This is a genomic window from Enterobacter cloacae complex sp. I1M, assembly GCF_014982425.1.
Classification (GTDB): Bacteria; Pseudomonadota; Gammaproteobacteria; order Enterobacterales; family Enterobacteriaceae; genus Enterobacter; species Enterobacter intestinihominis.
Map to the genome: position 1 here is coordinate 1 of NZ_JADCLG010000002.1, position 57,671 is coordinate 57,671.

Sequence of the window (57,671 nt, forward strand, 5' to 3'; positions counted from 1 at the left end):
GGGCCGGGGTGAGGGGAAAAATTATATCGTAAAATATGAAACCGATTGCATATCCATATTTAAACCGCTACTTATCACTCCATTAACAAATACGCTTTTTATTCCTTCCCGGGTATTCCCGCAAATATTGAGCAAGGTCAAGCAGACCGCAAATTAATACGATTAACAACATCCCGTCACATTTTTATTATTGCTGATAAAAACTATTCTCATTATCATCGCAGTGTTGATTATTTAACCTCTCGTGGAATCAGGCGCTATGCAATTCACTCCAGAAAGTGCGTGGAAAATTATCGGTTTTACCCGTGAGATAAGCCCGGCCTATCGGCAGAAGCTACTGTCACTGGGCATGCTACCCGGCTCATCATTCCAGGTGGTGCGCGTGGCGCCGTTGGGCGATCCTGTTCATATCGAAACCCGACGCGTTAATCTGGTTCTGCGTAAAAAAGACCTCGCATTAATTGAAGTTGAATCTTTATCCCGTTAACAAGCCAGCGGTTTCAGTGAGTCTAAAACAATGAAAAAATTAACTATTGGCTTAATTGGCAATCCTAATTCCGGCAAGACAACCTTATTTAATCAGTTAACCGGCGCACGCCAGCGTGTGGGAAATTGGGCAGGCGTAACGGTTGAACGCAAAGAAGGCCAGTTCACAACGACAGATAATCAGGTCACGCTGGTTGATTTACCGGGGACCTATTCACTCACCACAATTTCATCTCAGACCTCTCTCGATGAGCAAATTGCCTGCCACTATATTCTGAGCGGCGACGCGGATCTGCTCATCAATGTGGTGGATGCCTCCAATCTCGAACGAAATCTGTACCTCACGCTACAGCTGCTGGAGCTGGGGATCCCCTGCATCGTAGCGCTTAACATGCTCGACATCGCCGAGAAGCAAAAGCTGCGCATCGACGTCGACGCCCTCTCCGCCCGTCTGGGCTGCCCGGTGGTTCCGCTGGTTTCTACCCGCGCGCGCGGCATTGACGCCCTGAAGCTGGCAATTGACCGCCACACGGGCAATGCCGACGTCGAACTGGTGCACTACGCCCAGCCGCTGCTGCGCGAGGCCGGGCAGCTGGCGCAGGAGATGGACAACGCCATGCCCGCCAGACAGCGCCTGTGGCTTGGCCTGCAAATGCTGGAAGGCGATATCTACAGCCGCGCCTACGCAGGCGATGCGGCGGATAAACTGAGCGTTGCACAGGCTCGCCTGAGCGACGAGCTGGATGACCCGGCCCTGCACATTGCGGATGCGCGCTATCAGGCCATCGCCGCTATCTGTGACGTGGTCAGCAATGCATTAACCGCTGAACCCAGCCGCTTCACCGCCGCCGTGGATAAGATTGTGCTCAACCGCTTCCTCGGTTTGCCAATCTTTTTACTGGTGATGTACGTAATGTTCCTGCTCGCTATAAACATCGGCGGTGCATTACAACCCATCTTTGATGGCGGCTCTGTCGCTATCTTCGTGCACGGTATTCAGTGGCTGGGCTACACCCTCCACTTCCCGGAATGGTTGACCATCTTCCTTGCGCAGGGGATCGGCGGCGGGATCAACACCGTCCTGCCGCTGGTACCGCAGATCGGCATGATGTACCTGTTCCTCTCCTTCCTTGAGGATTCCGGTTACATGGCACGCGCCGCCTTCGTGATGGACCGCCTGATGCAGGCGCTGGGGCTGCCGGGGAAATCCTTCGTGCCGCTGATTGTCGGTTTTGGCTGTAACGTGCCGTCAGTCATGGGCGCGCGTACGCTGGACGCACCGCGCGAACGCCTGATGACCATCATGATGGCGCCGTTCATGTCCTGCGGCGCACGTCTGGCGATCTTCGCGGTCTTTGCCGCGGCGTTCTTTGGTCAGGAAGGGGCGCTAGCCGTCTTCTCCCTGTATGTGCTGGGTATCGTGATGGCTATTCTCACCGGCCTGATGCTGAAGCACACCATCATGCGTGGCGAAGCGTCGCCGTTCGTGATGGAACTGCCGGTTTATCACGTTCCGCATCTGAAAAGCCTGATTATTCAAACCTGGCAGCGCCTGAAGGGCTTCGTTCTGCGCGCCGGTAAGGTGATTGTAGTGGTCAGCATTTTCCTGAGCGCCCTGAACAGCTTCACCCTGAGCGGCCAGGCAGCGGACAACATTAATGACTCTGCCCTTGCCTCCGTCAGCCGGATCATTACGCCGGTCTTCAAACCGATTGGCGTACAGGAAGACAACTGGCAGGCAACCGTGGGCCTGTTCACTGGCGCGATGGCAAAAGAGGTGGTTGTCGGCACCCTGAACACGCTCTACACCGCGGAAAACATCCAGGAAGAGGAGTTCAACCCGGCTGAGTTCAGCCTCGGTGACGAACTTCTGGGTGCAGTAGAAGAGACCTGGCAGAGCCTGAAAGACACCTTCAGCCTGAGCGTGCTGGCGAACCCGATTGAAGCCAGCAAAGGCGACGGCGTAATGGCGACCGGAGCAATGGGCGTGATGGGCCAGAAATTTGGCAGCGCGTCGGCGGCCTACAGCTACCTGATCTTCGTCCTGCTCTATATTCCGTGCATCTCGGTCATGGGCGCCATTGCCCGTGAGTCCAGCCGCGGCTGGATGGGCTTCTCCATTCTGTGGGGGCTGAACATTGCCTACTCGCTGGCGACCGTGTTTTATCAAACCGTCAATTACAGCCAGCATCCGCGCTACAGCCTGGTCTGTATCCTCGCGGTGATCCTGTTTAACGTGATGGTGATTGGCCTGCTGCGCCGGGCACGTAGCCGCGTTGACGTTAACCTGCTGGCAACGCGCAAAACCCCAACGACCTGCTGTAGTAGCCCTGCGGGCGACTGTCACTGAGGGGAAAAAAGATGGCATCGTTGATTCAGGTCCGTGACTTACTGGCGTTACAGGGACGAATGGAGGCGAAGCAGCTCAGCCTCAGCCTGCATACGCCGCAGCCGATGATCGATGCCATGCTGGAAAGGCTGGAGGCGATGGGGAAAGCCGTGCGCATTCAGGAAGAGCCGGACAGTTGTCTGTCCGGCAGTTGTAAAAGTTGTCCGGAAGGTAAAGCCTGCCTCAGGGAGTGGTGGACGCTTCGCTGATAAAACCGGTCAGCGCTGAACAAAACTCAGCAGGATGAGAGATGAACGGCGCATGTGCCGCTTTGGCAACCACCATTGATTCACTCTCCGGCCACAGCGCATCCAGCAGCGGAACAACCTTGCGCGGGACCAGTCCATCCAGATAGCCATAAATACGCAGATGCGGCACCGTCAGTGACGCCAGCGGCTCACGCAGATCGGCCGTTTTCAGGATCTCCAGTCCACCGTTCAGCACCTCAACCTCCGGCATCGGCAGGGAAAGCACCGTCTGCTTCAGCATCCGCGCGTCCTGACGGGCGGTTTCAGTTCCCATCGTCTGCAACGCCAGGAAACGCTCCACCGTCCGCTGGAAATCTTCGCTCAACTGGTGCTGGAACCCGGCCAGCACCTCAGGTTTGATGCCCGGCCACGCCTCGCGGGCGCTGAAACAGGGTGATGAGGCAACGGTGATCAGCGCCTGGACCCGCTCAGGATGGCGCAGCGCAATCTGGCTTGCCACCAGCCCGCCCAGGCTCCAGCCGAGCCAGACGGCTTTTTGCGGCGCCGCTTCCAGAACCTGCTCCGCCATGTCCTCGAGCGTCATCGCGCCGTAGCCGTGGCTACGGCCATACCCCGGCAGATCCACCAGGTGTACCGTAAATTGCGAGGCCAGTTCCTCACTTATGCAACGCCACACTTCGGCGTTCAGTCCCCATCCGTGCAGCAGCACAAGATGACAATTTCCCGTCCCAACGGTCTGCCACCACAGCGTCTTCATCAGTTAACGTTCTCTTTTTTCACATGGAGGTTGCGTATGCTAACAGTGCCCGGCTTGTGCTGGCTATGCCGAATGCCACTTGCGCTGAGCGCGTGGGGCGTCTGTTCCGTTTGCACGGGAGCGCTGGGTTACCTGAAGGGCTGTCCGCAATGCGGCTTGCCTGCCGTAAGCCAGACGCTCCCCTGTGGTCGATGCCTGAAAAAAGCGCCGCCGTGGAGCGCGCTGGTGGCGGTGGATGATTACGTTTTGCCGCTGAGTCGTCTGGTTCATCAGTTTAAGTTTTCCAGCCAGTTCGCGCTGGCGCAGCCACTGGCACGCCTGTTATTACTGGCGGTATTGCAGGCGCGAAGAACGCGCGGGCTACCGTCGGTCGACACGCTCGTGAACGTGCCACTCTTTCAGCGTCGGCACTGGCGGCGGGGATACAATCAGAGCGACCTGCTGTGCCGTCCGCTCGCCCGCTGGCTGGGTTGCCGGTACCCCGCCTCTGCGCTGAAACGTATTCATGCCACTGCCGTTCAGCACCGGCTCAACGCCCGGTCGCGCAAAAGAAACCTGAAAAACGCCTTTCGCCTTGAATTGCCGGTCAACGGTCTCCATATCGCGATTGTGGATGATGTCGTCACCACGGGCAGTACCGTGGCTGAACTTTCCCGACTGCTTTTGCAAAGCGGCGCCGCGTCAGTTCAGGTATGGTGTCTGTGCCGTACCTTGTAGCCCTTCTTCAATGGGCGTATGATTATACCCAGGTAATTTAGTCAACTATTAGGCCAAAGCTATGATCCGTATTTCCGATTCTGCACAAGCGCACTTTGCCAAACTGCTGGCAAATCAGGAAGAAGGGACGCAGATCCGCGTGTTTGTGATCAATCCAGGCACTCCGAATGCAGAATGTGGTGTCTCTTATTGTCCTCCGGATGCTGTGGAAGCAACTGACACTGCCCTTAAATTTGAACAGCTCACCGCATACGTTGATGAGCTGAGCGCGCCGTATCTTGAAGATGCGGAGATTGATTTCGTCACCGACCAGCTGGGTTCTCAGCTGACGCTGAAGGCGCCAAACGCGAAGATGCGTAAAGTCTCTGACGATGCCCCGCTGATGGAGCGTGTGGAATATCTGCTGCAATCGCAGATCAACCCGCAGCTGGCCGGCCACGGTGGACGTGTTTCCCTGATGGAAATCACCGAAGATGGTCTGGCGATCCTGCAATTCGGCGGCGGCTGTAACGGCTGCTCCATGGTCGATGTAACCCTGAAAGAAGGGATCGAGAAGCAGCTGCTGAACGAATTCCCGGAACTGAAAGGCGTGCGCGATCTGACCGAACACCAGCGCGGCGAGCACTCTTACTACTAATTCAGTGCCCGTCTGTATTGCCCGGTGGCGCTGCGCTTACCGGGCCTGCTTTTTCTTGCCTCCCCCTCTATATGTTGACCTGCGTCTCATAATTCAAATTTTGCCTCCCTGGGTGATTCTCAATCACGTCATGTTACCCGTATCATTCCCATGGGCACTCAACACCCTTATAACAGCCGACTAAACTTATCGTTTTCGCAGGCATTAGTATGAGTGCCGTTAATACTCTGTTCCCAGTTGGGACAACCGGAATTTGTCGTTGAAACAATGACGTTACCCATAACAATTCAAAGGCCAGGTCAATCATGCCATTAGTCATCGTCGCTATCGGTGTTGTGTTATTACTGCTCTTGATGATCCGCTTCAAAATGAACGGATTTATCGCTCTGGTTCTGGTGGCACTTGCAGTCGGTCTGATGCAGGGAATGCCGCTGGTTAAAGTTATCAGCTCCATTAAAGCCGGTGTCGGCGGTACGCTCGGCAGCCTGGCGCTGATCATGGGCTTCGGCGCCATGCTCGGTAAAATGCTCGCGGACTGCGGTGGCGCGCAGCGTATTGCCACTACCCTTATCGATAAATTTGGCAAGCAGCACATCCAGTGGGCGGTGGTGTTAACCGGTTTTACCGTCGGTTTCGCACTGTTCTATGAAGTGGGCTTCGTCCTGATGCTGCCGCTGGTGTTCACCATCGCCGCTGCCGCCAACATCCCGCTGCTGTTCGTAGGCGTACCGATGGCTGCGGCGCTGTCCGTCACCCACGGCTTCCTGCCGCCGCATCCGGGTCCAACGGCTATCGCCACCATCTTCCACGCCGACATGGGTAAAACCCTGCTGTTCGGTACGATTCTGGCGATCCCAACGGTTATCCTGGCCGGTCCTGTTTATGCGCGCTTCCTGAAAGGCATTGATAAGCCCATCCCGGAAGGCCTGTACAGCGCCAAAACCTTCACAGATGCAGAGATGCCTGGCTTTGGCGTCAGCGTCTGGACCTCTCTGGTGCCGGTGATCCTGATGGCAATGCGTGCCGTAGCAGAGATGGTTCTGCCGAAAGGTCACGCGTTCCTGTCCGTTGCGGAGTTCCTGGGCGACCCGGTGATGGCAACGCTGATTGCGGTCCTGATCGCCATGTTCACCTTCGGTCTTAACCGTGGTCGTTCCATGGATCAGATCAACGACACGCTGACCTCTTCCATCAAAATCATTGCCATGATGCTGCTGATCATCGGCGGTGGCGGCGCGTTTAAGCAGGTGCTGGTCGACAGCGGCGTGGATAAATACATTGCTGCCATGATGCATGAAACCAACGTATCGCCGCTCCTGATGGCATGGTCTATTGCCGCGGTGCTGCGTATCGCGCTGGGCTCTGCAACCGTTGCGGCGATTACCGCGGGTGGTATCGTTGCGCCGCTGATTGCGACCACGGGCGTAAGCCCTGAGCTGATGGTTATCGCGGTCGGTTCGGGCAGCGTGATTTTCTCCCACGTGAACGATCCGGGCTTCTGGCTGTTCAAGGAGTACTTCAACCTGACCATCGGTGAAACCATCAAGTCCTGGTCCGCGCTGGAAACCATTATTTCGGTGTGTGGCCTGGTCGGGGTGCTGCTGTTGAATATGGTGATTTAATGCCATGAGTCGGGTGGCGGCTACGCCTTACCCGACCTACTCGATACCTGTAGGCCCGGTAAGCGTTAGCGCCACCGGGCAATAAAAAACCCGCCACTGGCGGGTTTTTTATTATTTCTTCGCGGCTGCTTTTCGCCGTTTATCCAAATCCTTAATCAGCCTGTTCACCCCGTCATCGGCGAACATCGCTTCAAGCGTAGTGGACAGCTTGCGACGCCAGTTTTTGTACTGATAGCTGGTGCCGGGAATGTTTACCGGCTCCGCCATATCAATCCAGTCTTCCGGTTGCAGACCGAGCAACGCGCTGTTGCTGTCGGCAATATAGCGCTGTAAGCCACGGTTAAGCGTTGGCGTCATCGACATCAGCGACGCCTTATGCCCGGCGCGCTTCGGCAGACAGCCATGCTTATGCAGCGCATCCAGCAGCCCCTGTTTCGCCAGCTCGCGATCCTGATACAACCCACGCAGAACCTCTTCATCCGGGTAGAGACCCAGCGTTTTGCCGAGCGTCAGGTCGCCGCTTTCCCAGTAGCCTCTGAGCGTAGGAAGATCATGCGTCGTCGCGACTGCCATTGACTGTTCAGGGTACGCTTTCGGCGCGCGGAAGGTTTTCTCATGGTCGTTTTCAAAATAGAGCACTTTGTAGGAGTAAACCCCGCTGTCGCGGAGCTTGCTGACAATCTCAACCGGCACGGTACCGAGATCTTCGCCAATCACCATGCACTGATGACGTTTACTCTCCAGCGCGAGGATTGAGAGCAGATCGTCCACCGGATACTGCACGTACGCCCCGTGATCGGCCGTTTCACCGTACGGGATCCACCACAGACGCAGCACAGACATGACATGGTCGATACGCAACGCGCCGCAGTTCTGCATGTTAGCGCGCAGCAGATCGATAAACGGCTCGTAGGCACGCGCCGCCATCACGTGCGGATCCATCGGCGGCAAGCCCCAGTTCTGACCAAGCGGGCCCAGAATATCCGGCGGCGCACCGACGGAGGCTTTCAGACAGTAAAGTTCACGGTCACACCAGGTCTCCGCCCCGCCTTCCGCCACGCCGACGGCCAGATCGCGATACAGACCGATCGGCATGTTATAGCCCTGACTCACCTGCCAGCAGGCAGCAAACTGGCTGTACGCCAGCCACTGCAACCAGAGATAGAAATCCACCTCGTCGGCATGCGTCTCACAAAACGCCTTCACTTCCGGGGTATCCACGGACTGATACGCTTCCGGCCACACCGGCCAGCCCCAGCGCATCTCATCCTCCTGGACCTGATACGCATGCAGCGCATCAAACGCCGCCTGCCAGTAAAGGCTCTCGCCTTCCTGCATCACAAACTGGCGGAAGGCTGCCATCTGCTCGTCGTCACGCTTCGCAAAGCCCTTCCAGGCCAGACGCAGCGCCGCCATTTTCAGCGCGGTCACGGAGGCATAATCGACCCAGTCCGCATCGCGGGCCTGTTTCAGCATCTGTTGGGTGGTGTCCAGCTTCCACCACGCCTGCGCCTCTTTGCTGTTTTTGAAATCGTCTAACGCGTTAACGTCGATGTAGATCACGTTCAGCCAGCGGCGGGAAGACGGGCTGTACGGGCTCGCGCTTTCCGGATTCGCCGGATAGAGGGCGTGGATCGGGTTGAGGCCGATAAATGCCCCGCCGCGCTCACCAACAGATGCCAGCATCTTTTTCAGGTCGCCAAAATCGCCAATGCCCCAGTTGCTGTCTGAACGCAAGGTGTAAAGCTGCACACAGGCGCCCCACAGCTTTTTGCCTTCGAGTAGCGCCTGCGGCTCATAGCAGCGCTTCGGCGCGACGATCACCCGACAGTGGAAGCGGCTGTCATTCTGGGTGAGCGTCAGGCTGTGATAGCCCTCCGGCAGCTTCGCCGGAAGGGTGAGGGTTTTGCCGCCGGTGGCATGGCCTTTATGCTGATGCCCCTCTTCGGTGGTGAGCAGCCAGCTGAACTCGCCGCGACCTTCCACCGCCAGCGGCATCTTTTTGCCCGCGGTAAAGACCTTCACGTTCGGCACCGGCGCTCCCGACGCTTTCGCGTCGGTTTTGTGCATGGCATCCAGCAAACGTCTTTTGGTGTCCGCACCAATAGACTGCGGTTTGCCGTGCGCATTGATGTAACTGAGGCTAATTCCCGCCGCCTGCGCGGCACTGTCCAGACGTTTACTCTCCATCGCGCTTCCTTAGCGTTTTGCCTGCCAGATACGAGCCTGATAATCACGGATTGAGCGGTCAGAGCTGAACATACCGCAGCGCGCGGTGTTCAGGATACACGCGCGGGTCCAGGCATCCTGGTCGCGATACAGCACGTCGACCTGCTTCTGCGCTTCAACGTAAGCGGTGAAGTCCGCCATCACCAGGTACGGGTCGCCGCCCTGTTTGTCCATGCTGTGCAGCATCTGGTCAAACGCGTGCTTGTCGCCGTCGCTGTACTTTCCGCTTTCCAGCTCTTTCAACACTGCATCCAGCACTTTGTCTTTTTTACGCCATTTCACCGGGTCGTACCCTTTGGCTTTGATGGCTTTCACTTCTTCAACAGTATGGCCGAAGATAAAGATGTTCTCTTCACCGACCTTCTCGGCGATTTCAACGTTCGCACCGTCCAGCGTGCCGACGGTCAGCGCGCCGTTCAGGGCCAGCTTCATGTTGCCGGTGCCGGACGCTTCTTTACCGGCGGTAGAGATCTGCTCGGAAATATCCGCCGCCGGGATCAGCATTTCAGCCGCAGAGACGCAGTAGTCCGGCAGGAACACCACCTTCAGCTTGTCGCCCACTTTCGGATCGTTGTTGATCGCCGCCGCCACTTTATTAATGGCAAGGATAATGTTTTTCGCCAGGTAGTAGCCCGGCGCCGCTTTCGCACCGAACAGGAACACGCGCGGGACGCGGTCGGCCTGAGGGTTCTCGCGGATCTCTTTGTACAGCGCCAGAATGTGCAGCAGGTTCAGGTGCTGACGTTTGTACTCGTGCAGGCGTTTGATCTGGATATCGAAAATCGCATTTGGGTTAATTTCAATTCCGGTACGCATTTTCACGAACTCGGCCAGACGTACCTTGTTCTCCAGCTTAATGGCGCGGTACTGCTCGCGGAACTTCGCGTCGTCAGCGTATTTTTCCAGGTTGATGAGCTGGTCCAGATCGTTGGCCCACTCTTTCTTCAGGGTCTTGTCCAGCAGGCCGGCCAGCAGCGGGTTGCACTGTTTGATCCAGCGACGCGGCGTAATGCCGTTGGTCACGTTGTGGAATTTGGTCGGCCACAGCTGGTGGTATTCCGGGAAGAGGTCTTTCACCACCAGATCCGAGTGCAGCGCGGCCACGCCGTTCACCGCAAAGCCGCTTACCACGCACATGTTCGCCATGCGCACCTGTTTGTTGTGTACCACGGCCAGCTTCGCCCAAACGGCCTTATCGCCCGGCCAGGTTTTCTCCACCAGCGTTTTGAACTGGTCGTTAATCTTATTGATGATCTGCATATGGCGCGGCAGCAGCGTTTTCACCAGCTTCTCATCCCAGCACTCCAGCGCTTCCGGCATCAGGGTGTGGTTGGTGTAGGCGAAGGTGCGGCTGGTGATGGCCCAGGCGTCGTCCCAGCTCAGCTGATGCTCGTCGATCAGCACGCGCAGAAGTTCCGGGATGGCAATGGTTGGGTGCGTGTCGTTGAGCTGAATAACTTCGAAGTCCGGCAGCTGCGCCAGCTTGCGGCCCGCCAGGTGGTGGCGGCGCAGAATGTCCGCCACGGAGCAGGCGCACTGGAAGTATTGCTGCATCAGGCGCAGCTTTTTACCCGCCAGATGGTTGTCGTTCGGGTAGAGCACTTTGGTCAGCTTCTCGGCGTCGATACCCTGCTGCTCGGCGCGCAGGAAATCACCGTCATTGAATTTAGTCAGGTTGAATGGATGCGCGTGCTTCGCCTGCCACAGACGCAGCGGCTGCGCCACGCCGTTACGGTAGCCGAGCACCGGCAGATCCCAGGCTTCACCGGTAATGGTGAACGCTGGTTCCCAGAGCCCCTGCTTCGTGACTTTCCCGCCAATCCCGACCTGCACATCCAGCTGTGCGTTGTGGCGGAACCACGGGTAAGTATTACGATGCCAGTCGTCCGGCGCTTCCATCTGGTGGCCGTCAACGAACGACTGGCGGAACAGACCGTACTGGTAGTTCAGACCATAGCCAATGGCCGACTGGCCCACGGTTGCCATGGAATCCAGGAAGCAGGCTGCCAGACGTCCCAGACCGCCGTTACCCAGCGCCGGATCAATCTCTTCTTCCAGCAGATCGGTCAGGTTGATGTCGTGTTCTTTCAGCACATCGCCGACGTCCTGATACCAGCCAAGGTTCAGCAGATTGTTACCCGTCAGACGGCCAATCAGGAACTCCATCGAAATGTAGTTGACGTGACGCTGGCCTTTCACAGGCTTCGTCGCGGGCTGAGCGTCCAGCTGCTCTGCGAGCGCCCCGCTCACCGCCTGCCACCACTGGTGAGGCGTCATCTCGTTTGCAGCATGAAGGCCAAAACGCTGCCACTGACGCGTCAGGGCAGCCTGGAATTGAGCTTTGTTGAAAGTAGGCTGTGACATAGGGAATCGGCATCCTGTAGAGAGAAAACACATTTGGCGTTAGTGTGCCTGGCTCATTGCGCCTCTTCCTCCTCCTGTCGGGGATTAGGCAGGGAGGAGTAGCGGGGATGAGCATAAAAGTGTGATCGAGGCCACTGTGTAAGTGTGCGCTTCGCTGAAAAAGCGATCCCGGAAGAGCGTCAAAGAAATGAAATGCAGTTTCGGAGGAAATTAATCATCGCTGAAATGATTACTTACGTAGAATAATATTTCTCACGTACAGCGGCTTTCCAGCAACACTATTAAGCCAGAGCAACTTTCCCCAAAGTTAATTAACTTCACCGTCATTATCTCTTTCTGAAACCAGTTTCAGCGCAACCGCGCGCCATGCAGACAAGCCAGTAACAGCGCGGCATCCAGCCATTTATGAAAAGTTCCACCAATGATGAGAATGTTTTGTGACAGAGTGCAAATTCAGAGCCTCCAAACCCAGACATAACTTGCAATAGTTCCTCTATTGGCCGAACTTATAGATATTAATTACGAAGCGCAAAAAAAATAAATTCTCTCGTTCCCCACAGTGAAGTGAAAACTATGTTGATTCCGTCCAAATTAAGTCGCCCGGTTCGTCTTGACCATACTGTGGTCCGCGAGCGCCTGCTGGCTAAACTTTCCGGTGCGCATAATTTCCGACTGGCGCTGGTTACGAGTCCTGCGGGTTATGGAAAAACAACGCTCATTTCGCAATGGGCGGCAGGTAAAAGCGATCTTGGCTGGTACTCTCTGGATGAAGGTGATAACCAGCAGGAGCGTTTTGCCAGCTATTTAATTGCCGCGATTCAGCAGGCAACCAACGGACACTGCGTCACCAGCGAGGTGATGGTGCAAAAGCGCCAGTACGCCAGCCTGTCCTCTCTGTTCTCCCAGCTGTTTATCGAACTGGCCGAATGGCATCGCCCGCTGTATGTGGTGATTGATGATTATCATCTGATCACCAACCCGGTTATTCACGAGTCGATGCGGTTCTTCCTGCGCCATCAGCCGGAAAACCTGACGCTGGTCGTCCTGTCGCGCAACCTTCCGCAGCTGGGCATTGCCAACCTGCGGGTGCGCGATCAGCTACTGGAAATCGGCAGTCAGCAGCTGGCCTTTACCCATCAGGAAGCGAAACAGTTCTTTGACTGCCGTCTGACTTCTCCGATTGAGGCGTCGGAAAGCAGCCGCCTGTGTGATGACGTTGCAGGCTGGGCCACGGCGCTTCAGCTGATTGCCCTTTCCGCGCGGCAAAACAATAGCCCAACGCACCAGTCCGCGCGCCGCCTGGCGGGCATCAACGCCAGCCACCTGTCGGATTATCTGGTGGATGAGGTACTCAACAGCGTAGACCTCACTACCCGCCATTTCCTGCTGAAAAGCTCCCTGCTACGTTCGATGAACGATGCGCTGATTGTGCGCGTCACCGGTATTGAAAACGGGCAGCTTCAGCTCGAAGAGATTGAACGTCAGGGTTTGTTCCTGACGCGAATGGACGATCCCGGCGAATGGTTTAGCTACCATCCGCTGTTTGGCAGCTTCCTGCGCCAACGTTGCCAGTGGGAGATGGCCGCAGAGCTGCCAGAAATTCACCGCGCCGCCGCCGAAAGCTGGATGGCGCAAGGTTTCCCGAGCGAGGCTATCCACCATGCGCTGGCCGCCGGAGATGCCGGTATGCTGCGCGATATTCTGCTCAACCACGCGTGGGGACTGTTCAACCACAGCGAACTGACGCTGCTGGAAGAGTCGTTAAAAGCGCTGCCGTGGGAGAGCCTGCTGGAGAATCCGCGTCTGGTGCTACTCCAGGCCTGGCTGATGCAGAGCCAGCATCGCTACAGCGAAGTGAACACCCTGCTGGCGCGCGCCGAGCAGGAGATGGAAAGCGAGATGGATGCCACCCTGCACGGCGAATTTAACGCCTTGCGTGCGCAGGTGGCGATTAATGACGGCGACCCGGAAGAAGCCGAACGGCTGGCGATGGTCGCGCTGGATGAGCTGCCGCTGGCGAATTTCTACAGCCGTATTGTGGCCACCTCGGTACACGGCGAAGTGCTGCACTGTAAGGGCGACCTCACGCGTTCGCTTTCGCTCATGCAGCAAACCGAACAGATGGCCCGCCGCCACGATGTCTGGCATTACGCCCTCTGGAGCCTGATCCAGCAAAGCGAGATTTTATTTGCTCAGGGGTTCCTGCAGGCCGCCTGGGAAAACCAGGAGAAAGCGTTCCAGCTGATCCGTGAACAGCATCTGGAACAGTTGCCGATGCACGAGTTCCTGTTGCGTATTCGCGCTCAGCTGCTCTGGGCATGGTCGCGTCTGGATGAAGCAGAAAGCTGCGCCCGCCAGGGCCTGAATGTGCTTTCGAGCTTCCAGCCGCAGCAGCAACTCCAGTGCCTGGCCCTGCTGGTGCAGTGCTCGCTGGCACGCGGCGACCTGGATAATGCCCGCAACCACCTTAACCGCCTGGAAAACCTGCTCGGCAACGGGCAGTACCATAGCGACTGGGTCTCCAACGCCGATAAGGTCCGGGTGATTTACTGGCAGATGACCGGCGATAAAAAGTCCGCCGCCAACTGGCTGCGTCACACGCCTAAACCAGAATTTGCCAATAACCACTTCCTGCAAAGCCAGTGGCGCAATATTGCCCGCGTGCAGATCCTGCTGGGTGACTTCGAGCCTGCCGAAATCGTGCTGGAAGAGTTAAACGAAAACGCCCGTAGCCTGCGCCTGATGAGCGATTTAAACCGCAACCTGCTGCTGTTAAACCAGCTTTACTGGCAGGCGGGACGTAAAAACGATGCCCAGCGCGTGCTGCTGGAAGCGTTGCAGCTGGCGAACCGCACCGGGTTTATCAGCCACTTTGTGATTGAGGGTGAAGTGATGGCCCAGCAGTTGCGCCAGCTGATTCAGCTCAACACGCTGCCGGAACTCGATCAGCATCGCGCCCAGCGCATTCTGCGCGAGATCAACCAGCACCATCGCCACAAGTTTGCGCACTTCGATGAGAACTTTGTTGAACGTCTGCTGAACCATCCGGAAGTACCGGAGCTTATCCGCACCAGCCCGCTCACACAGCGTGAATGGCAGGTGCTGGGGCTGATCTATTCAGGCTACAGCAACGAGCAGATAGCCGGTGAGCTGGCGGTGGCGGCAACCACCATCAAAACGCACATTCGCAATCTGTATCAGAAGCTGGGCGTGGCGCACCGTCAGGACGCGGTACAGCATGCGCAGCAGTTGTTGAAGATGATGGGGTACGGAGTTTAGTTTTGTGCGGCCTGATGCCCTCACCCCGGCCCTCTCCCACAGGGAGAGGGAGAACAATTTGTAGGTCGGGTAAGCGCAGCGCCACCCGACACAACCGCTAGCACAACTCCAGCTGCAAATTGTTATCCTTAATCACCTGCAACACGCCCGCCGGCGGCATCTCGTCGGTGTAGACCGCATTCACCATGCTAATGCTGCCCATGTTGACCATCGCATTGCGGCCAAATTTCGAGTGATCCACCACCAGCATCACGTGGCGTGAGTTCTCAATAATCGCGCGCTTGGTGCGCACCTCGTGGTAATCAAACTCCAGCAGCGAGCCGTCGGTGTCGATGCCGCTGATCCCCAGAATGCCGAAATCGAGGCGAAACTGAGAGATAAAATCGAGCGTCGCTTCGCCGATAATGCCCCCGTCGCGGCTGCGCAGTTCGCCGCCCGCGAGGATGATGCGAAAATCGTCTTTCTGCATCAACGTGTTAGCCACGTTCAGGTTGTTGGTCACCACGCGGAGGTTCTCGTGATTCAGCAGCGCATGGGCGACCGCTTCCGGCGTGGTGCCGATATCAATAAACAGCGTCGCGCCGTTCGGGATCTGGCTCGCCACTTTACGGGCGATACGCTCTTTCTCTGCCGTTTGCGTCGCCTTACGGTCATGCCATGAGGTGTTCACCGAGCTGGACGGCAGCGCCGCGCCGCCGTGATGGCGCAGAATACGGTTCTGATCGGCCAGGTCGTTGAGGTCACGACGGATGGTTTGCGGGCTGACGGCAAACTGCTCCACCAGCTCTTCAGTACTGACGTATCCCTGTTTTTTTACCAGTTCGATAATGGCGTCATGACGTTGTGTTTGTTTCATGAAATATCCCTGGGAATTATGTTCGTTTTCGCGCATGGAGCGTATCGGCCAGCGCCATCGCCAGCCCGACCGCCAGGCCGGTAACGTGCGCACCATTGGCGATAGACATACCAAACAGATCAAACCATCCGGCAATAAGCCATATTAACGCAAAGGTTATTAATCCACGTTGTAAATAGATGCCGCTTTCCGGGTCGCGCTCGCCTCTGAGCCAGGCGTAACCCATCAGGGCGTACACCACGCCGGATAACCCGCCAAACCACGGACCGCTGAATTTATGCTGCACATAGCCGCTTAACAGGGCGCTGATAAGGGTGATCACAATCAGCTTGCCGCTGCCGAGCCGCTTCTCCACCGCCCCGCCGAGATACCACCACCACAGCAGGTTAAAGAGGATATGCATCACCGAGAAGTGCATCAGCGCATGCGTGAAGTAGCGCCAGACGTCAAATTGCAGGGAGGGATCGTACGGCCATGCGAGGGCAATCATCACGCTCTGGTCGCCCACCACGCTCATAATAATGAAGACGATGATGCAGGCTGCCATCAAAAGCAGCGTAAACGGTCCTGCGCGCTCGCGGAGGGTGGCGAGAAACGGAAAACGTTGATAGTGCAGGCCACTGTCGGTCTGGCCGGATTGCCAGCTTGCTGCCAGATAACGCGGGTCGCCCGGGTTTTCCAGGAAACGCGCCAGCTCGGCGTTCACGCGCCCAGCCTGGCTTTCGTCTGCCAGCCAGACATCCGTCTGTGTATGCTGCTGAATAGTCAGGATAATGCCCTGCGTCGCCATATAGTCGACAAACGCCTGGGCGACGCGCGGGTTGCTAAAAGAGGTGATCATCAACATGGGCAGCGGTCGCTTATTTCCACACAAAAGGGGACAGTATAGCGGGATCAGCGCTCAAACGCGTATTCAACTTCTGCCGGGAAATGACGATGCCATGCATCGAAGCCGCCATCGACGCTGTATACCGCGTCGTAACCCTGCTGGAGCAGATACTGCGCCGCGCCTTTACTGCTGTTGCCGTGATAGCACATCACCATCACCGGCGTGTCGAAGTCGTTATCGCGCATAAACGCGCCCAGCGTGTCGTTGGTGAGATGGAACGCGCCCGGCGTGTGGCCCATCGCAAAGCTCTGCGGATCGCGGATATCCACCAGCACCGCGGTTTTCTGGTGCATCTTCTGATGGGCTTCTTCTACGTTAATACATTCAAACTGATCCATGGTGTTCTCATCTTATATTCAGGTGTGGTGCGGTTTTCCCCTCACCCTACCCTCTCCCGGAGGGAGAGGGAAACGGATCACCCTCTCCCGGAGGGAGAGGGAAACGGATCACCCTCTCCCCGTGGGAGAGGGCTGGGGTGAGGGCATCAGACCGCACGATTTTACCCCGTAGTGTACGTCCTGGCGGCGGGTAAACGCCATTATGTTATCCATATCACTCTAAATTGTTTTTTTGATGTTACCAAAAGCGCGTTCCTTTGCTATTATGAGCGATATCGAACATTTTTGAGCTTTAACGAAAGTGCATGAGGGTGTTATGGAAACCAAAGATCTGATTGTGATAGGCGGGGGCATCAACGGTGCCGGTATTGCGGTTGATGCCGCAGGACGCGGTTTATCCGTGCTGATGCTGGAAGCTAACGATCTCGCCTGCGCGACGTCGTCCGCCAGCTCCAAGCTGATCCACGGAGGCCTGCGCTACCTGGAACACTACGAATTCCGCCTGGTCAGCGAAGCGCTGGCCGAACGCGAAGTGCTGCTGAAAATGGCTCCGCATCTGGCGATCCCGATGCGCTTCCGCCTGCCCCATCGCCCGCACCTGCGTCCGGCGTGGATGATCCGCATCGGCCTGTTCATGTACGATCATCTGGGTAAACGCACCAGCCTGCCGGGTTCAACCGGTTTGCGTTTTGGCTCAGAATCGGTCCTTAAGCCTGAAATCGTGCGCGGTTTCGAATATTCCGACTGCTGGGTGGACGATGCGCGTCTGGTGCTGGCTAACGCGCAGATGGTCGAGAAGAAAGGCGGCGAGGTGAAAACCCGTACCCGCGCGACCGCCGCGCGCCGCGAAAACGGCCTGTGGATTGTGGAAGCGGAAGACGTGGATACCGGCGAGAAGTTTAGCTGGAAAGCGCGCGGCCTGGTGAACGCCACCGGCCCGTGGGTGAAACAGTTCTTCGATGACGGTATGCACCTGCCTTCTCCGTACGGCATCCGCCTGATCAAGGGCAGCCACATTGTGGTGCCGCGCGTGCATACCCAGAAGCAGGCTTATATCCTGCAAAACGAAGACAAGCGCATCGTGTTTGTGATCCCGTGGATGGACGAGTTCTCCATCATCGGCACCACTGACGTGGAGTACAAAGGCGATCCGAAAAACGTTGAGATTGAAGAGAGCGAAGTCAGCTACCTGCTGAAAGTGTACAACGCACACTTTAAGAAACAGCTGGCGCGCGATGACGTGGTCTGGACCTACTCCGGCGTGCGTCCGCTGTGTGATGACGAGTCTGACTCACCGCAGGCCATCACCCGTGACTATACGCTTGATATTCATGACGTGGACGGTCAGGCGCCGCTGCTGTCGGTGTTTGGCGGTAAGCTCACCACCTACCGTAAACTGGCGGAGCATGCGCTGGAAAAACTGGCGCCGTATTACAAAGGCATCGGCCCGGCGTGGACGAAAGGCGCCGTGCTGCCTGGCGGCGATATCGGCAATAACCGCGACGATTACGCCGCGAAGCTGCGTCGCCGCTTCCCGTTCATTACCGAAGGAATGGCGCGCCACTACGCCCGCACCTACGGCAGCAATACCGAACTGTTCCTCGGCGACGCGAAAGAGATTGCCGATCTGGGCGAGCATTTTGGCCATGAGCTGTACGAAGCGGAACTGCGCTACCTGGTGGAACACGAATGGGTGCGCCGTCTGGACGATGCCATCTGGCGTCGTACTAAAGAAGGGATGTGGCTGAATGCCGAGCAGCAGTCTCGCGTGGCGCAATGGTTGCAACAGCATGCGGGAAAGCGTGAATTGTCACTGGCGTCCTGAGGGTGACAAAAAATGCCCGGTGGCGCTGCGCTTACCGGGCCTACAGGATCGAGTAGGCCGGGTAAGGCGGAGCCGCCACCCGGCTTTGTTTTACAACCGCACCGGATCAATATGCCAGATATTCTCGGCATACTCTTTGATGGTCCTGTCTGACGAGAAGTATCCCATGTTGGCGATGTTATGCATCGCGGCGCTGGTCCACTTCTCCTGCTGACGGTACAGTTCGTCCACCTTATCCTGACAATCCACGTAGCTGCGGTAATCCGCCAGCACCTGATAGTGATCGCCAAAGTTAATCAGCGAGTCCACCAGGTCACGATAGCGCCCAGGCTCCTCAGGGTTAAACACCCCGGTGGCGATTTGCGTCAGCACCTGGCGTAACTCTTCATCCTCTTCATAATACTCACGCGGCGAGTAGCCCTGCTTGCGAAGCGCCTCTACCTCTTCCGCCGTATTCCCGAAGATAAAGATATTCTCCGCGCCCACATGCTCCAGCATTTCGACATTTGCGCCGTCCAGCGTGCCGATGGTCAGCGCGCCGTTCAGGGCAAACTTCATGTTGCTGGTGCCGGATGCTTCCGTCCCCGCCGTGGAAATCTGCTCTGAGAGATCCGCCGCCGGAATAATCAGCTGCGCCAGGCTTACGCTGTAGTTCGGGATAAACACCACTTTCAGCTTGTCACCAATGTCCGGATCCTGGTTCACTACCTTCGCCACATCGTTGATAAGATGAATGATGTGCTTCGCCATGTAGTACGCGGAGGCCGCCTTACCGGCAAAGATTTTCACGCGCGGCACCCACTCCGCCGTCGGGTCAGCCTTAATGCGGTTGTAGTGAGTGATGACGTGCAGGACGTTCATCAGCTGACGCTTGTACTCGTGGATACGTTTGATCTGCACGTCGAACAGCGCTTTCGGGTTCGCCACCACGTTGAGATGCATCGCCAGCCAGACTGACAGCCGTTTCTTGTTCAGCAGCTTGGCTTCCCGCACGGCTTTGTTCACCGTCGGAAAATCAATGTGCTGCTCAAGCTCGCTCAGCTGGCTCAAATCGGTGCGCCAGGTGCGGCCGATATTTTCGTCCAGCACGTCAGACAGCGGCTGGTTCGCCAGCGCCAGCCAGCGGCGCGGGGTGACGCCGTTGGTCACGTTGCAGAAACGCGTCGGGAAGATCTTCGCAAAGTCCGCAAACAGGGATTGCACCATCAGGTTCGAATGCAGCTCTGAAACCCCGTTGACCTTATGGCTGATCACCACCGCCAGCCAGGCCATGCGTACGCGGCGACCATTGGATTCATCAATGATCGAGGCGCGGCTCAGCAGGCCGGTATCGTTCGGGTACTGCTCCTGCAAGGTCTTGAGGAAGTAGTCGTTGATCTCGAAGATGATTTGCAGGTGACGCGGCAGAATTTTGCCGAGCATATCCACAGGCCACGTCTCCAGCGCTTCACTCATCAGCGTATGGTTGGTGTACGAGAACACCTGGCAGGTTACTTCAAACGCGTCATCCCAGTTGAACTTATGCTCGTCAATCAGCAGGCGCATCAGCTCAGGGATCGACAGCACCGGATGGGTATCGTTGAGGTGAATCGCCGTTTTCTCCGCCAGATTCGCATAGGTTTTGTGCAGCTGATAGTGACGGCTAAGGATATCCTGAATCGTTGCCGAGACGAGGAAATACTCCTGACGCAGACGCAGCTCGCGGCCCGAGTAGGTCGAGTCATCCGGATACAGGACGCGGGACACGTTCTCAGAGTGGTTTTTATCTTCCACCGCCGCGAAGTAGTCGCCCTGATTGAATTTACCGAGGTTGATCTCGCTACTGGCCTGCGCGTTCCACAGACGCAGCGTGTTGGTCGCATCGGTGTCGTAGCCGGGGATAATCTGGTCATAGGCCACGGCGAGGATCTCTTCGGTTTCCACCCAGCGGGATTTTTTCCCTTCCTGCTGAATACGCCCGCCAAAACGCACCTTGTAGCGCGTGTTGTGGCGCTTGAACTCCCACGGGTTACCGTACTCCAGCCAGTAGTCCGGCGACTCTTTCTGACGCCCATCAACGATGTTCTGCTTGAACATGCCGTAGTCGTAGCGAATACCGTACCCGCGTCCCGGCAGCGCCAGCGTCGCCAGTGAATCGAGGAAGCAGGCGGCAAGACGCCCGAGACCACCGTTACCCAGCCCCGGGTCGTTCTCTTCGTCAATCAGCTCTTCTAAGTCCAGCCCCATCTCTTCCAGTGCGTTTTTGACGTCGTCATAAATCCCGAGCGATAACAGCGCATTGGAGAGGGTGCGACCAATCAAAAACTCCATCGACAGGTAATACACCTGTCGCGTCTCCTGCGAGAGCTGTGCGCGGTTGGAGCGCAGCCAGCGTTCGACCATACGGTCACGCACCGCAAACAGCGTGGCGTTCAGCCACTCATGTTTGTTGGCAATAACGGGATCTTTCCCAATGGTAAACATCAGCTTATAGGCGATGGAGTGTTTCAACGCCTCAACGCTGAGCGTGGGGGAAGAGTAGCTAAATGGAGCATTCATATCAGTAACTTCGCCTCGTTACATCAAGCGTTGATAAAGGTCGCGGTAGGACTGCGCCGCAACGTGCCAGCCAAAGTCCATGGACATCGCCTGACGTTGTACGTAACGCCACAGGGATGGACGGGACCACAAGACGAAAGCACGCCGGATCGCCCGAAGTAGCGACCAGGCATTACTGTCCTCGAAAACAAACCCGCTGGCGATACCATCCGCCAGGTTTTCCAGGGAGCTGTCAGACACCGTATCCGCCAGCCCGCCCGTGCGGCGTACCAGCGGCAGCGTGCCGTATTTCAGACCATAGAGCTGCGTCAGGCCGCAGGGCTCGAAGCGGCTCGGCACCAGAATCACGTCCGCGCCGCCCATGATGCGGTGCGAGAACGCTTCGTGATAGCCAATCTGCACGCCCACCTGCCCCGGATGTTCCGCCGCGGCCGCGAGGAAACCTTCCTGCAATACCGGGTCGCCCGCGCCGAGCAGCGCCAGCTGCCCACCCTGCTCCAGTAATCCCGGCAGCGCTTCCAGCACCAGATCCAGCCCTTTCTGGCTGGTCAGGCGGCTGACCACCGCAAACAGCGGTACCTTGTCGTTGACCTTCAGCCCCATCGCAATCTGTAGCTGACGCTTGTTCTCCGCTTTGTCCTCCACGGAGTCGCGACCATAGCGCGCTGCCAGCAGGAGGTCCGTTTCCGGATTCCAGATCTGTTCATCCACGCCGTTCAGAATGCCCGACAGACGACCTTCACGGTGGCGCTGTTGCAGTAGCCCTTCCATACCGTAACCGAACTCCGGCTGGGTAATTTCCCGCGCGTAGGTTGGGCTGACCGCCGTGATGTGGTCGGCGTAGTACAGACCGGCCTTCAGGAACGAAATCTGTCCGTTAAACTCTAGTCCGTGCATGTTAAAGAACGACCATGGCAGATCGATGTCATTCATATGATGCGCGTAATACATGCCCTGATACGCCAGGTTGTGCACCGTAAACACCGATTTCGCCGGATGCCCTTTCGCCGCCAGATACGCAGGAGCCAGCCCCGCATGCCAGTCGTGCGCGTGCACCACGTTCGGACGCCAGAACGGATCCAGCCCGACGGCCATCTCCGCCCCCACCCAGCCGAGCAGGGCAAAGCGCAGCACGTTATCGGTATAGGCGTACAGGTTGGTATCGTGATACGGGCTGCCGGGTCGGTCGTATAAATGCGGCGCATCAATCAGGTAAATCCCTACGCCATTGTAATGTCCAAACAGCAGGGTGATACGTCCCGCGAAGGTCTCGCGGCGGGTAACAACCTTCGCATCGGGAATACCACGCCGGATATCCGGAAAAGCGGGTAACAACACGCGGGTATCCACCCCTCCGGCAATTTGCGCCGCCGGTAATGCACCAAGAACATCCGCCAGTCCGCCCGTTTTTAACAACGGGAACATCTCAGAACATACGTGTAAAACCTGCATCATCGCTCCTGTTTGATTTGCAGCTTCCGCAACATTTCCCGTGTTACTAACACGATCCCCTCTTCCGATCGGTAGAAACGACGTGCATCTTCTTCCGCGTTTTCCCCAATCACCATCCCTTCGGGAATGACGCAGGCACGGTCGATAACGCAGCGACGCAGACGACATGAGCGCCCTACCCAGACATCCGGCAGCAGGACTGCCGAATCGATATTACAGAATGAGTTTATACGCACGCGCGGGAACAGCACGGACTGCACCACCACCGAACCGGAGATAATGCACCCGCCAGAGACCAGCGAGTTCAGCGTCATACCGTGGCTGCCGGAGCGATCCTGGACGAACTTCGCCGGCGGCAGCGATTCCATATGGGTGCGAATCGGCCAGTTCTGGTCGTACATATCCAGTTCAGGCGTCACAGATGCCAAATCGAGGTTGGCTTTCCAGTACGCTTCCAGCGTGCCGACGTCGCGCCAGTAAGGTTCCGCATTCGGATCGGACTGCACGCAGGACAACGGGAAAGGATGTGCATACGCCATGCCAGCTTTGGTAATTTTCGGGATGATGTCTTTACCGAAGTCGTGGCTGGAGTTTTCGTCTTTGTCGTCTTCTTCCAGCAGCTCATAAAGATAATCGGCATCAAAGACATAGATCCCCATGCTGGCGAGCGATTTGGTGTCGTCTCCCGGCATGGTTGGCGGATTCGCCGGTTTTTCGACAAAGTCGATAATCTTGTCGTCGCCATCTACATGCATCACGCCAAACGCGGTTGCTTCTGCAACAGGCACCGGCAGACACGCCACGGTGCAGCGCGCACCTTTTTCGACGTGGTCGATCAGCATGTGGGAGTAATCTTGCTTGTAGATGTGGTCCCCGGCGAGGATAACGATGTATTCCGCGTTGTAGCGGCGAATGATGTCGAGGTTCTGGGTCACGGCATCCGCCGTGCCGCGGTACCAGTTCTCCCCGTGAACGCGCTGCTGCGCCGGGAGCAGATCGACAAACTCGTTCATCTCTTCGCTGAAGAATGACCAGCCGCGCTGAATGTGCTGCACCAGCGTGTGCGACTGATACTGGGTAATGACGCCAATACGGCGAATGCCTGAGTTCAGGCAGTTGGAGAGTGCAAAATCGATAATACGGAACTTACCACCAAAGTGAACGGCCGGTTTGGCGCGCTTGATGGTCAAATCTTTCAGACGGGTACCACGCCCGCCCGCGAGGATCAGGGCAACTGTTTTTAATGGTAGCTGGCGCGCCAACATTAACGGATCGTTCTTCTCTAATCTAACCATGACTAACTCCTTTTTTATCATCTTTGGAATACGCACACTCCGTGCGCAGGCCCGTGCCAGACAGCCATAACAACCGGATTATCCGCTCCGGCAAAGGGAGGAATGGCTCGCCATTCCCCGTCAGGTAAAACAATCTCTGCGACGTCATCCGTCGCGTTCAGCGTCACCAGCCACGCATCCGAAAGCAGGATTTGCAGACAGGGTATGCCGTGTTGCCACTCTTGCGCGCTTAACGGTTGCGCGTCTTTATTCAGCCAGCGAACGTTGCCGTCGCCCTCTTCCCACCAGCAGTCGGCGGTGAGCGCGGGGATGTGCTGGCGAAGATGGATCAGCGCCGCGGTGAAATGGGTCAACCCGCTGTTCGCTTCTTCCCAGTTGAGCCAGGTCAGGGTGTTGTCCTGGCAATAGGCGTTGTTGTTGCCGTGCTGGCTGTGACCGTGCTCATCGCCCGCCAGCAGCATCGGCGTGCCCTGCGACAACAAAAGCGTCGTCAGCAGCGCATGAACGCTGGCGCGTCGCCGCTCGATCACATCCAGACTTCCGCCTAACCCTTCTATACCATGGTTAAAGCTATGGTTGTTGTTAGTCCCATCGCGATTCTCTTCGCCGTTTGCCTCATTGTGTTTCTGATTGAAACAAACGCAGTCGCGCAGCGTAAAACCGTCGTGCGCCGTCACCAGATTAATGGTGGCCGACGGACGTTTGCCGTCACGCTTAAAGAGATCGCTGGAGCCGGCAAAGCGACCGGCAAACTCCCCCAGCGACAGATCGCGCGTCAGCCAGAAGCGGCGGACGGCATCGCGGAAGTGGTCGTTCCACTCGGCAAACAGCGGCGGGAAGTTCCCCACCTGATAGCCGCCCTCGCCGATGTCCCAGGGCTCCGCAATCAGCTTCACCTTTGAAAGCACCGGACAGTTTTTGATGGCCTCAAACAGCGGCGCCTGCTGGCTGAACGCCGGGGTGCGCCCCATTACCGGCGCCAGGTCGAAACGAAAACCGTCCACGTGGAACGTCTCAACCCAGTATTTCAGGCACGCGTATGCGTAATGCGTAACGGCCGGATGACTGAGGTTGAGGGTGTTACCGCACCCGGTCCAGTTCTCGTAATCGCCGTCGTCCCTGATCCAATAATAGCTACGGTTATCGATTCCGCGCTGTGAGAGCGTCGGGCCATCAAGATCGCTTTCTGCACTGTGGTTCAACACCACGTCCAGAATGACCTCGATACCCGCCGCGTGAAGCGCCTTCACCGCATCGCGAAACTCATCCCGCGCCTTCTCCGGATGCACCGCGTAGCGCGGGTCGAGGGCGAACATCGCCAGCGGGTTGTAGCCCCAGTAGTTGCTTAACCCAAGACGCTGCAGCCGCGGCTCGCTGGCAAAATGCGCCACGGGCAACAGCTCCAGGGCGGTGATCCCTAAGTGCTTCAGGTACGCGACCATCGTCGGATGCCCAAGCGCTTTGTAGGTGCCGCGCATCTCTTTGGGGATTGACGGATGCAGATACGTCAGCCCTTTGACGTGGGCTTCATAAATAACGGTGTTGCCCCACGGCGTGCGCGGCGGGGCATCGTCTTCCCAGTCGTAGAGATCGTGTACCACCACGCTTTTGGGCGCGACGGGTGCGCTGTCGCGGTGGTCTGGTTCGCCGTAGCCAACGTGGAACAGCGGGTCGTCTTTAAACTCGCCGTCCACGCGGTGCGCACATGGGTCAATCAGCAGCTTCGCCGGGTTAAACCAGTGCCCCTGAGAGGGCTCCCAGGGGCCGTGTACGCGAAAACCGTAGTGCACCCCCGGCCGTCCTCCGGGCAGGTAGCCATGCCAGGTATCCCCCGTGCGCGCCGGTAAATCGTAACGGTGTTCGTTACCTTCCCCGTCAAACACACAGAGTTCCACCCGCTCAGCATGGGCAGAAAAGAGCGTGAAGTTCACCCCCTTTCCGTCAAAACTCGCCCCGAGCGGTTCGGGTTTACCTGCCGAGAGCTGCGTCATTCTCCCTCCCGCACCAGCCAGATTGTGCTCAGCGGCGGCAGCGTCAGGCCAAGGGAGTTCGGACGACCGTGGCTTTCGATGGCGTCGCTCTGTACCAGCCCGCCGTTACCAGCGTTGCTGCCGTGGTAGTGCATGGAGTCGGTGTTAAGGATTTCTCGCCATTTGCCCGGCTGGTTTATGCCGAAGCGGTAGTGTTCGCGCGGTATCGGCGTGAAGTTGCTGGCGACAATGATCTCGTTACCCGCCTTGTCGCGGCGCACAAAGACAAACACCGAGCGCTCGTGGTCGTCCACCACCAGCCACTCAAAGCCGTACGGATCGAAGTCCAGCTCGTGCAGCGCTTTGTGGTGACGATAGGTCAGGTTCAGGTCGCGAACCAGACGCTGCACGCCGTGGTGCCAGTTGTCCGCGCCTTCCAGCAGATGCCAGTCAAGGCTGGTGTCGTGATTCCATTCGCGCCCTTGCGCAAATTCGTTGCCCATAAACAGCAGCTTTTTGCCCGGGAAGGCGAACATCCAGCCGTAATAGGCGCGCAGGTTGGCAAACTTCTGCCACGCGTCCCCCGGCATGCGGTCGAGAACGGATTTCTTACCGTGTACCACTTCATCGTGCGACAGCGGCAGCATGAAGTTTTCGGTGTAGTTGTAGAGCAGCCCGAAGGTGAGCTTATCGTGGTGATACTGACGATAAACCGGGTCAAGCTTCATGTAGTCGAGCGTGTCGTGCATCCAGCCGAGGTTCCACTTGTACCAGAAGCCCAGGCCGCCCATTGCCGGTGGACGGGAAACGCCCGGGAAGTCGGTTGACTCTTCCGCCATGGTCACGGCGCCTTCCACCTGCTCGCCGATAATGCGGTTGGTGTTGCGCAGAAACTCAATCGCTTCGAGGTTTTCACGCCCGCCATACTCGTTTGGGATCCACTCACCCTCTTTGCGGCTGTAGTCGCGGTAGATCATCGACGCCACTGCATCGACGCGCAGGGCATCAATGCCGAAACGTTCGATCCAGTACAGCGCGTTCCCGACCAGGTAGTTTGACACTTCACGGCGACCGTAGTTGTAGATCAGCGTGTTCCAGTCCTGGTGATAGCCTTCGCGCGGATCGCTGTGCTCGTACAGCTTCGTACCGTCAAACTCTGCCAGCGCAAAATCATCCGACGGGAAGTGGCCCGGCACCCAGTCGAGGATCACGTTCAGTCCGGCGGCGTGCGCGGCATCAATGAAATAGCGGAAGTCATCGCGCGTGCCGAAGCGGCGCGTAGGCGCATATAGCCCGGTCGGCTGATAGCCCCAGCTACCGTCGAACGGGTGTTCGTTGATTGGCAGCAGCTCCAGATGGGTAAAGCCCATCCATTTGGCGTACGGCACCAGCTGGTCCGCCAGCTCGCGATAGCTCAGCCAGAAGTTGTTATCGGTGTGGCGACGCCAGGAGCCGAGATGCACTTCATAGACGGAGATCGGCGCATCAAAGCGGTTGGCCTGCTTGCGCTCCTCGCTCTGGACAACCTTCTCCGGCAGGCCGCAAATCAGCGAGGCGGTATTCGGGCGCAGTTCGGCCTCAAAGGCGTACGGGTCGGATTTAATACGCAGCTTGCCGTTGGCATCGATCATCTCGAATTTGTAGAGCTGACCGTTGTGCGCGCCGGGGATAAACAGCTCCCAGATACCGGTTTCCCGGCGCAGGCGCATGGGGTGACGACGACCGTCCCAGTAGTTGAACTGCCCGACGACGGAGACGCGCTGGGCGTTTGGCGCCCATACGGCAAAGCGCGTGCCGGTGATACCGTCCATGGTATCCGCATGGGCACCCAGCGTTTCGTAGGGGCGTAAATGGGTCCCTTCGGACAGCAGCCAGGCGTCCATCTCTTTTAAGAGCGGGCCGAAGCTATAGGGATCATCAATCAGGTTTTGCTGACCGTGCCAGATAACGGCAAGCTGATAACGAAAAGGATTTTTACGGCGGGGCATGACGCCCGAGAAGAAGCCACGCGAGTCGAGGCATTCCAGATTACCCACCTTGCGGCCGGTTTTGGGTTCGATAACCCACACTTCTGTTGCATCCGGTAACAGCGCCCGAACTTCCAGTCCGGCCTCTGTACGGTGCATCCCTAGCACAGAAAAGGGGTCGGCAAAGTGACCCGCAATAAGCGCATTAATCACGTCTCTCGAAATACGATCGGACATGGTATTCATCCTGTTTTTTTATGTCGCCCTTTTTACGCGCTCCGGGACGACTTTTAATGTGACCTAAACGGTGCAGTTAATCCTCTCTGCTCCGCCCTACCCTCAGGTGAGAAATAAATCTTCCTTAAAGCATAGCCAACGTCGTGGGCCCTCCTGATAAAAAATAAGACATCTGCGTTTTACTCCATGTAGTACGCAAAAAAAGGGGGTGACATTCACCCCCGGTGTTTAACAAATTATTACGCCAGCTGGCGCAGCATGCGGCGCAGCGGCTCGGCGGCACCCCACAGAAGCTGGTCGCCAACGGTGAACGCGGAGAGGTACTCCGGCCCCATGTTCAGCTTGCGCAGGCGGCCAACCGGGGTGGTCAGCGTGCCGGTAACGGCTGCCGGGGTCAGTTCGCGCATGGTGATATCGCGATCGTTTGGCACCACTTTCGCCCACGGGTTGTGCGCGGCCAGCAGCTCTTCCACGGTCGGAATAGACACATCTTTTTTCAGTTTAATGGTGAAAGCCTGGCTGTGGCAGCGCAGCGCGCCGATACGCACGCACAGACCGTCAACCGGAATGGTGTTCGCGGTGGCGAGGATTTTGTTGGTCTCAGCCTGGCCCTTCCACTCTTCGCGGGTCTGGCCGTTATCCAGCTGTTTGTCGATCCACGGGATCAGGCCGCCGGCCAGCGGTACGCCAAAGTTATCCACCGGCAACTCGCCGCTGCGGGTGAGCTGAGTGACTTTACGCTCGATATCGAGGATCGCGGACGCCGGGTTTGCAAGCTCGGTCGCGACGCTCTGGTGCAGCTGGCCCATCTGGGTCAGCAGCTCGCGCATATGACGCGCGCCGCCGCCGGACGCCGCCTGGTAGGTCGCTACGGAGACCCACTCCACCAGATCCTGTGCGAACAGGCCGCCGAGGGACATCAGCATCAGGCTGACGGTGCAGTTACCGCCAACAAACGTTTTCACGCCGTTGTTCAGGCCGTCGGTGATGACATCCTGGTTAACCGGGTCGAGAATGATGATGGCATCGTCTTTCATACGCAGCGAAGAGGCCGCGTCAATCCAGTAGCCCTGCCAGCCGCTTTCACGCAGCTTCGGATAAATTTCGTTGGTATAATCGCCGCCCTGGCAGGTCACAATAATGTCGAGTGCCTTCAGCGCTTCCAGATCGTAAGCATCCTGCAACGTGCCTGTGGTACCACCAAAGGACGGTGCAGCCTGGCCGAGCTGGGAAGTGGAGAAGAAGACCGGGCGGATGGCGTCGAAATCGCGCTCTTCAACCATGCGTTGCATGAGTACAGAGCCGACCATACCGCGCCAGCCGATAAAACCAACGTTTTTCATAGCATTTTTTTCCTGCAAGGGGTGTGTGCTGATTGTGCAAGCCAGTATTGAACTGGGATATGCTTCACATTACAAAATGCTGCCAAAGTCGCAAGCGAAATTAATCGATGATTGCCCGGCAATCAGAAAAAGTGCTAATCATCGCAATGACCACAATAAGTATCAGGGATAATTTAAGATGAGTGAAATCATTTCCGCAGCGGTTTTATTGATCCTGATTATGGATCCGCTCGGTAATCTGCCGATCTTCATGTCGGTGCTGAAGCACACCGAGCCGAAGCGCCGTCGGGCGATCATGATCCGCGAGCTGCTCATCGCCCTGCTGGTGATGTTTATCTTCCTGTTCGCCGGTGAAAAAATCCTCGCTTTCCTGAACTTACGCGCCGAAACGGTCTCCATTTCCGGCGGGATCATTTTGTTCCTGATTGCCATAAAGATGATTTTCCCGAGCGCGGAAGGCAGCAGCAGCGGCCTGCCTGCGGGTGAAGAACCGTTTATCGTGCCGCTGGCGATTCCGCTGGTTGCCGGGCCAACGATTCTGGCAACGCTGATGCTGTTGTCGCATCAGTATCCGAATCAGATGAGCCACCTTGTCATTGCCCTGCTGATCGCCTGGGGCGGGACATTTATTATCCTGTTGCAGTCGTCGCTGTTCCTGCGCCTGCTGGGCGAGAAAGGGGTGAACGCCCTCGAGCGCCTGATGGGGCTGATTCTGGTGATGATGGCGACGCAGATGTTCCTGGATGGGATCCGGGCATGGATGAAAGGGTGAAGATGTAAAAAAGCCGGGTGGCGCTTACGCTTACCCGGCCTACGGGACCTGATTTTTTTGTAGGTCGGGTAAGGCGAAGCCGCCACCCGACAAAATACGGTCTTGTTAGCTCAGCAGCGTAAACGCAATCATCCCGACAACCGCACCCGTCGTGCCAAGGATGGTTTCCATCAGCGTCCAGGTTTTCAGGGTTTGCGCTTCGGTTGCGCCGGTAAATTTACCGAACAGCCAGAAGCCTGCGTCGTTCACGTGAGATACCACAATCGAGCCGCCCGCGATACAGATAGAGAGCGCCGCCATCTGCGCGCCGGAGTAGTTAAGCTGTTCAATCACCGGCATCACCAGCCCCACCGCGGTTAAGCACGCCACGGTCGCGGAGCCCTGAATGATACGCACCGCCGCGGCCAGCACGAAGCAGGTGACCGCAATCGGCAGGCCCATTCCGGTCAGCGCTTCGCCCAGCGCCGGACCCACACCGGAATCCACCAGCACCTGCTTGAACACGCCGCCCGCCCCGATCACCAGCAGAATAATCCCCGCAGGTTGTAGCGCGGCACCGCATATCTCCATCACGCGATCTTTTGGCATGCCCTGACGCATCGCCAGGCCGTAAATCGCGACCAGACACGCCACCAGGATCGCAGTGAACGGATGGCCAATAAATTCGAACCATTCGTAAGCGGTTGACCCCACCGGCACAAAGCGGGCAGCGATGGTTTTCAGGCCCACCAGCACCAGCGGCAGCAGGATCAGCGACAGACTGAAGCCGAAGGACGGCATTTTGCCCTCGCCCAGGTGCGGCTCGGAGATGTCATCCGGAATGTGCAGCTCAACGTAACGGCTAATGAAGTTGCCCCACAGCGGACCGGCGATAATCATCCCCGGGATCGCCGCACACAGGCCAATCAGGATCATCCAGCCAAAGTCAGCATGCATCTGGGAAGCCAGCAGCATCGGCGCAGGCCCCGGCAGCAGAAACGCCGCCGCCGCCGCCACGCCCGCAAACAGCGGAATGACCAGCTTCACGAGGTTGGTACCGGTATGGCGTGCCATGGAGAACGCCACGCTAATCAGCAGCACCACCGCCACTTCAAAGAACAGCGGCAGCGCGCAAATCAGACCAGCCAGACCAATCGCGTAGTGCGCACGGCTGTGTCCGAAGGATTTCAGCATCTTGACGGCAATCTGATCGACCGCGCCCGTCTCGTGCAAAATCTTGCCAAACATCGCGCCGAGCGCGACTACGATGGCCAGGAAGCCGAGCGTGCCGCCCATCCCTTTTTCCATCGTCGCCGCAATTTTGTCGAGCGGCATTCCGGAAAAGAGACCGGCACCAATAGAAACCACCATCAAAGCAACGAAGGCGTGCATACGTGCCTTCATCACTAAAAACAGCAGCAGCAATACGGAACCCACTGCTGTCAAAACTAGCGTTAATGTACTCAAAACTTACTGCCTTTTATTAATAACCTCGATGGTGCTGGCAACAACACCTTCCAGCGGCTGATCGATATCAACCACTAAGACATCCTGCTCGTCAGCACCCGGCTCCTGCAACGCTTCGAACTGCGTTACCAGCATCTGGGTTTTGAAGAAGTGGCCTTTACGCGCCTTCAGGCGACTTTCAATCACCTCGAAATCGCCTTTCAGGTAGATGAAAGAGAGGTTCGGGTTGCCATCGCGCAGCAGGTCGCGATAGGTTTTTTTCAGCGCGGAACAGACTATCAGGGAGACTTTATTGGTGCGCTGCATCGCGAACGCGGCATCATTCAGCGCCTGCAACCAGGGTTTGCGGTCGTCGTCATTCAGCGGCTCGCCGGAAGCCATTTTCATGATGTTGCTGCGCGGATGGAGGAAGTCACCATCAAGAAACGCAGCCTGGAGTTGATGCGCCACTTCGCTCGCCACGGCAGATTTACCGCTACCGGACACGCCCATCAGGACGTAAACGTGGTGATCGTGATTAGTCGTGCTCAAAGGGTGTCCCTCAGTCAATTGTTACGGGTAACAGTTATCGGTAACATTGTCCTGCCGGGGCATAAGAGAAGCAATATCCAAACGTGCGTGAAGTGAATAAGTGTGAGCTACTTCAAATTTGTCGGATTAAATAGATCCACCCGGTGACAAGGTGAAACCTAAATCTAACATTTTAGGGGTAACTGCCTCACCACGAATGCGCGCCAGCAGGCGTTCTGCACCAATGCGGCCCATGCGTTCACGCGGGGTCAGGACGCTTGCCAGACGCGGCTCCATCACCTGGCCAATGTCGTGGCCGTGGAAGCCGGCAATCGCCATATCATCCGGGATTTTTAAACCCAGACGCTGACATTCAAACGCGGCGCCGACCGCAAGGTCATCGTTGGTACAGAAAATACCGTCCAGTTGCGGATACTCGCGTCGCGCCTGACGCATCAGCTCAATACCCGACGTATAAGAGGAAGATTGCTCCACCATCACGCTGTACGGGGTTAAACCGGCGTCGAGCATCGCCTGCTCGTATCCCTTCTGTTTGATGATAGTACGTTCATCCAGACGCGCACCCAGATAGGCCACATGGCGATGACCGCGGGCGATGATCGCCGCCGTCATCTGACGCGCCGCTTCAAAGTTATCGAACCCCACGGCGATGTCGAGGCACGGCGACTGGCTGTCCATCAGCTCCACCACCGGAATGCCTGCCACTTCAATCATTTTCAGCGTGCGCGGGGTGTGAGTACGTTCCGTTAAAATCAGGCCGTCAATGTTCCAGGAAAGCATCGATTCAAGACGTTCCTCTTCCAGTTCCGGCTTGTACCCATAGTGGGCGAGCATGGTCTGATAACCAAATGCATCGGTCACGCTTTCGATGCCACGCAGCACTTCAGCGAAAACCTGGTTGGTTAAGGAAGGAAGCAGGACGCCCACCGCACGGCTGGTCGCATTGGAGAGAATATCGGGCGCGCGGTTGGGGATATAACCCAGTTCATCAAGGGCGGCGGCAATCTTGCCACGCAACGCCACGGAAACCTGCTCCGGGTTACGTAAAAAACGGCTGACCGTCATTTTGGTCACACCGACGCGATCGGCGACATCCTGAAGTACGGGGCGTTTCTTTTTCATCGTCCTGAGAAATCTTGAAGTGAGAGATTTGCTCAGTTTATCACGGACAAAGCTCAACCTTCCCCGTTTAAAGGGAAGGTTGAGAAATTATTTAGACCGGCGGCAGATCAAACAGCAGAATTTCACTTTCACTGTCGGCATGCACGGAGAGCGCCTGCTCATCCCAGACTGCCAGGCCATCGGCGGTGGTGGCTTTGGTGCCGTTGATGGACACCTCGCCTTTCACCACCTGGATCCACACGCGGCGGTTGGCGGCGATCTGGTGCACAGACTGTTCATCTTTCGCCAGCGCCCAGCGGTACAGCTCCATATCCTGATGCACTTTCAGGGAACCTTCACGCGCATCCGGGGAGAGCACCAGCTGTTTACCCTGTTTCGCATCGAAGCGGCGCTGTTCGTAGCGTGGCGTGATGCCGGTCTCTTCTGGAATGATCCAGATTTGATACAGGTGCAGTTTTTCCGTTTTGCTCGGGTTGTACTCAGAGTGACGCACCCCGGTCCCCGCGCTCATAATCTGGAACTCGCCCGCCGGAACCTGCTCTTTATTGCCCATGCTGTCCTGGTGCTCAACCGCCCCTTCCAGCACATAGGTCAGGATTTCCATGTCCTTGTGCGGGTGGGTACCGAAGCCCTGGCCTGCATCAATCACGTCGTCGTTAATGACGCGCAGCGCGGAGAAGCCCATGAAGTTCGGGTCGTAGTAGTCGGCAAACGAGAATGAATGCCATGAGTCCAGCCAGCCATGATTCGCGTGACCACGTTCGTTTGCTTTGCGTAAGTAGATCATTGTTTTCACCCTCAGTTCGTTTCGATGGAGTAAGTGTGGACGCAAACGCTCAGGGATCATAGAGGGTGAAAATTGACTCCTCTGTTCAAAAATTTAGAACAAGCACAAAGGAGCCATTTTTGCTTATCTGGCGAGGGTTACCGTGGCAGGGGAAGCCTGTTCGAAGGCCCTTTCAAGGATTTCCAGGTTCGTCAGAACGTCAGATTCCTTGACGTAATTCGGCATGCCGCTGGAGAGGGTTTCATACAGCGCATCGTAGACGCGTCCATAATCGCCCGTTTCCGGCTTCAGCTCTTCCCTGACCGTCAGGCCCTCGTCGTTCACGTACTCCAGCACGCCCACGGAATCATCTGCCGCAAAGCCCGGTTCGCCCGGCATGATGTTGGCCTTCAGGCTGGTCTCCTGCTGGTCAATACCGTACTTGATAAAGGAGCCTTTCTTGCCGTGAACGATAAATTTCGGGTAGTCGATTTTCACCAGATGACTGGTTTTGACGATGGCTTTCAGGTCGCCGTAGAACAGCTGTGCTTCGAAGGTATCGTCCGGATTGGCCTTATTGCGCAGGCTGCGGATGTCGTACGCCACGTGGTCCGGGCGGCCAAACAGGGAGATGATCTGGTCCATGGTGTGTACGCCCAGACCGTAGAACGAACCGTCCTGCGGCAGGCCGGGTTTGGTTTCTGCCACAGGGCGGTAGTAATCGAAGTGGCTTTCGATTTCAACGATCTCGCCGAGCTTGCCGCTTTCGATTGCCTTTTTTGCCGTCAGGAAGCAGCTGTCAAAGCGACGGTTCTGGTACGGCGTGACGGTCAGCCCTTTGCTTTTCGCCAGCGCAAAGAGTTCCTTCGCTTCGGCGATGGTCGGGGTGAACGGTTTTTCCACCAGCACGTTTTTACCTGCTTCCAGCGCGCGTTTTGCGTAGTCAAAGTGGCTGTCGGCGTGGGTACAGACCACCACCAGCTTCACCTGCGGATCATTTAACACTTCATCAAGATCGCTGGTGAAATGAATATGGGAATACTGCGGAGACTGCTCTTCTGGCTTCGCGCGGCGGCGATAGATATGGGCTACGTGCCAGGTCTCTTTTCGGTTAAGAACATACGGAAGGTGGTAACGCGTGGTGCTTTTGCCAAATCCAATAAATGCACAATGTAGTGTCATGGCTCAGTCCTTTTGGAAGGTTACTGAGTCTAACCATAACAAGAAAAAGCCAGCGAGAAGCTGGCTAAAGTAATACTGGAAGCAATGTGAGCAATGTCGTGCTTTCAGGTTCCCGTAGGAGGTCTTCCTGAATGCAGAGCAATAATAATCATTCTCATTCGCACTTGTCCAACACTTTTTGCAAAAAATAGCGATTGACTCAACTTTTAAAGTCACTGATGTTGGAAGGGACTTTTAACTGACTGAGGAACAAGGAATGAGTGAGATAGTGATACGCCACGCTGAACCGAAAGATTACGACGCCATTCGTCAGATCCACGCCCAGCCGGAGGTGTACCACAACACGCTACAGGTTCCTCATCCCTCAGAGCAGATGTGGCATGACCGGCTAACCGATCAGCCCGGTATCAAGCAGCTTGTCGCCTGTATTGATGATACCGTCGCCGGGCATCTGTGCATTGCCGTAGCCCAGCGTCCGCGCCGCAGCCACGTTGCCGATTTTGGAATTTGTGTGGGTGCGCAGTGGCAAAACCGGGGCGTCGCCAGCGCGCTGATACGCACCATGATTGATATGTGCGACAACTGGCTGCGCGTCGACCGCATCGAGTTAACGGTGTTTGTCGATAACGCACCGGCAATCGCGGTGTACAAAAAGCACGGGTTTGAGATTGAAGGTACCGGCAGGCGCTACGCCCTGCGCAACGGCGAGTACGTGGACGCGTATTATATGGCGCGGATGAAGTAACCCCTCACCCCGACCCTCTCCCCGAAGGGGCGAGGGAGAAAAGACCGCACCGTGCAATCCCCTCTCCCCTATGGGGAGAGGGTTAGGGTGAGGGGAGCCCTCAATACCCCGCCGTTAAATCATCCACCGATCGTGGGTCCGACGCGCCAAACAGTGCCCCGTCCGGCCCGACCATAATGCTCTGGGTGCTGCCCATCGCCTCCTTCACCGCCACCTTCTGCCCGCGCTGCTCAAGCAGCTTGAGGGTATCCGGGCTAAAGCCCTTCTCCACGCGCAACTCGTCCGGCAGCCACTGGTGATGGAAACGCGGCGCATTGGTCGCTTCGGCGACGTTCATCCCAAAGTCGATGCTGTTCACTACCATTTGCAGCACGGTGGTGATAATCCGGCTCCCGCCCGGGCTGCCGGTCACCAGCCAGGTTTTGCCGTCTTTCACCACGATGGTGGGCGACATGGACGACAGCGGGCGCTTCTTCGGCCCGACCGCATTTGCATCGCCGCCGACCAGCCCGTAGACGTTCGGCACGCCCGGCTTGGCCGAGAAGTCATCCATCTCGTTGTTCAGCAAAATACCGCTGTTGCCCGCCACAATCCCGGTGCCGAAGGTGGTGTTGAGCGTGTATGTCACCGCCACCGCGTTTCCGTCTTTGTCCACGACCGAGAAGTGGGTGGTCTGGTTACTTTCATACGGCGCCAGCTTGCCCGGGCGGATCTCGCTGGACGGTTTAGCCTTGTTGATGTCGATCTCATCGGCAATCGATTTGGCATAGGCTTTGTTAGTCAGCGCCTGCCACGGCACCTTCACGAAATCCGGATCGCCAAGATATTCCGAGCGGTCCGCGTAGGCGCGCTTTTCCGCCTCCGCCATCACCTGCATGGCATCGGCACTACCGAAGCCGAACTTGTGCATATCGAAGTTTTCCAGAATATTGAGGATCTGCACAATGTGAATGCCCCCGGAGGACGGCGGCGGCATGGAGAAGACCTCGTAGCCGCGATAGGTGCCGCTGATCGGCTCGCGCTCCACCGCCTTATATTCCGCCAGATCCGCTTTGGTGATCAGCCCGCCGTTCTTCTGCATCTCATCGGCAATCTGATCGGCAATCGGCCCCTTATAGAAGGCGTCCGGACCGTTTTCGGCAATCAGTTCGAGACTTTTTGCGAGGTTCTTCTGCACCAGCTTATCGCCCTTTTTCAGCGGCTCGCCGTCTTTCCAGAAGATAGCCTTGCTGTTTTCATGATTGGGAATAACTTCGCTGCCGTAGGTTTTGAGGTCGTCCGCCAGCGCGTCGTTGACGACGAAGCCGTCGCGCGCCAGCCTGATGGCAGGCTGTACCACTTTATTCAGCGGCAGCGTGCCGTATTTTTCCAGCGCCAGCGAGAACCCCGCAACGGTGCCCGGCGTGCCGGAGGCAAGGTGCGAGGTCAGGGATTTTTTACTGTCCGGATTGCCCTGATCGTCGAGGAACATATCGCGGGAGGCCTGATTCGGTGCCATCTCACGAAAGTCGATGGCCGTAGTTTTACCGTCTTTCGTGCGCAGCATCATAAACCCGCCGCCGCCCAGGTTCCCCGCCTGTGGATGCGTCACCGCCAGCGCGTACCCGACCGCGACCGCCGCATCCACCGCGTTACCGCCCTGTTTAAGAATATCGACGCCCACCTGAGTTGCCAGCGCGTCAACCGAGGCCACCATGCCATGCGTCGCCCGCACGGGATGAAAAACATCCTCCTCCACGCCGTAAGAGACCGGAGGAGCGGCGGGCGGGTTGGCCGCCACGGTAAATGTACCGCCTGCCATCAGCGCAGCGATGGCGACCCAGCGCAAAAAGGTTGGTTTCATCATTATTGTTCTCCAGGTGAAGGGGCCTATATTCCCCGCTTAAGCCTGGTTCACAACTCTTAAAAAATCATCGTTATGCCGGAATCAGGATAAACTTAAGAGAAGCCTCAAAGGAGGAGATAACCATGAAACGATTACCGATCCTGATCGCGCTGCTTCCGTTCGCCGCGCTCGCACAGCCGATAAACACGCTGAACAACCCAAACCAGCAGGGCTATGTCATTCCGAGCCAGCAGCGTATGCAGACGGAGATGATGAGCCAGCAACAGCAGCAGAAAGGGATGCTTAATCAGCAGTTAAAGACGCAGACCCAGGTGCAGCAGCAGCACCTGCAAAACCAGATGAACGCTAATACCCAGCGCGTGCAGCAGGGCCAGATGCGCGAGCAGCCGCTGTCAAACTCAAACGGTGGGATGTTAGGGGGCGGGGTGTCGCAAAGCAGCGGTCAGCAGCATATGCTGCCGACCCAGCAGAACGGCAGTATGCTTAATAAATAAAGTTCGGCCCGATCTGGTCAATCGCATCGGTACAGATGCTGTCCACGCCCCAGCGCAGCAGCTCGGCCGCACGCTGGGGTTTGTTGACGGTGTAGACCAGTATATGCAGACCGGCCTCTTTTAACAGCATCACGCGCGCTTCATCCAGCAGCTTATGGTTGAGGTGGATCGACACGCAACCTAAGCGGGCAGTCAGCGCGCGCCAGTCTTCTCGCCACTCATCCAGCAGCAGTCCGCGCGGCAGCTCTGGTACGGCCGCCTGTGCCGCTTCCAGCGCGTCGATGTCAAACGACGACAGCAGCGGTACCGTCATCCCTTCCCACAGCTCACGCGCGGCCAGCGCGATGACTTTGCCCGTCAGCGGCCCGGTGCCGGTGGTCGGTTTGATTTCGATGTTAGCCATCATGCCGTGCTGTCGGCAGCGGTCCGCCACTTCCGCCAGCAGCGGCAATGGCTCGCCTTTGAATTCCCCGCTGAACCAGCTTCCGGCGTCCACCTTCAGCAGATCGCGCCACGGCAGTTCGCCCGCCACGCCCCAGCCGTTGCTGGTGCGTTCGAGGTTGTCGTCATGCAGCAGGAAAATTTCGCCGTCCTTCGACAGCTTGGCGTCGAACTCGATCATCGTGTGGCCGTAGCGCGCGCCAGCGTCAATTGCCGCCAGGGTGTTTTCCGGCGCCAGTTTACCGCCGCCACGGTGGGCGACAATGTGGGGGTAAGGCCAGTTGCTCATACTCGTAGTCCTGTTTCACCGTCAAATAAGTGCAGGTGATTTTCCGGCATATGCAGCCACAGCGTGCTGCCTGCCTTCGGGCGCTCCTGATGCGGCAGGCGCACCACCAGCTTTTGTTCGCCCCAGCGTCCGTGCGCCAGGTTGTCTGCGCCCAGCATCTCCAGCGTGTCCATCACCAGCGGCACGCCGCCGTCCGCCTGAGACGTCAAACCAATATGCTCCGGGCGGATACCGAGCGTCATCTTACGCCCGGCGTAGCCACGATAGTACCAGTTGATCGGCAACGCCATCCCGCTTTCCAGCTCAAAATGGGTTCCTGCAGCATTGATCCGCCCGTCCAGCAGGTTCATCGCCGGGCTGCCGATAAAGCTCGCCACAAAACGGCTGGCCGGTTTTTCGTAGACTTCCACCGGGGTGCCAATCTGCTCGGCGATGCCTTTGTTCATCACCATCACGCGCTGGGCGAGAGTCATGGCCTCTACCTGATCGTGGGTCACGTAGAGGGACGTGGTTTTCAGGCGGCGATGCAGCTGCTGTAGCTCAAGGCGCATCTGCACGCGCAGCTTGGCGTCGAGGTTTGACAGCGGTTCGTCGAACAGAAAGACCGCCGGATCGCGCACGATGGCGCGCCCCATCGCCACGCGCTGACGCTGGCCGCCGGAAAGCTCGCGCGGGCGGCGCTTGAGCAGGCCGTCAAGCTCCAGAATGCGCGCGGCTTCTTTCACGCGCTCCTCGATATGGCCTTTGCCCATGCCGCGAATTTTCAGCCCCCAGGCCATGTTCTCTTCCACGCTCATGTGCGGATAGAGGGCGTAGTTCTGGAACACCATCGCGATGCCGCGATCTTTGGGTTCCATCTCGGTAACGCGCTGGCGGTCAATCCAGATATCCCCGGACGTCACGCGTTCCAGCCCCGCCACCATGCGCAGCAGCGTGGATTTCCCACAGCCGGACGGACCGACCATGACGATAAATTCCCCGTCCGCCACGTCGAGCGTCAGCGGCTGAATGACCTGGGTTTTACCGTCCCAGCTTTTGGTAACTGCCTGTAATTTTAAACCTGCCATCTTATTTCTCACTGTCCACTAAACCACGCACAAACGCACGCTGCATGGCTAAAACGATAACGACCGGGGGGATAAGGGTGAGCAGCATCGCCGCCATTACCTGGTTCCAGAGGGTGGTGCCTTCGCCGGTGGCGATCATGCCTTTGATGCCTGCCACGGCGGTGCCGAGGTTGACGTCCTGAACGATCAGCAGCGGCCACAGGTACTGGTTCCAGCCGTAGATAAAGGTGATCACAAACAGCGCCGCAAGGTTGGTTTTCGACAGCGGCAGCACGATGTCGCGGAAGAAGCGCATCGGCGAGGCGCCGTCAATACGCGCGGCTTCAATCAGCTCATCCGGCAGGGTCATAAAGAACTGGCGGAACAGGAAGGTGGCGGTCGCCGAAGCCATCAGCGGCAGGGTTAAGCCCGCGTAGCTGTCGAGCATCTTCAGATTGGCGATCACCTCCACCGTCGGGAAGATACGCACCTCCACCGGCAGCATCAGGGTGATGAAAATCATCCAGAAAAACAGGTTACGCAGCGGAAAGCGGAACCAGACGATGGCAAACGCCGAGAGCATCGACACCGTGATTTTGCCGACGGTGATGCCGAACGCCATGATGAAACTGTTGAGCATCATCAGCCAGAACGGCGCGCTGTTGGCCCCCACGCCCTGGGTCCAGATAGTTTTCATGTTCTCGAAAAGATGCCCGCCGGGGACGAGCGTCATCGGCGTGTCGAACACCGCTTTGGTGTCCAGCGTGGCGGCGACGAAGGCCACGTACAGTGGGAACAGGATGACGAGGATGCCCAGGATCAGCAGGGTATGGCTGAAAATCGTCAGCCCGCGACGGTTCTCAATCATTGGTAGCGCACCTTACTTTCGACATAGCGGAACTGCACCACCGTGAGGATGATGACGAGGAACATCAGCACCACGGACTGGGCGGCAGAGGCAGAGAGATCAAGCCCGGCAAAGCCTTCGCGGTAAATTTTATAAATCAGCGTGGTCGTCGCCTGTACCGGACCGCCCGCAGTGGCGGCGTCGATCACCGGGAAGGTGTCGAAGAAGGCGTACACCAGGTTGACCACCAGCAGGAAGAAACTCACCGGGGCGATCAGCGGCAGCGACAGTTTGAAGAAGCGACGAACGGGCCCTGCGCCGTCAATCGCGGCGGCCTCCACCAGCGAACGCGGGATAGACTGTAGCGCGGCGAAGAAAAACAGGAAGTTATAGCTGATCTGCTTCCACACCGAGGCGAACACCACCAGGAACATCGCCTGACCGCTGTTCTGGGCGTGGTTCCAGTCGTAGCCAAACTCGCCCAGGAAGTGGGTAATCAGCCCGCGCCCCGGGTTAAACAGGAAGATCCACAGCACGGCGGCCACGGCGGGAGCCACAGCGTAAGGCAGCAGCATCAGGGTCTGATACAGACGGCTGCCGCGCACTACGTAATCCACCAGCGCGGCGAAGAACAGCGACGCGACAAGACCGCTGACGGTGACCAGCGCGCTGAATTTGATCGTCGTCCAGAAGGAGTCCAGGTAGTAGCTGTCATGGAACAGCGCGGTAAAGTTGTCCAGCCCGACAAACTGGCTGGAAAGCCCGAACGGATCGACGCTTTGTACCGAGTACCACAGCGCTTCGCCCGCAGGCCAGATAAAGAAGATAACGGTGATGACCAGCTGCGGCGCGACCAGCAGGTACGGCAGCCAGCGGGAACGGAACACCGGACGGGATGATGACATTGAGATTAGGTTCCTGAACAATGCCGGGTGGCGGCTACGCCTTACCCGGCCTACATGTGGTACGTCGTAGGCCCGGTAAGCGCAGCGCCACCGGGCATTTTTTTACGATTTGGTCGACTGCTCAAAACGGCGCAGCAGCTGATTCCCGCGCTCTACCGCAGCGTCAAGCGCCTGCTGAGGCGTTTTCTTCCCGGTCCAGACGCTTTCCAGCTCTTCATCAACGATGGTGCGGATCTGCGGCATGTTGCCCAGACGCAGGCCTTTGGTGAACGGCAACGGCGGCTTGTTCAGCATCTGACGCGTCGCGATGTCCGCGCCTGGGTTCTTGCTGTAGAAGCCCTGCTCCCGGGTCAGGTCGTACGCGGCTTTGGTGATCGGCAGGTAGCCGGTCTTCTGGTGCCACTCGGCGGCGTTTTCCGGCTTCGCCAGGAAGTCGAGGAACTCGGCCACGCCTTTGTAGGTGCCGTTGTCTTTACCCTGCATCACCCACAGGCTCGCCCCGCCGATGATGGCGTTCTGCGGCGCGCCTTTTACATCAGCGTCGTACGGCATCATGCCCACGCCGTAGTTGAATTTGGCGTAGTGACGGATGTCCGCCAGCGAACCGGAAGACGCGGTAGTAATGGCGCAGTCACCGTTGTAGAACTTCTCGGTGGATTCGTCTTTGCGCCCGAAATAGCTGAAGTCGCCCTTCTTGTTCAGATCGGCCAGCAGCGCGATGTGCTTCACCTGCTCCGGCTTGTTAAATTCCAGAACCGCGTCGGTGCCATCGAAGCCGTTGTTTTTGGTGGCAACCGGCAGGCCGTGCCAGGCGCTGAAGTTTTCAATCTGGATCCAGCCCTGCCAGCCGCTGGCGTAGCCGCACTTCATCCCCGCCGCTTTCAGCTTCGCGGTGTACTCCGCCAGATCCTGCCAGGTTTTTGGCGGCTGTTCCGGATCTAAACCGGCTTTTTTGAAGGCATCTTTGTTGTAGTACAGCACCGGCGTGGAGCTGTTAAACGGCTGAGACAGCAGGTGGCCGGTTTTAGAATCGGTGTAATAACCAGAAACGGTCGGCACGAACTGGGATTCGTCAAAGTTGATGCCCGCGTCTTTGAACACTTCATAGACCGGCTTGATGGCTTTGGAGGCCATCATGGTCGCGGTGCCGACTTCATAAACCTGTAACAGGGCTGGCGCATTGCCGGTACGGAAGGCGGCGATGCCCGCGCTCAGGCTCTGCTCGTAGTTGCCTTTGTACACCGGCACAATTTTGTAATCCGGGTGGGTGTCGTTGAAACGTTGCGCCAGGGAGTCAACCTCTTTACCCAACTCCCCTTCCATAGAATGCCAGAACGGAATGGTGGTCACAGCCATTGCGTTCGTCGCAAAAGCCAGACCGATTGCCAGACCCAAAGCTGTGTGTCGTAACGATGTCATTGTCATCTCTCTTATTATGCCGGATGCGCGATATCACGCGTTTTGTGCTCGCGAGGTAACATGACATGCTCGAATGACAGAAAAATAACTGTTTGTTTACAGATAGGTGACAGCCAGGCGTCAGAGGGATGATGGTTGTGTGAAGGGGTTAATATGAAAAAAAGCCGGGTGGCGGCTTCGCCTTACCCGGCCTACATGGTATCCGTAGGCCCGGTAAGCGCAGCGCCACCGGGCGATACAGACGGCTTAGCCGCCCAAATACGCGCTCCGCACCGCTTCGTTCGCCAGTAGCGCATCGCCGGTATCGGAGAGCACCACGCGGCCGTTCTCCAGCACGTAGCCACGGTCAGCGAGCTTCAGCGCCTGGTTGGCGTTCTGCTCGACGAGGAAGATGGTCATCCCCTCTTTGCGCAGCTGCTCGATGGTGTCGAAAATCTGCTGAATGATGATAGGCGCCAGCCCGAGCGACGGTTCATCCAGCAGCAGCAGACGCGGCTGGCTCATCAGCGCGCGGCCAATCGCCAGCATCTGTTGCTCCCCGCCGGACATGGTGCCCGCGCGCTGAATTCGCCGCTCCCACAGGCGCGGGAAGAGTTCGTATACCCATTTGATGCGGGTCTGGTATTCATCCCGGTGGGCGAAGAAACCGCCCATCGCCAGGTTCTCTTCGACCGTCATGCGCGAGAACACGCGACGCCCTTCCGGGACGATCGCTACCGCTTCACGCATAATTTTAGCCGTCTGCCAGTCGGTAATATCTTTGCCGTCAAACACAATCCGCCCGCTGGTGGCGCGCGGATCGCCGCACAGGGTGCCGAGCAGCGTGGTTTTCCCCGCGCCGTTGGCACCAATCAGGGTGACGATCTCGCCCTGATTGATGTGCAGGCTGACGTCGTGCAGCGCCTGGATCTTACCGTAGTGCGCATTGACCTTGTCGAACGTTAACATCGCTTTTTCCATCTTATGCCTCACCAAGGTATGCGCGGATCACGTCCGGGTTGCTGCGGATCTCTTCCGGCGTGCCGTTTGCCAGCGGCGTGCCCTGGTTTACCACGTAGATACGGTCCGAAATGCCCATCACCAGCTTCATGTCGTGCTCAATCAGCAGGATGGTGGTGTCGTGATGATCGCGAAGCTCGGCAATCAGCTCGTCCAGCTCTTTGGTCTCTTTCGGGTTAAGGCCCGCCGCCGGTTCGTCGAGCATCAGGATCTCCGGCTGGGTCACCATGCAGCGCACGATCTCAAGGCGACGCTGGTCACCGTAGGCGAGGTTGCTCGCCTGACGGTTGGCGTGCTGGAGCAGGCCGATACGGTCGAGCCAGGTGGCGGCGCGATCGAGCGCCTCCTCCTGCGCGCGGCGGAAGGCCGGGGTTTTCAGCAGGCCGGAAAAGAGGCCGGTTTTGAGCTGCTGATGTTGCGCCACCAGCAGGTTCTCAATCACCGTCATCTCACGGAACAGACGCACGTGCTGGAAGGTACGCACCACGCCCATGCGGGCAATCTGCTGGCCCGGTAGCCCTTCGAGGTGCTGGTCGCGCAGCATGATGGTGCCACCTGTCGGCTTGTAAAAACCGGTCAGGCAGTTGAATACTGTGGTTTTCCCTGCGCCGTTCGGGCCAATCAGGGAGACAATCTCTTTCTTGTGCAGATCCAGATTCACATTGTTGACCGCCAGCAGGCCACCAAAACGCATCATCAGACCGTTAACGGATAATAATGGCTGACTCATGCCTGCTCTCCTTTCGCTTCCGCGCTCTTAAGCTTCAGCTGTGGACGCGTCATCGGCAGCAAGCCCTGCGGACGCCAGATCATCATCAGCACCATCAAGCCACCCAGCATCAGCATGCTGTATTCGTTAAAGTCGCGCATCAGCTCGCGCGAGACCACCAGCAGGATGGCCGCGAGGATCACGGCGAACTGGGAACCCATCCCGCCGAGCACCACAATCGCCAGCACGAAGGCCGATTCGGCAAAGGTGAACGATTCCGGGCTGACGAAGCCCTGACGCGCGGCAAACAGCGTTCCGGCGAAACCGGCAAACGCGGCGCTGATGGTAAACGCGGTCAGCTTGATACGGGTCGGATTCAGGCCCAGGGAACGGCAGGCGATCTCATCCTCACGCAGCGCTTCCCATGCGCGGCCCAGCGGCATGCGCAGCAGACGGTTGATCACAAACAGGGTAATCACCACCAGCAGCAGCGCCACCAGGTAGAGCCAGATCACGCGGTCGGACGGGTCGTATTTGATGCCAAAGAAGTTGCTGAAGGTATCCCAGCCGCCTTCGCGGGCGGTACGGCTGAACTCCAGGCCGAAGAAGGTCGGTTTCGGGATCTGGCTGATGCCGTTCGGACCGCCGGTCACTTCGGTATTGTTGAGCAGCAGGATACGGACGATTTCGCCGAAGCCTAAGGTCACAATCGCCAGGTAGTCACCGCGCAGGCGCAGCACCGGGAAGCCGAGCAGGAAGCCCGCGGCGGCAGAGACCAGCCCCGCCAGCGGCAAACAGGTCCAGAAGCCGAGGCCGTAATAATGGTTCAGCAGCGCGAAGGTGTACGCGCCGATGGCGTAGAACCCGCCGTAGCCCAGCACCAGCAGGCCAGACAGCCCCACCACCACGTTCAGACCTAGCCCCAGAATCACGTAGATCATGGTCAGGGTGGCAATATCCACCGTCCCGCGCGATACCATAAACGGCCACGCCACGGCAGCCACCAGCAGCGCCACAAGGAACAGCTTCTGCTTCACGGTTGTACCGTCGATCGCCGGCAGGACGAATTTCGGCCCGGAGACGTTCTTCAGCGTCTTCTGGAACAGCGGACGCAGCAGCTGGAACAGGAACACCACGCCAGTACCGATTAACACCCACTGCCAGCGGATATCGGGGGCGGTATCCACCACCAGCTTCGTGCCGTCCAGCCCTAACTGGACGCCCATAAAGACGCCCGCCAGGACGAAGAACATGGCGGCAGAAAGCAGCGCCATCGCAAAATGCATCGGTTTCATACTTTCTCTACCTCCGGACGGCCCAGAATACCGGTAGGCATCACCAGCAGAACCAGAATCAGCAGGGCAAACGACACCACATCTTTATATTCGGTGCTCAGGTACGCCGAGGAGAGCGCTTCGGCCACGCCCAAAATCAGGCCGCCAATCATCGCGCCCGGAATGCTGCCGATACCGCCCAGTACCGCGGCGGTGAAGGCTTTCATCCCGGCCATAAAGCCGATGTACGGGTTGATTACGCCGTAGAACTGGCCGAGCAACACGCCCGCCACCGCCGCCATCGCTGCACCGATCACGAAGGTCAGGGCAATCACGCGGTCGGTGTTGATCCCGAGCAAGCTCGCCATCTTCAGGTCTTCCGCGCAGGCGCGGCAGGCGCGTCCCATGCGGGAGTAGCGGATGAAAACGGTCAGGGCCAGCATCGCCAGGAAGGTCACAATCCAGATAACCAGCTGCATGGTGGTGACAGAGGCGGAGAAGTTTTCGCTGGCCCCCACAATCCACTGGCCGTTAAACAGGCTTGGCAGCGCCACGTCGCGTGAACCTTCGGTCAGGCTGACGTAGTTTTGCAGGAAGATGGACATACCGATGGCGGAGATCAGCGCAATAAGGCGCTTGGAGCTGCGCACCGGCCGGTAGGCCACCCGTTCGATGCTCCAGCCGTAGGCGCTGGCAATCACAATCGCGCCGACAAACCCGGCGGCCACCAGCAACCAGCTGCTGTCGATGCCCATCATCATCAACGCGGCGATGATCATAAAGGAGACGTAGCTACCGATCATGTACACCTCGCCGTGGGCGAAGTTGATCATGCCGATAATGCCGTAAACCATCGTGTAGCCGATGGCGATCAGCGCGTAGGTGCTTCCCAGCGTGACGCCGTTAAACATCTGCTGCAAAAAGTAGAGAAACTGCTCGGACATATGCAAACCTTTTTATATCCGCCCGGTAAACCGGGCGGTGGGATTATTATTTGGCGACCGAGGACGAACCGTCGGCGTGCCACTTAAAGACACCAAATTCAAATCCCTTCAGATCGCCTTTCTCATCCCAGTTCAGCGGCCCAATCACGGTGTTCGCCCCGTGTGCTTTTAAATCTTTCACCAGATCCAGCGGCTCTTTGCTGCCGGTGCGATCCATGGCCGTGGCCAGCGACTGCACGGCCGCGTAGGTGATCCAGACGTATGGGCCACTCGGATCTTTCTTCTGTGCCTTGAGCGCATCCACGATAGCTTTATTCGCCGGATCCTGGTCATAGCGTTTTGGCATCGTCACCAGCATGCCTTCGGCAGAATCGCCCGCGATGTTGGACAGGGAGGCATTACCGACGCCCTCTGGCCCCATAAACTGGGTTTTCAGACCGGTGGCGCGCGCCTGGCGCAACATCTGCCCCATTTCCGGGTAGTAGCCGCCGTAGTAAACGAAGTCGATATTCTCTTTTTGCAGGCGGGCGATCAGCGCGGAGAAGTCTTTCTCACCGGCGGTAATGCCGTCGAAGAAGACGATATTCGCCCCGCCTTTTTTCAGGCCGTCCTGTACGGAGCGCGCCAGGCCTTCACCGTACTGCTGTTTGTCATGAATGATGGCAATGCGCTGTGGCTTAACGGTTTCGAGGATGTATTTGGCGGCGGTTGGCCCCTGCGAGGAGTCCAGACCGGCGGTACGCATAATGTGCTGGTAACCCCGCTGGGTCAGTTCCGGGTTGGTGGCGCCCGGGGTGATCATCAGGATGCCTTCGTCTTCGTAGATATCAGACGCAGGCTGCGTGGAGGAGGAACACAGGTGCCCGATGACGTACTGGATACCGTCGTTAACGATTTTGTTGGCGACCGCGACGGCCTGTTTTGGATCGCAGGCGTCGTCATACTCCACGCCCACCAGCTTGTCGCCTTTGATGCCGCCTTTAGCATTGATATCTTTGATGGCCTGACGCGCGCCGTTGAACTCCATATCGCCCCACTGGGCAACGGGGCCGGACATCGCACCCACTACCGCAACTTTAATGTCGTCTGCCATAGCGGCATGCGAGATCGACAGTGCGACCATCCCCGCGATTAACGTCTTCGCGTTCCTTTTCATCTCAGAATCCCCATTCGTGAAGTGATGTTTATATTTTGTTTTATTATGGTTAAAAAGCATTCTGTACTTTTAATGAACAACGCTATTTTTACCAGTGCCTTTAAAGGTTTAGCGCAGGTTTTTAACAAAAACCAGACTAATATCTCTATTTTTCAGGCGATTAAGCAAAGATAATATTCTGAAATCAGACGGAGATAAACAAATAAAAGCGCAGTTTGCAGCATAAAATAACGGTACAAAGCGCCGAATAAATCACTACCCTTCAGGTTAAAATTCTGCTTATTTTTCGATCCATGTGTTTTCAAACTGCCCATCGCGTTGCCAAAAAACTAATCACCTGGTAAATGGGAAGAAAAAGAGAAAGTGCCTGAGCAATTAAATTGAGTACACTGGCCGTACTCTTTTTGATTTGGACAAGCAGCTAATGAAACTGACTATCGTGCGTCTGGTGACCTTTAGCGACCAGGATCATATCGACCTGGGCAAGATCTGGCCGGAATATTCTTCTTCATCGCTGGCCGTCGATGAGAACCACCGCATCTATGCCGCGCGCTTTAACGAGCGCCTGCTGGCCGCCGTCCGCGTAACGCTGAGCGGCACGGAAGGGGCGCTGGACTCCCTGCGCGTGCGCGACGTGACCCGTCGTCGCGGGGTCGGGCAGTATTTGATTGAAGAGGTGATCCGCGAAAACCCGAGCGTGACCTCCTGGTGGATGGCCGACGTGGGCGTGGAGGATCGCGGCGTAATGGCGGCGTTTATGCAGGCGTTAGGGTTTACGGCGCAGGCGAACGGGTGGGAGAAGCGCTAAAAGAAAGCCGGGTGGCGGCTGCGCCTTACCCGGCCTACATTCATTATCTGCCGCATTTTCCCAGGCTGATTGTAGGCCCGGTAAGCGAAGCGCCACCGGGCAAAAGCGGGGCTCTGCGGCCTGATGCCCTCACCCCGGCCCTCTCCCACGGGGAGAGGGAGAAAACATTAAAAAAGGCAACTTACGTTGCCTTTTTGCTTTTATTTGGCGTCTGTCGCCGTGCCGTTGGCATGCCAGTCGAACACGCCGAACTCGAAGCCCTTCAGGTCGCCCTTCTCATCCCAGGACAGCGGCCCCATCACGGTTTCCACCGAATTCGCTTTCAGCCAGGTGGCAATCTCCGCCGGATCGGCTGACTGGTTCAGGCCCGCTTGCAGAGACTGCAACGCTGCGTAAGTGGTCCAGACGAACGCACCGCTAGGATCCTGTTTCTTCGCCTTGATGGCATCTACAACAGGTTTGTTCGCAGGCACCTGGTCGTAGTTTTTCGGTTTGGTCACCAGCAGCCCTTCAGCAGACTCACCCGCGATGTTAGACAGGGAAACGTTCGCCACGCCTTCTGGCCCCATGAACTGTGTCTTCAGACCCGCCGCACGCGCCTGACGCAGGATCTGCCCCATTTCCGGGTGGTAGCCGCCGTAATAAACGAAATCGATATTCTCTTTCTTCAGACGCGCTACCAGAGTCGAGAAGTCTTTCTCACCGGCGGTGATACCGTCAAAGAACACCACGTTGGCATTCGCTTTTTTCAGGTTATCCTGCACCGCACGGGCCAGGCCTTCGCCGTACTGCTGTTTGTCATGAACAATCGCGATGCGCTGCGGCTTCACTTTTTCAACAATGTATTTCGCGGCGGTTGGCCCCTGATCCGAGTCCAGACCGGTGGTACGCAGGATCAGCTTATAGCCGCGCGCGGTCAGCTCTGGTGCCGTCGCAGCCGGCGTGATCATCAGAATGCCTTCGTCTTCGTAGATGTCAGACGCGGGCTGGGTGGAAGAGGAGCACAGGTGACCGATAACGTATTTGATCCCGTCATTTACCACTTTGTTCGCCACCGCGACCGCCTGTTTCGGGTCACAGGCATCGTCATATTTTACGATTTGCAGCTTTTCGCCCTTGATGCCGCCCTTAGCATTAATGTCTGCAACCGCCTGTTCCGCGCCCGTAAATTCCTGGTCGCCGTACTGTGCTACCGGACCGGACATCGCGCCCACCACGGCCACTTTAATATCGGCCTGCGCCATAGTGCTGAATGCCAACGCGATACATCCTGCCAGTAACGCTTTACCCTTCATGTTCATCCTGAGATTCCCCATTATTATGGTTATAACGATTGTTGTGATGTTGTTGTGTAGCGCTTTATTTCAATTATAGGCGTGCTGTTCGCGCTTTTTCAGCATACTCTGCTAAAACATACCCCATTTTTATGATTTTGGAATAGCTAATTTGAAATGAAAATATGATAAGCCCGACTGTCATTTCAGCCGGGCTTTTGGCTTTATCGTGTCAGCGAGGCGGAAATAATATCCAGCGCTTTACGGAACTGCGCTTCGGGGATGGTGAGCGGGTAGAGGAAGCGGATAACGTTGCCGTAGACGCCGCAACTCAAAAGCAGCAGCCCTTCGTTCAACGCGCGCTCCTGAACCTGACGGGTAAATTCCGGCGACGGCTGTCCGGTTTGCGGATCGGTAAATTCCACCGCCACCATCGAGCCCTGCCCACGGATATCGGCGATCCAGGGACAGCCATCCTTCGCTTTATTCAGCACCTCGACAAGATGATGGCCGAGATGAGACGCGCGCGTGCAGAGATCTTCCTCGTCAATCACGTCCAGCACCGCATGGGCCGCCGCAATCGCCAGCGGGTTACCCGCGTAGGTGCCGCCCAGTCCGCCCGGAGCGGGCGCGTCCATCACCTCTGCCCGGCCAGAGACGGCAGAGAGCGGCATTCCGCCCGCCAGGCTTTTCGCCATGGTGATCAGATCGGGCTTCACGCAGTGGTTTTCCATGGAGAATAGCTTGCCGGTACGGGCGAAGCCGGTTTGCACTTCGTCGGCAATCAGTAAAATCCCGTGGGTATCGCACAGGGCACGCAGCGCCTGCATAAAATCAGCGGGTGCGACGTTGAACCCGCCCTCGCCCTGAACCGGTTCAATAATGATTGCCGCCACCTGATCGGGCGCGATATCGGCTTTGAAGATGCGCTCCAGGCTTTTTAACGCTTCGGCGGTACTGACGCCGTGCAGGTTGTTGGGGAATTGCGCGTGGTACACCGAGCCGGGGAACGGGCCGAAGCCGAGCTTATAGGGCGCCACTTTGCCGGTCAGCGCCATGGTCATAAAGGTACGGCCGTGGAACGCGCCGCCGAAGGTGATAAGGCCGGGACGTCTGGTGTACGCGCGGGCAATTTTCACCGCGTTTTCGACCGCTTCTGCACCGGTTGAGAAGAAGGCGGTTTTGGCTGGCCCCTCTATGGGTACGCGCTGGTTGATGCGCTCGGCAAGCGCCACATAACCTTCATAGGGGACGATCTGGTAAGCGGTATGGGTAAAGGCATGAAGCTGTTTTTCGATGGCGGCGATAACTTTAGGATGGCGATGCCCGGTATTCAGCACGGCGATCCCGGCGGCAAAATCAATATACTCGTTACCTTCTACATCCCACACCGTGGCGTTTTCGGCTTTATCGGCATAGAAGTTACACATGACGCCGATACCGCGCGGCGTCGCCTGTAAACGCCGGTCGTTCAGTTCGTTATTTTTCACCCTGTCACCCTCTGAAAGTCGCCTGCTTAGCGCATCAGTAAGTGTTTGCCAGGGGGGAGAAATTCGCCAGAGCGGGCGCTAAAAAAACAAAACCCCCAGACTCTCATCCAGGGGTTCTCGGTGTACTTCGAGGAAATTACGCTTCGATAGCGGCGCGAAGTTTTTTCATGGCGTTCTTCTCAAGCTGACGCACACGTTCAGCGGAGACGCCGTAGCGGTCGGCCAGTTCCTGCAACGTGGACTTGTTATCTTCGTCCAGCCAGCGGGCACGGATGATATCCTGGCTACGCTCGTCGAGGCCTTCCATCGCGAAGGTCAGCTTGTTTGCCGCCTGGTCTTCCCAGTTATCCTCTTCAATGCCGTCAGCAAAGTTAGAGGTTTTATCCTGCAGATACAGGACCGGGGCCATCGGCTGGCTGTCGGAGGCATCGTCGTCGGCAGACATATCAAACGTCATGTCCTGCGCGGCCATACGGGATTCCATCTCGCGGACGTCTTTGCTGGAAACGCCCAGTTCGCGCGCCACCATTTCCACTTCATCCTGATTGAACCAGCCCAGACGCTGCTTGGTTTTACGCAGGTTGAAGAACAGTTTGCGCTGCGCTTTCGTCGTGGCGACTTTCACAATACGCCAGTTACGCAGGACGTATTCGTGAATTTCCGCTTTGATCCAGTGCACGGCGAAGGAGACGAGTCGCACACCCACTTCCGGGTTGAAGCGACGTACCGCCTTCATCAGGCCAATGTTACCTTCCTGAATCAGGTCCGCCTGCGGCAGGCCGTAGCCCGCATAATTACGAGCAACGTGAACAACAAAGCGCAGGTGAGACAGGATCAGCGTTTTAGCTGCTTCCAGATCGCCCTGGTAATGCAGCTTTTCAGCAAGCTCCTTTTCTTCCTCAGCCGTTAACATCGGCCAGGTGTTCGCAGCCCGGATGTAAGATTCCAGGTTACCAACAGGGGCTAAAGCTAAAGTTTGCATTTCTTTGGTCATTCATTCCTCTCAATGTTTCTTCTGGTCCAGGTTGTCCCCGTCAGGCAACAACCATGCCAAAGCGTTTGAGCAACGAGATTAGCATTCACTCTTTTATCAGACAGTGATTTTATCCACAAGTTCCAGGTGCAACAGTGAATAAATTACGCACAAAATGTGACATGAAGATGATTACAGGGGAAGAGACAACAGGGACGCTTTCCCTGCAAGCGAACATCTCGGTGCAGGGAAAGATTATATCACGCTTTTATTAGTCGGGAGTAAAGTGGCGTAAATGTTGAACCGTTGCCAGCCATGCCGCCACCCAGCCGATCATGGAGCAGACCAGCAGCAACAGCAGGCACTCATCGAACCCTAAGCCACTGATATCAAACTTCGTTCCGAAAACCTGCGCCACCTCAGTGACGGCAGACGACAGCCGCATCACCAAAATTTCTGACAAAATCAATGAAAGAAATGCACCAGAAAAACCTAATAACGCGCCGCCGTAGAGGAACGGGCGGAGGATGAAACCATCCGTTGCGCCAATCAGTTTCTGCACGTTGATGGTATCGCGACGGGCGAAGATGCTCAGGCGCACGCTGTTACCGATGACGAGGAACACCGCCGCCACCATCAGCACGCCGATCATCGCCGATACGCGCCCCACCAGCCCGGTCAGGGCGGCAAGACGGGCAAACCAGCTGTCGTCCATGCGCACTTCATCAATCCCATTGATGCGGGTAATGCGGTCGCGCAGGGTGTTGAGCGAATCGGTGCCCTGGAAATCGAGCTTCGGGATCACCACCGCCACGGCGGGCAGCGGGTTCTCTTCCAGCATATCCAGCGCGCCGCCGAACCCGGACCAGTTGCGGAATTCGCCCAGCGCTTCATCGCGGGAAAGATAGTTCACCTTCTCCACGCCCTGCTCGGCCTGAATCTGCCCCACTACCTGAGCCGCCGCGTTATCGTCGAGGGCTTTATCCAGATAAACGGTAATCTGCGGCGACGGATAGTACTGGGACGCCGCCTGGTTTACGTTTTTGTAAACCATGTAGCAGACGCTCGGCAGCGTCAGGGAGATGGCAATCACCATCACCGTCAGGAACGTCGCCAGCGGTTTGCTTTTTAGATCCTGCAACGCGCCCTGGAAGGCGTAGCGCACCTGTTCGTTGAAGACGTTGGTTTTACGGGAGTTCGGTTTCGGTGTCGCTTTGGCACGCTTAGGCGCATGGCGATTGCCGTCCCCGCCGCCCTGAGGCTTGCGGAAACGGTCAAACCGGTTGCTGAACTGCCGTATCTGGTTCATTGCATCACGCTTATTCACCGTGGCCTCCGTGCAAATGCCCGTCGCTCAGGGTCAGCATGCGGTACGAACGGCGTGAGATAAGCCCCATGTCGTGCGTCGCCATCAGTACCGTGACCCCCACGCGGTTAAATTCCTCAAACAGACGCAGGATCCCTTCAGAGAGGGCATCGTCCAGGTTACCGGTCGGTTCATCCGCCAGCAAGACGGCAGGCTTGTTCACCACCGCACGGGCGATGCCCACGCGCTGCTGCTCACCGCCGGAGAGCTGGATCGGGAAGTTCTTCGCTTTGTCCAGCAGCCCGACCTTATCCAGCGCCGCCGAAACGCGACGGCGGATATCATCGTAACTGGCGCCGGCAATAATCAGCGGGATCGCGACGTTATCGAAAACCGTGCGATCCATCAGCAGGTGGTGATCCTGGAAAATCATGCCAATCTGACGACGCAGGAACGGCACTTCACGGTTCTTAAGACGGCTAATTTCATGGCCGCTGAACCAGATTTTCCCGGCACTTGGCCGCTCGATCCCACAGATCAGCTTGAGCAGGGTACTTTTCCCCGCGCCGGAATGGCCGGTCAGGAATGCCATCTCGCCTGGCTGGAGGTGGAATGTTACCCCCTGCAGCGCTTGTCTCCCGCCGAGATAGGCCTTGCTGACGTGTTCAAAGCGAATCATTGTTAGTCCTCTCGGGCAAATAGTGCCTCAATAAAGTCGTCCGCTTTAAACGGACGTAAATCCTCAATACGCTCGCCCACACCGATATAACGGATAGGAATGCCGAACTGGTCGGCCACGGAGAAGATCACCCCGCCTTTCGCGGTGCCGTCCAGCTTGGTCAGCGTGATCCCGGTCAGTCCTACCGCTTCATTGAACAGCTTCGCCTGGCTGATGGCGTTCTGTCCGGTGCTGGCGTCGATAGTCAGCATAATTTCATGCGGTGCATCTTCGTCCAGCTTCTTCATGACGCGAACGATTTTCTTCAGCTCTTCCATCAGGTGCGATTTGTTCTGCAAACGCCCTGCGGTATCTGCAATCAGCACGTCCACGTTACGCGACTTCGCCGCCTGGATGGCATCGAAAATCACGGACGCGGAATCCGCGCCGGTGTGCTGGGCAATGACCGGAATATTGTTGCGCTGGCCCCACACCTGGAGCTGTTCCACCGCTGCCGCACGGAAGGTATCGCCCGCCGCCAGCATCACCGATTTGCCCTGCTGCTCAAACTGGCGCGCCAGCTTGCCGATGGTGGTGGTTTTACCCACGCCGTTGACGCCAACCATCAGAATAACAAAGGGCATTTTGCCTTCAATATTAAGCGGTTCGTCAACTTTTGCGAGAATTTCACCCATCTCGTCTTTCAGCAGGCCGTACAGCGCCTCGGCGTCACGCAGCTGTTTGCGGTTCGCCCCTTCGGTCAGGTTGGCGATGATTTTCCGGGTGGTTTCCACGCCCACGTCCGCAATCAGCAGTTGCTCTTCCAGCTCCTCAAACAGATCGTCGTCGATCTTCTTGCCGCGGAACAGACTGATAAATCCGGAACCTAAGTTTTCTTTGGTTTTGAGCAGGCTGCGCTTCAGGCGCGCGAAGAAACCTTCTTTGGTCGGTTTTTCCTGCTCCTGAACGATCTCTTCTTCGGCCTGCTCTTCCACCGGCACGACGATGACCGCTTCTTCAGCCGCTTCCGCCGCCAGCGCCTGGGCCTCCAGCTCTTCGTCGGTCAGCTCTGGCTCAAGGGCCGCTTCTTCTTCCACCGCCTCAACAATTTCAACGGTTTCCGCTTCGGCCTGCCACTCTTCGGCAGAAACTTCTTCAGCTTTCACCTCTTCCGGCAGCGGCAGCGCTTCGTGTTCGATAGCGGCCTGCGGCGCTTCGGTAAGGGTTTCAACGATAACCGGCTCTGGTTTTTCGCTCTCCTGAACCTGTTCGGTAACCTCAACCACCTCTTCGGCAAAGGATTCAATCTCTTCTTTGCTGTGGGCTGGCTCTTCCGCTTCGACAACCGCAGCGGTTTCGACAGGCGTTTCAGGCTGTGACTGCTCTTCTACAACCTGCTGTTCTTCGGTTTTCTGTTCTGTTTCTTGCTCTTTTTCACCGAAACCCAACCAGGAAAAGAAGCCACGTTTTTTTTGTTTTGCCATCTGCGACTACACTCCTCGCGGCGCTATATACAGGGAAGCTAAAAAAATGATGAAATAGTCTAACACTTTACTTAATTGACATCACCGCCCGCAATCGCAGGGCATTGTTAACAGAGCTTTCCTGAGATGAAGAAACCCACCCGCGCCCCGGCCGGTCAAATTCGCATTATCGGCGGTCAGTGGCGAGGCCGGAAATTACCGGTGCCGGACAGCCCCGGTTTACGCCCTACCACGGACCGCGTTCGCGAGACGCTGTTTAACTGGCTCGCCCCGTCAATGGTAGACGCCCATTGCCTGGACTGCTTCGCCGGAAGCGGTGCATTAGGGCTGGAAGCGCTGTCGCGCTATGCTGCGAGCGCCACGCTACTGGAGATGGAGCGCGGCGTCGCGCAGACGTTGCAGCAAAATTTGGCTACGCTGAAAGCAACCAACGCCAAAGTGGTGAATACCAACACGCTGAGCTTCCTCGCGCAACAGGGAACGCCGTTCAACGTGGTGTTTGTTGACCCGCCGTTCCGTAAAGGGCTGCTGGAAGAGACATTATCGTTGCTGGAAAAAAATGGCTGGCTGGCAGACGACGCGCTGATTTACGTTGAAAGCGAAGTGGAAAATGGTCTGCCGCCCGTTCCCGTTCACTGGGATCTGCACCGCGAGAAGGTCGCCGGCCAGGTGGCTTATCGTCTGTATCACCGTCAGGCACAAGGAGGATCCGATGCCAGTACTGATTAACGTAGGGCGCTTGCTGATGCTGGGCGTCTGGGCATTTTTGATTTTGAATCTGGTACACCCGTTCCCGCGTCCGCTGAATATCTTCATTAACGTGGCGCTGATTTTCACCGCGTTCATGCATGCCTTGCAGATGGTGATGCTGAAAAACGGACTGCCGAAAGATAGCCCACCGATGACCGGCTGGCAGCAGCTACGGGTGTTTATTTTCGGCGTATTTGAGCTGCTGGTGTGGATGAAGAAGTTTAAGGCGCAGGTGAAGAAGTAAGGTGCGGCCTGATGCCCTCACCCTAACCCTCTCCCACAGGGAGAGGGGACGCTTACACCCTCTCCCCTTCGGGGAGTGGGCCGGGGTGAGGGGAAAATTACTGCTCCGGTTCAAACCCTTCAAACCGCGACCCTTTGTAGCTCAGCGTGCCTTTCTCCCCCACCGTCAGCTGGTGGTACTGCTGCGCCTCCAGTCTGAAGGTCATCTCCAGCCCGCCGGTTTCCGGCTTAAAGCTCGCTTCATAGCGCATCGTTGTGCCCGCAGGCGTCACCTGCTGCTGGCGGGATCGGCGGTCATTAAGCGGTTTCTCGCGCTTGTTCGTCACCACCACGCGCTTTTGCATCAGCGGTGC

49 protein-coding genes (1 of these 49 running past the window's edge) are annotated in these 57,671 nt (G+C 57.3%); 14 read left to right on the forward strand and 35 right to left on the reverse strand.

Annotated elements, in window-relative coordinates; all coding sequences use genetic code 11:
- The first annotated feature begins 259 nt into the window (after positions 1-259).
- The 3 genes from feoA to feoC are packed head-to-tail and all read left to right on the forward strand — an operon-like array spanning position 260 to position 3,084.
- Entirely contained in the window at positions 260-487 is a 228-nt protein-coding gene (feoA, locus tag INF86_RS00275; protein WP_022649633.1) for a ferrous iron transporter A, read from the forward strand.
- 30 nt (positions 488-517) lie between these two features.
- A complete protein-coding gene (gene feoB / locus INF86_RS00280; protein ID WP_022649634.1) occupies positions 518-2,836 on the forward strand; it encodes a Fe(2+) transporter permease subunit FeoB in 2,319 nt (772 codons plus the stop codon).
- 11 nt (positions 2,837-2,847) lie between these two features.
- The gene (gene feoC / locus INF86_RS00285; protein ID WP_015571443.1) at positions 2,848-3,084 is read left to right on the forward strand and encodes a [Fe-S]-dependent transcriptional repressor FeoC; all 237 of its coding nucleotides are present in this window, start codon (positions 2,848-2,850) and stop codon (positions 3,082-3,084) included.
- Here feoC and bioH read toward each other — a convergent pair.
- Entirely contained in the window at positions 3,059-3,841 is a 783-nt protein-coding gene (bioH, locus tag INF86_RS00290) for a pimeloyl-ACP methyl ester esterase BioH (RefSeq protein ID WP_045622171.1), read from the reverse strand. The two genes, feoC and bioH, sit on opposite strands and share 26 nt — an antisense overlap.
- A 36-nt stretch (positions 3,842-3,877) precedes the next feature.
- On the opposite strand from bioH, the gene gntX reads away from it, so the two are divergent.
- From gntX to gntT, 3 genes are all read left to right on the forward strand, one after another.
- Positions 3,878-4,558, forward strand: coding sequence for a DNA utilization protein GntX (gene gntX, locus INF86_RS00295; RefSeq protein WP_023298787.1), 681 nt, complete (start codon positions 3,878-3,880; stop codon positions 4,556-4,558).
- A gap of 61 nt (positions 4,559-4,619) precedes the next feature.
- Positions 4,620-5,195, forward strand: coding sequence for a Fe-S biogenesis protein NfuA (gene nfuA / locus INF86_RS00300; RefSeq protein WP_003861601.1), 576 nt, complete (start codon positions 4,620-4,622; stop codon positions 5,193-5,195).
- 305 nt (positions 5,196-5,500) lie between these two features.
- Positions 5,501-6,817 (forward strand): gluconate transporter, encoded by a 1,317-nt coding sequence (gntT, locus tag INF86_RS00305; RefSeq protein ID WP_023298788.1) that lies wholly within the window; start codon positions 5,501-5,503, stop codon positions 6,815-6,817.
- 111 nt (positions 6,818-6,928) lie between these two features.
- Here the strand turns inward: gntT and malQ are convergent, their stop codons facing one another.
- Positions 6,929-9,007, reverse strand: coding sequence for a 4-alpha-glucanotransferase (malQ, locus tag INF86_RS00310; RefSeq protein WP_023298789.1), 2,079 nt, complete (start codon positions 9,005-9,007; stop codon positions 6,929-6,931).
- Between the two features lie 9 nt (positions 9,008-9,016).
- Positions 9,017-11,410, reverse strand: coding sequence for a maltodextrin phosphorylase (gene malP / locus INF86_RS00315; protein WP_063148126.1), 2,394 nt, complete (start codon positions 11,408-11,410; stop codon positions 9,017-9,019).
- A 573-nt stretch (positions 11,411-11,983) separates the two neighbouring features.
- On the opposite strand from malP, the gene malT reads away from it, so the two are divergent.
- Positions 11,984-14,689: an HTH-type transcriptional regulator MalT gene (malT, locus tag INF86_RS00320; protein ID WP_022649640.1), complete on the forward strand. Its 2,706-nt coding sequence runs from the start codon at positions 11,984-11,986 to the stop codon at positions 14,687-14,689.
- A gap of 97 nt (positions 14,690-14,786) precedes the next feature.
- Here the strand turns inward: malT and INF86_RS00325 are convergent, their stop codons facing one another.
- The 3 genes from INF86_RS00325 to glpE are packed head-to-tail and all read right to left on the reverse strand — an operon-like array spanning position 14,787 to position 16,772.
- Positions 14,787-15,545: a DeoR/GlpR family transcriptional regulator gene (locus tag INF86_RS00325; protein ID WP_022649641.1), complete on the reverse strand. Its 759-nt coding sequence runs from the start codon at positions 15,543-15,545 to the stop codon at positions 14,787-14,789.
- A gap of 16 nt (positions 15,546-15,561) precedes the next feature.
- A complete protein-coding gene (gene glpG, locus INF86_RS00330; protein ID WP_022649642.1) occupies positions 15,562-16,392 on the reverse strand; it encodes a rhomboid family intramembrane serine protease GlpG in 831 nt (276 codons plus the stop codon).
- Between the two features lie 47 nt (positions 16,393-16,439).
- Entirely contained in the window at positions 16,440-16,772 is a 333-nt protein-coding gene (gene glpE, locus INF86_RS00335; RefSeq protein ID WP_022649643.1) for a thiosulfate sulfurtransferase GlpE, read from the reverse strand.
- Positions 16,773-17,088: 316 nt separating this feature from the next.
- Between glpE and glpD the strand changes: the two genes are divergently transcribed.
- Entirely contained in the window at positions 17,089-18,597 is a 1,509-nt protein-coding gene (gene glpD / locus INF86_RS00340; protein ID WP_023298790.1) for a glycerol-3-phosphate dehydrogenase, read from the forward strand.
- Positions 18,598-18,687: 90 nt separating this feature from the next.
- Here glpD and glgP read toward each other — a convergent pair whose 3' ends face one another.
- The 6 genes from glgP to asd form a co-directional block, all read right to left on the reverse strand.
- The gene (gene glgP / locus INF86_RS00345; RefSeq protein ID WP_126291986.1) at positions 18,688-21,135 is read right to left on the reverse strand and encodes a glycogen phosphorylase; all 2,448 of its coding nucleotides are present in this window, start codon (positions 21,133-21,135) and stop codon (positions 18,688-18,690) included.
- Positions 21,136-21,153: 18 nt separating this feature from the next.
- Positions 21,154-22,587 carry a glycogen synthase GlgA gene (gene glgA, locus INF86_RS00350; RefSeq protein WP_022649646.1) on the reverse strand — a complete coding sequence of 478 codons (1,434 nt, stop codon included), beginning with the start codon at positions 22,585-22,587 and terminating at the stop codon, positions 21,154-21,156.
- Positions 22,587-23,882, reverse strand: coding sequence for a glucose-1-phosphate adenylyltransferase (glgC, locus tag INF86_RS00355; RefSeq protein WP_003861582.1), 1,296 nt, complete (start codon positions 23,880-23,882; stop codon positions 22,587-22,589). Before glgC ends, glgA begins: the two co-directional genes overlap by 1 nt.
- Positions 23,883-23,899: 17 nt before the next feature.
- The gene (glgX, locus tag INF86_RS00360; RefSeq protein WP_193131677.1) at positions 23,900-25,873 is read right to left on the reverse strand and encodes a glycogen debranching protein GlgX; all 1,974 of its coding nucleotides are present in this window, start codon (positions 25,871-25,873) and stop codon (positions 23,900-23,902) included.
- Positions 25,870-28,056, reverse strand: coding sequence for a 1,4-alpha-glucan branching enzyme (glgB, locus tag INF86_RS00365; protein WP_023298793.1), 2,187 nt, complete (start codon positions 28,054-28,056; stop codon positions 25,870-25,872). Before glgB ends, glgX begins: the two co-directional genes overlap by 4 nt.
- 239 nt (positions 28,057-28,295) lie before the next feature.
- Complete coding sequence (gene asd / locus INF86_RS00370) at positions 28,296-29,399, reverse strand: aspartate-semialdehyde dehydrogenase (RefSeq protein ID WP_022649649.1); 1,104 nt, start codon at positions 29,397-29,399, stop codon at positions 28,296-28,298.
- 178 nt (positions 29,400-29,577) lie between these two features.
- Here asd and yhgN point away from each other — a divergent pair, with 178 nt between their 5' ends.
- Positions 29,578-30,171 (forward strand): NAAT family transporter YhgN, encoded by a 594-nt coding sequence (gene yhgN, locus INF86_RS00375; protein ID WP_003861574.1) that lies wholly within the window; start codon positions 29,578-29,580, stop codon positions 30,169-30,171.
- Positions 30,172-30,276: 105 nt separating this feature from the next.
- Here yhgN and gntU read toward each other — a convergent pair whose 3' ends face one another.
- From gntU to INF86_RS00400, 5 genes are all read right to left on the reverse strand, one after another.
- Complete coding sequence (gntU, locus tag INF86_RS00380) at positions 30,277-31,617, reverse strand: gluconate transporter (protein ID WP_017693851.1); 1,341 nt, start codon at positions 31,615-31,617, stop codon at positions 30,277-30,279.
- A gap of 3 nt (positions 31,618-31,620) precedes the next feature.
- Positions 31,621-32,148 carry a gluconokinase gene (gene gntK, locus INF86_RS00385; RefSeq protein ID WP_032626825.1) on the reverse strand — a complete coding sequence of 176 codons (528 nt, stop codon included), beginning with the start codon at positions 32,146-32,148 and terminating at the stop codon, positions 31,621-31,623.
- A gap of 126 nt (positions 32,149-32,274) precedes the next feature.
- The gene (gene gntR, locus INF86_RS00390) at positions 32,275-33,270 is read right to left on the reverse strand and encodes a gluconate operon transcriptional repressor GntR (RefSeq protein ID WP_003861567.1); all 996 of its coding nucleotides are present in this window, start codon (positions 33,268-33,270) and stop codon (positions 32,275-32,277) included.
- A 91-nt stretch (positions 33,271-33,361) separates the two neighbouring features.
- The gene (locus INF86_RS00395) at positions 33,362-34,057 is read right to left on the reverse strand and encodes a pirin family protein (protein WP_003861565.1); all 696 of its coding nucleotides are present in this window, start codon (positions 34,055-34,057) and stop codon (positions 33,362-33,364) included.
- A gap of 123 nt (positions 34,058-34,180) precedes the next feature.
- The gene (locus tag INF86_RS00400; protein ID WP_063152524.1) at positions 34,181-35,218 is read right to left on the reverse strand and encodes an oxidoreductase; all 1,038 of its coding nucleotides are present in this window, start codon (positions 35,216-35,218) and stop codon (positions 34,181-34,183) included.
- Positions 35,219-35,474: 256 nt separating this feature from the next.
- On the opposite strand from INF86_RS00400, the gene yhhY reads away from it, so the two are divergent.
- On the forward strand, positions 35,475-35,963 hold the full coding sequence (yhhY, locus tag INF86_RS00405) for an N-acetyltransferase (protein ID WP_023298796.1): 489 nt from the start codon (positions 35,475-35,477) through the stop codon (positions 35,961-35,963).
- Positions 35,964-36,063: 100 nt separating this feature from the next.
- Here yhhY and ggt read toward each other — a convergent pair whose 3' ends face one another.
- On the reverse strand, positions 36,064-37,809 hold the full coding sequence (ggt, locus tag INF86_RS00410; RefSeq protein WP_072201895.1) for a gamma-glutamyltransferase: 1,746 nt from the start codon (positions 37,807-37,809) through the stop codon (positions 36,064-36,066).
- A gap of 122 nt (positions 37,810-37,931) precedes the next feature.
- On the opposite strand from ggt, the gene INF86_RS00415 reads away from it, so the two are divergent.
- Positions 37,932-38,303 (forward strand): DUF2756 family protein, encoded by a 372-nt coding sequence (locus INF86_RS00415; protein WP_023298798.1) that lies wholly within the window; start codon positions 37,932-37,934, stop codon positions 38,301-38,303.
- On the opposite strand, the gene ugpQ is transcribed toward INF86_RS00415, so the two are convergent.
- The 10 genes from ugpQ to livK all read right to left on the reverse strand — a co-directional run bounded on the left by ugpQ (position 38,293) and on the right by livK (position 48,332).
- The gene (ugpQ, locus tag INF86_RS00420) at positions 38,293-39,033 is read right to left on the reverse strand and encodes a glycerophosphodiester phosphodiesterase (protein ID WP_022649655.1); all 741 of its coding nucleotides are present in this window, start codon (positions 39,031-39,033) and stop codon (positions 38,293-38,295) included. The two genes, INF86_RS00415 and ugpQ, sit on opposite strands and share 11 nt — an antisense overlap.
- The gene (locus tag INF86_RS00425) at positions 39,030-40,100 is read right to left on the reverse strand and encodes a sn-glycerol-3-phosphate import ATP-binding protein UgpC (protein WP_193543127.1); all 1,071 of its coding nucleotides are present in this window, start codon (positions 40,098-40,100) and stop codon (positions 39,030-39,032) included. The genes ugpQ and INF86_RS00425 overlap by 4 nt, the downstream gene beginning before the upstream one ends.
- A 1-nt stretch (position 40,101) precedes the next feature.
- The gene (ugpE, locus tag INF86_RS00430) at positions 40,102-40,947 is read right to left on the reverse strand and encodes a sn-glycerol-3-phosphate ABC transporter permease UgpE (protein ID WP_023298800.1); all 846 of its coding nucleotides are present in this window, start codon (positions 40,945-40,947) and stop codon (positions 40,102-40,104) included.
- Complete coding sequence (gene ugpA, locus INF86_RS00435) at positions 40,944-41,831, reverse strand: sn-glycerol-3-phosphate ABC transporter permease UgpA (RefSeq protein ID WP_022649658.1); 888 nt, start codon at positions 41,829-41,831, stop codon at positions 40,944-40,946. Before ugpA ends, ugpE begins: the two co-directional genes overlap by 4 nt.
- A gap of 102 nt (positions 41,832-41,933) precedes the next feature.
- A complete protein-coding gene (gene ugpB, locus INF86_RS00440) occupies positions 41,934-43,250 on the reverse strand; it encodes a sn-glycerol-3-phosphate ABC transporter substrate-binding protein UgpB (protein ID WP_045622185.1) in 1,317 nt (438 codons plus the stop codon).
- A gap of 246 nt (positions 43,251-43,496) precedes the next feature.
- The gene (livF, locus tag INF86_RS00445) at positions 43,497-44,210 is read right to left on the reverse strand and encodes a high-affinity branched-chain amino acid ABC transporter ATP-binding protein LivF (protein ID WP_023298801.1); all 714 of its coding nucleotides are present in this window, start codon (positions 44,208-44,210) and stop codon (positions 43,497-43,499) included.
- A gap of 1 nt (position 44,211) precedes the next feature.
- Positions 44,212-44,979, reverse strand: coding sequence for a high-affinity branched-chain amino acid ABC transporter ATP-binding protein LivG (gene livG / locus INF86_RS00450; RefSeq protein WP_022649661.1), 768 nt, complete (start codon positions 44,977-44,979; stop codon positions 44,212-44,214).
- The gene (locus tag INF86_RS00455) at positions 44,976-46,253 is read right to left on the reverse strand and encodes a high-affinity branched-chain amino acid ABC transporter permease LivM (protein WP_063149280.1); all 1,278 of its coding nucleotides are present in this window, start codon (positions 46,251-46,253) and stop codon (positions 44,976-44,978) included. The genes livG and INF86_RS00455 overlap by 4 nt, the downstream gene beginning before the upstream one ends.
- Positions 46,250-47,176, reverse strand: a complete 927-nt coding sequence (gene livH / locus INF86_RS00460) for a high-affinity branched-chain amino acid ABC transporter permease LivH (RefSeq protein WP_022649662.1) — start codon at positions 47,174-47,176, stop codon at positions 46,250-46,252. Before livH ends, INF86_RS00455 begins: the two co-directional genes overlap by 4 nt.
- Positions 47,177-47,222: 46 nt before the next feature.
- Positions 47,223-48,332, reverse strand: coding sequence for a high-affinity branched-chain amino acid ABC transporter substrate-binding protein LivK (gene livK, locus INF86_RS00465; protein WP_022649663.1), 1,110 nt, complete (start codon positions 48,330-48,332; stop codon positions 47,223-47,225).
- A 424-nt stretch (positions 48,333-48,756) separates the two neighbouring features.
- Here livK and panM point away from each other — a divergent pair, with 424 nt between their 5' ends.
- Positions 48,757-49,140, forward strand: a complete 384-nt coding sequence (panM, locus tag INF86_RS00470; protein ID WP_022649664.1) for an aspartate 1-decarboxylase autocleavage activator PanM — start codon at positions 48,757-48,759, stop codon at positions 49,138-49,140.
- A 200-nt stretch (positions 49,141-49,340) separates the two neighbouring features.
- On the opposite strand, the gene livJ is transcribed toward panM, so the two are convergent.
- From livJ to ftsY, 6 genes are all read right to left on the reverse strand, one after another.
- Complete coding sequence (livJ, locus tag INF86_RS00475; RefSeq protein WP_015571474.1) at positions 49,341-50,441, reverse strand: branched chain amino acid ABC transporter substrate-binding protein LivJ; 1,101 nt, start codon at positions 50,439-50,441, stop codon at positions 49,341-49,343.
- Between the two features lie 197 nt (positions 50,442-50,638).
- The gene (locus INF86_RS00480) at positions 50,639-51,904 is read right to left on the reverse strand and encodes a 4-aminobutyrate--2-oxoglutarate transaminase (RefSeq protein WP_032626831.1); all 1,266 of its coding nucleotides are present in this window, start codon (positions 51,902-51,904) and stop codon (positions 50,639-50,641) included.
- 136 nt (positions 51,905-52,040) lie between these two features.
- Positions 52,041-52,898 carry an RNA polymerase sigma factor RpoH gene (gene rpoH, locus INF86_RS00485; protein ID WP_000159624.1) on the reverse strand — a complete coding sequence of 286 codons (858 nt, stop codon included), beginning with the start codon at positions 52,896-52,898 and terminating at the stop codon, positions 52,041-52,043.
- Positions 52,899-53,148: 250 nt separating this feature from the next.
- Entirely contained in the window at positions 53,149-54,204 is a 1,056-nt protein-coding gene (gene ftsX, locus INF86_RS00490; RefSeq protein WP_022649667.1) for a permease-like cell division protein FtsX, read from the reverse strand.
- On the reverse strand, positions 54,197-54,862 hold the full coding sequence (gene ftsE / locus INF86_RS00495; RefSeq protein ID WP_006812284.1) for a cell division ATP-binding protein FtsE: 666 nt from the start codon (positions 54,860-54,862) through the stop codon (positions 54,197-54,199). The genes ftsX and ftsE overlap by 8 nt, the downstream gene beginning before the upstream one ends.
- 2 nt (positions 54,863-54,864) lie before the next feature.
- The gene (ftsY, locus tag INF86_RS00500; RefSeq protein ID WP_023298805.1) at positions 54,865-56,325 is read right to left on the reverse strand and encodes a signal recognition particle-docking protein FtsY; all 1,461 of its coding nucleotides are present in this window, start codon (positions 56,323-56,325) and stop codon (positions 54,865-54,867) included.
- Between the two features lie 126 nt (positions 56,326-56,451).
- Between ftsY and rsmD the strand changes: the two genes are divergently transcribed.
- Together rsmD and INF86_RS00510 are read left to right on the forward strand one after the other, a co-directional pair.
- Positions 56,452-57,054 carry a 16S rRNA (guanine(966)-N(2))-methyltransferase gene (gene rsmD / locus INF86_RS00505; protein ID WP_022649669.1) on the forward strand — a complete coding sequence of 201 codons (603 nt, stop codon included), beginning with the start codon at positions 56,452-56,454 and terminating at the stop codon, positions 57,052-57,054.
- The gene (locus INF86_RS00510) at positions 57,038-57,319 is read left to right on the forward strand and encodes a DUF1145 family protein (RefSeq protein WP_022649670.1); all 282 of its coding nucleotides are present in this window, start codon (positions 57,038-57,040) and stop codon (positions 57,317-57,319) included. Before rsmD ends, INF86_RS00510 begins: the two co-directional genes overlap by 17 nt.
- A 97-nt stretch (positions 57,320-57,416) precedes the next feature.
- Here the strand turns inward: INF86_RS00510 and INF86_RS00515 are convergent, their stop codons facing one another.
- On the reverse strand, positions 57,417-57,671 hold the 3' portion of the coding sequence (locus INF86_RS00515; RefSeq protein WP_022649671.1) for a DUF2500 domain-containing protein. Its footprint extends 105 nt past the window's final position; only the last 255 of its 360 coding nucleotides appear in the window; its start codon lies off the right edge, out of view — the gene reads right to left on this strand; the stop codon is at positions 57,417-57,419.

Bases quoted from the DNA above. Each gene is read 5' to 3' on its own strand.
- malP (WP_063148126.1), bottom strand. From the start codon at position 11,410: ATGTCACAGCCTACTTTCAACAAAGCTCAATTCCAGGCTGCCCTGACG.
- gntR (WP_003861567.1), bottom strand. From the start codon at position 33,270: ATGAAAAAGAAACGCCCCGTACTTCAGGATGTCGCCGATCGCGTCGGT.
- glpE (WP_022649643.1), bottom strand. From the start codon at position 16,772: ATGGATCAGTTTGAATGTATTAACGTAGAAGAAGCCCATCAGAAGATG.
- livJ (WP_015571474.1), bottom strand. From the start codon at position 50,441: ATGAACATGAAGGGTAAAGCGTTACTGGCAGGATGTATCGCGTTGGCA.
- INF86_RS00425 (WP_193543127.1), bottom strand. From the start codon at position 40,100: ATGGCAGGTTTAAAATTACAGGCAGTTACCAAAAGCTGGGACGGTAAA.
- INF86_RS00400 (WP_063152524.1), bottom strand. From the start codon at position 35,218: ATGACACTACATTGTGCATTTATTGGATTTGGCAAAAGCACCACGCGT.
- bioH (WP_045622171.1), bottom strand. From the start codon at position 3,841: ATGAAGACGCTGTGGTGGCAGACCGTTGGGACGGGAAATTGTCATCTT.
- malT (WP_022649640.1), top strand. From the start codon at position 11,984: ATGTTGATTCCGTCCAAATTAAGTCGCCCGGTTCGTCTTGACCATACT.
- rsmD (WP_022649669.1), top strand. From the start codon at position 56,452: ATGAAGAAACCCACCCGCGCCCCGGCCGGTCAAATTCGCATTATCGGC.
- ugpQ (WP_022649655.1), bottom strand. From the start codon at position 39,033: ATGAGCAACTGGCCTTACCCCCACATTGTCGCCCACCGTGGCGGCGGT.
- livF (WP_023298801.1), bottom strand. From the start codon at position 44,210: ATGGAAAAAGCGATGTTAACGTTCGACAAGGTCAATGCGCACTACGGT.
- malQ (WP_023298789.1), bottom strand. From the start codon at position 9,007: ATGGAGAGTAAACGTCTGGACAGTGCCGCGCAGGCGGCGGGAATTAGC.
- nfuA (WP_003861601.1), top strand. From the start codon at position 4,620: ATGATCCGTATTTCCGATTCTGCACAAGCGCACTTTGCCAAACTGCTG.
- ftsE (WP_006812284.1), bottom strand. From the start codon at position 54,862: ATGATTCGCTTTGAACACGTCAGCAAGGCCTATCTCGGCGGGAGACAA.
- ftsY (WP_023298805.1), bottom strand. From the start codon at position 56,325: ATGGCAAAACAAAAAAAACGTGGCTTCTTTTCCTGGTTGGGTTTCGGT.
- livH (WP_022649662.1), bottom strand. From the start codon at position 47,176: ATGTCCGAGCAGTTTCTCTACTTTTTGCAGCAGATGTTTAACGGCGTC.
- INF86_RS00415 (WP_023298798.1), top strand. From the start codon at position 37,932: ATGAAACGATTACCGATCCTGATCGCGCTGCTTCCGTTCGCCGCGCTC.
- glgP (WP_126291986.1), bottom strand. From the start codon at position 21,135: ATGAATGCTCCATTTAGCTACTCTTCCCCCACGCTCAGCGTTGAGGCG.
- panM (WP_022649664.1), top strand. From the start codon at position 48,757: ATGAAACTGACTATCGTGCGTCTGGTGACCTTTAGCGACCAGGATCAT.
- gntX (WP_023298787.1), top strand. From the start codon at position 3,878: ATGCTAACAGTGCCCGGCTTGTGCTGGCTATGCCGAATGCCACTTGCG.
- INF86_RS00395 (WP_003861565.1), bottom strand. From the start codon at position 34,057: ATGATCTACTTACGCAAAGCAAACGAACGTGGTCACGCGAATCATGGC.
- glpD (WP_023298790.1), top strand. From the start codon at position 17,089: ATGGAAACCAAAGATCTGATTGTGATAGGCGGGGGCATCAACGGTGCC.
- glgX (WP_193131677.1), bottom strand. From the start codon at position 25,873: ATGACGCAGCTCTCGGCAGGTAAACCCGAACCGCTCGGGGCGAGTTTT.
- ugpB (WP_045622185.1), bottom strand. From the start codon at position 43,250: ATGACATCGTTACGACACACAGCTTTGGGTCTGGCAATCGGTCTGGCT.
- feoA (WP_022649633.1), top strand. From the start codon at position 260: ATGCAATTCACTCCAGAAAGTGCGTGGAAAATTATCGGTTTTACCCGT.
- INF86_RS00455 (WP_063149280.1), bottom strand. From the start codon at position 46,253: ATGAAACCGATGCATTTTGCGATGGCGCTGCTTTCTGCCGCCATGTTC.
- ggt (WP_072201895.1), bottom strand. From the start codon at position 37,809: ATGATGAAACCAACCTTTTTGCGCTGGGTCGCCATCGCTGCGCTGATG.
- ugpE (WP_023298800.1), bottom strand. From the start codon at position 40,947: ATGATTGAGAACCGTCGCGGGCTGACGATTTTCAGCCATACCCTGCTG.
- glgB (WP_023298793.1), bottom strand. From the start codon at position 28,056: ATGTCCGATCGTATTTCGAGAGACGTGATTAATGCGCTTATTGCGGGT.
- asd (WP_022649649.1), bottom strand. From the start codon at position 29,399: ATGAAAAACGTTGGTTTTATCGGCTGGCGCGGTATGGTCGGCTCTGTA.
- glgA (WP_022649646.1), bottom strand. From the start codon at position 22,587: ATGCAGGTTTTACACGTATGTTCTGAGATGTTCCCGTTGTTAAAAACG.
- livK (WP_022649663.1), bottom strand. From the start codon at position 48,332: ATGAAAAGGAACGCGAAGACGTTAATCGCGGGGATGGTCGCACTGTCG.
- glgC (WP_003861582.1), bottom strand. From the start codon at position 23,882: ATGGTTAGATTAGAGAAGAACGATCCGTTAATGTTGGCGCGCCAGCTA.
- ugpA (WP_022649658.1), bottom strand. From the start codon at position 41,831: ATGTCATCATCCCGTCCGGTGTTCCGTTCCCGCTGGCTGCCGTACCTG.
- INF86_RS00325 (WP_022649641.1), bottom strand. From the start codon at position 15,545: ATGAAACAAACACAACGTCATGACGCCATTATCGAACTGGTAAAAAAA.
- yhgN (WP_003861574.1), top strand. From the start codon at position 29,578: ATGAGTGAAATCATTTCCGCAGCGGTTTTATTGATCCTGATTATGGAT.
- gntT (WP_023298788.1), top strand. From the start codon at position 5,501: ATGCCATTAGTCATCGTCGCTATCGGTGTTGTGTTATTACTGCTCTTG.
- feoB (WP_022649634.1), top strand. From the start codon at position 518: ATGAAAAAATTAACTATTGGCTTAATTGGCAATCCTAATTCCGGCAAG.
- glpG (WP_022649642.1), bottom strand. From the start codon at position 16,392: ATGTTGATGATCACCTCTTTTAGCAACCCGCGCGTCGCCCAGGCGTTT.
- feoC (WP_015571443.1), top strand. From the start codon at position 2,848: ATGGCATCGTTGATTCAGGTCCGTGACTTACTGGCGTTACAGGGACGA.
- rpoH (WP_000159624.1), bottom strand. From the start codon at position 52,898: ATGACCAAAGAAATGCAAACTTTAGCTTTAGCCCCTGTTGGTAACCTG.
- INF86_RS00510 (WP_022649670.1), top strand. From the start codon at position 57,038: ATGCCAGTACTGATTAACGTAGGGCGCTTGCTGATGCTGGGCGTCTGG.
- livG (WP_022649661.1), bottom strand. From the start codon at position 44,979: ATGAGTCAGCCATTATTATCCGTTAACGGTCTGATGATGCGTTTTGGT.
- yhhY (WP_023298796.1), top strand. From the start codon at position 35,475: ATGAGTGAGATAGTGATACGCCACGCTGAACCGAAAGATTACGACGCC.